Below are 56,787 nucleotides of genomic sequence, written 5' to 3'. Positions count from 1 at the left end.
TCAGGCGGTCGCCACCAGGTCATGACTGAACAGGGCCAGACAGAACCCGATGACTGAGCCCAGCGGAGGCCCCCCGTGCCGGTCAAGGCGTAATCGTTACCGGAAGATTGAGCGCGATCAGGAGCGGACCCGCTCCCGGCTTTTGAAACAGCCCACACTCGCGGCTGACAACCAGGTGAGACGCATGCTCCCGGCGCACCGCCTGCGCGATGGTCGCCGGGTCTGTGGCCGGTAACACCTGCAATCGGACACCAGCGCCCAGAACACTGAGAGCCTGCCTGATGTCATCCAGCTGTTCGGGGGCCACCGTGGCCCCCGGGCACAACAGGGCGGTAACCGGCTGGTGGTATCGCGCCGACGCCTCTGCGGCCGCATCCACCGCCCGCTGATTGGCCTGATCATGGTCGTTGAGAAACACCACGATCCGGCCCGGAGCCGTCGCCGGCTGTTCACACCATAACATCACCCGGCCGGGGGATCGTTGAATCAGGCTACGGGCTGTCGAGCCCAGCCGGGCGCCCGGTGTCGAGGACCAGCCGACGCGCCCCAAAACCAGCAGATCGTCAGGCCCCGCCAGCGCCAGGACTTCGTCCACCACGCTCCCTCGGGCGACGGTCAGTCCATGTCGGCCGTCGCGCCCGGTAACGGCCCGCGCCAGGGCCTGGCGTGCCTGGTCAGCCAGGCGTTGAAGTCGACGCTCGATCCCGACGGCGTCGAATGCACGACTGATTCCGGACACGGAACCCACTTCACGGGAAAAGCTGTAACCGGCGCTTCGCAGCAGGTTGATCTCCTCGACGAAGACCCCCAGCACATCCGCCCCCGTGCGCGCGGCCAAATCGGCGGCCGCGCCCAGCGCCGCATAACTCATGGGGGAACCATCCAGCAACACCAGAATCCGCCCGCCTCCGCGCAGCGAACCCTGCGGCCCGGCGGGGATGTCAGTTGCCCCGTTTGTCACCGTTTTTGTCCTCGTCGACGTCCGTCTCATCCCGCTTTCGGCCGACGGCAGCGAATGTCTGCAGCCGGTCCGCCACCGCACGGTTAAACGAACCTTCGGGGAACACACCCGAGTCGTCTGCGTCACCCGCGATCATTCCCGTGAGCAGTTCAATCGCCTGATTGATGCCCGAAATCGGATAAAGACTGAAATGGCCCGCGGCAATCGCCTTGCGGACGTCCTCTTTCAACATGAGGTGCTCGACATTGCTGGCCGGCAGCAACACGCCTTGATGACGCACGTCACCGGCCTCCCGGCAAACATCGAAGAACCCCTCGATCTTTTCATTGACCCCGCCGACGGCCTGGACCTCACCCAGCTGGTTCATGGAACCGGTCACCGCAAAGCCCTGCCGCAACGGCACACCGCTGATCGCCGAGAGGAGTACGCAGGTTTCCGCCACCGAGGCCGAATCCCCTTCTACACCGCCATAGGATTGCTCGAACGCCAGGCTCGCGGACAGTGACAGTTCGCCCTCTCCGGCATACCGGCTCGCGAGAAAGCGGGAAAGAATCATCACGGCCTTGCTGTGGATGGGGCCGCCCAGCTTGGCTTCCCGCTCGATATCCACCACCTGCCCTTTTCCGGGCCTGGCCGTAGCCGTAATACGCGTTGGCTGGCCGAACGTGGAGGCACCCAGGCTGAACACCGAGAGGCCGTTCACCTGGGCCACCACCTCACCCTGTGTGGCAATCATCACAACGCCGCGCCCGATCAATTCCCGATTCCGTTCCCGGATCCGGCTGGCCCGATAATCCCGCTCGTCGATGGCCTGCTGGATGTGCCCGGCGCTGATGATGTCGGAACCGCCCTGGTCGGCCCAATGATCCGCCTCACTCAAAAGATCCCTGAGCACCCGATCGTGAGCAGTCAGCTTGCGCTGGTCCGAGGCCAGCCGGCTGGCATGCTCAATCAACCTTGCCACGGCGGCACGGTCGAGCGGACGGCATGTCAACTGGCGGGTCATGGTGGCGATCATCCGGGCGTACAGGCCGTAACAGTCGCCGTCCCGATCAAGATCGTCCTCAAAATCCGCTTCCACCTTGAACAGGTCCAGGAAGTCGGGATCGTAATGAGACAGCAGGTAATACAACAGCCGGTCACCCAGCAGCACCACCTTGATCGAGACCGGTATGGGTTCGGGTTGCAGGCTGACCGTGCTCACCAACCCGTAGAGACGTTCGAGGGATTCGATCCGGATTTCACCGGAGAACAGGATTCGCTTGAGGCTTTCCCAGGCCATCGGCTGGGACAGCACCCGCCGGGCGTCAATGATCACGAAACCGCCATTGGCCCGATGCAGGGAGCCCCCGCGAATCAGGGTGAAGTCGGTATAGAGCGTGCCCTGTCGGGCCCGGTGCTCGATCTGACCGGTCAGGTGCTGATGATTGGGCAAATCTTCATAGATTACAGGGGCACCGACCGTCTCGGCGTTGTCGGTGATGAGATTGACCCGGTAACGCCCCATCAGGCCACCGGGAACCCCATTTTCAGGATCCTGAAACATGTCGGCATGCTCAACTATGTCTTCCCGCACAGCGTCGAGATACTCCACGACCCCCTGCAGCCGGGACCACTTGGCCCGCAGTTCGCCAATGGGTCCACCCAGGGTCAGTTGCACCATCTCCTCGTTCAGGGCTCGCACCCGCTCGCGAACTTCTTTCCGTAACCGGGGAATCTGCTGAATGGTCTGCTGGAGCTTTTTCTGGAGCTCCTCGACCTTCGATTCCACCAGTTCTTTCTCCTCGTCGGAAAACGCCTTGTACTCCTCCGGATCAATCACCTCGCCATTACGCATGGGCGCGAAGGTGAAGCCGGCGGGCGTGGTGATCATGGCAATGTTGTTGCGGCTGGCCTCTTCCTGGATATCGAACAGGCCCTGGTGCTGGCGCTTGGCCATTTCTTCCTGAAGTTCCTGCAGGCGGGTCTGATACTCCTCACTCTCGAACGTCGCCGGGATTGCCGTACGCAACTCGGCCGCCAGGTCGTTCATGTCGTCCTTGAACTGGCGTCCGTCCCCGGCCGGCAGTCGAATGGCCTTCGGGCGGTCTGAGAATTGAAAATTGAACACATGACACCAGTCGGACGGCACCGGCTGCGTCGCCGCATGCCGCTCCAGGAAGCGCGCCACGAGTTCGTGCTTGCCGGCTCCCGAGGGGCCGAGCACAAACAGATTAAAACCCTCCGCCCGCATGTTCGCGCCAAACTCCAGCGCGCGCAAAACCCGAGCCTGCCCACAGGGCAGCTCAAGATCTTCCAGGGAATCCGTGGTTTCAAAATCCAGTTGGCCGAGAGGGCATCGACGATAGACCTGGTCCTCGGTCAGCGCTGCGGGTCCGTTCATCAACTTCCTCCTGACCGACGTCTGGCTGAAATTGTGCTGCAGGCAATTACCTCAAGAATAGCTCAAAGATCTGGCTGCCGATGCAAACGAAAAACGGCAGCCCGAAGGCTGCCGTCCCGTTGCCGTATTCGGCCCCAATTCAGGAATGACCGAGGATCGCCGCCAGCTTTTCTTCCGTTCTGTTTTCAAAGTCACTGGCGTCGTGACGTTCGTGAAGCTGCTCCCCGGGATCGCCCCAGACCCGGTTAACCATCCTGCCTCGCTGAACCGCCGGGCGATGCGCGATTTCCTCGGTCCAGCGGATCACGTTCCGGTAGGTGTGGGCTTCAAGGAATTCGGCGGCATCGTAGACCTTGTTGGTTACCAGTGCGCCATACCAGGGCCAGATCGCCATATCGGCGATGGTGTACTCATCCCCGGCGATGTACTTGGTAGTGGCCAACTGACGATCCAGAACGTCGAGTTGCCTTTTCACCTCCATAGTGAAGCGGTTAATGGGGTATTCGTATTTCTCCGGCGCATACGCGTAGAAATGTCCGAAGCCGCCACCCAGCAGCGGCGCGCTGCCCATCTGCCAGAACAACCAATTCAGGGCCTCCGTGCGTTTCGCGATGTCGCTGGGCAGGAACTCACCGAATTTTTCCGCCAGATAGAGCAGAATGGAACCGGATTCGAAAACGCGAATGGCAGGTTCAACACTCCGGTCCAGCAGCGCCGGAATCTTGGAGTTGGGATTGACCTCAACAAACCCACTGCCGAACTGATCGCCCTCAGTGATCCGGATCGGGTAGGCGTCATAGTCCGCTTCCTTTATCCCCTTCTCAAGGAGCTCCTCGAGCATGATCGTGACCTTTACACCATTCGGCGTGGCCAGCGAATAAAGCTGCAAGGGATGTTCGCCAACCGGCAGCTCCTTGTCATGAGTTGGCCCGGCGATGGGACGGTTGATATTGGCAAATGCGCCGCCTCTCTCAGTGTCCCATGTCCAGACTTTGGGAGGGGTGTAGGTAGGATCGGTCATAGCAGCTCCTCTCCGGAAGACCATAAAGACAGTGCAGACCACTGTCCGAGTATTTGTCATACGCCACTCACGACGTACGAGACCATCGTTACTCCTCAATGATGGTGCAATGCCTCGTTTTCAACGACTTCCAAATACGCTGCTATAGTTGTACACAGTGGTTTTACACTATTTAACAGTCTTGTTCGTATCGTCGGATGACGGTAATACCGTAGACAAGGGAGTTCCTACATGAAGCCGCACAAACTGATACCACGTACATTCGTGATACTTGCCCTGACTTCAGGGTTGATGGCCTGTGCCGGGCCCGGCCCCAAGCCAACCAGCGAGCTGCAATTAGCGCAGACCTCCATCCAGCAGGCTGAAGCGAACGATGCTCGGCAATTCGATCCCGTGTTGTTGAATCAGGCCCAGAACAAACTGGCTGATGCCCGCGAGTTGATCGATAAACCGGACCCCGATGAGGAGGACTACACCGAAGCGAGACGGCTGCTGGAACAGGCTGCAGTCGATGCGCAGCTGGCCGGAGCCCGCGCCGAGACAGAAAAAGCCCAGCGCGCCGTGGCTGAGATCAGTCGTAGTATCGAAGACCTTCAGAATCAACTCGAGATGGATCAACAGTGAGCCCGGACAAGGAGATTGAGATGATGACGCGTACACTATACACAAGCATCGTGATCGGGCTGTTCACATTGATGGCCGGTTGTGCCAGCTCGCCCCCCTACAACGCCACGCTCGACGAGGCCCGGTCAGCCTATCTGAGTATCGAAAACGATCCGGATGTGGCGCGCAGCGGCGACAGCCAGCTGCGTGCCGCCAAGACTGAGCTGGATAGAGCCGAGCAGCTACTGGAAGAAGACGCCGATGATCCAAGGGTCGAGCAGGCAGCCTACCTGGCACTCCGACACGCGCAGATTGCCCAGCAGCAAGGCATGCGTGCGGCCCTGCAAGAGGAGGTCGCCTCTGCTGAAGAACGTCGCCGGCAGATGCAGTTGGAGATGAAAACCAGCGAAGCCGAAGCCCTCCGAGCCGAGATGGCAGCCCTCAAAGCCGAACAAACAGAACGCGGCATGGTACTCACCCTGGGTGATGTGCTGTTTGACCTGAACGAGGCCGAGCTGAAAGCCTCGGGCGAGCGCACGGTGGCCAGGCTGGCTGAATTCATGCGCGAATATGAGAACCGTCGGGTCAGGGTTGAAGGCTACACCGACAGCACGGGAGACGAGGCTTACAACCAGCGCCTTTCCGAGCGTCGCGCCATGGCCGTCTACGACGCTCTGCTGGGCATGGGCATCTCCAGCAGCCGGGTTGAAGTGGAAGGCTACGGTGAGGCCTACCCTGTCGCCAGCAACAGCACCAGCTCTGGGCGGCAGCAGAACCGCCGGGTCGAAATCGTCATTTCCGATGAAGCAGGGATGATCGAAGGCCGATAAGACTAAAACGCCCCGCCACCGATCCGGCAGGCGGGGCCAACTGCATGTTCAGTGCAATGGTTTCAAACGAACCAGCATTCCGTAGTAATGATCCAGTGAATAATCCGGGTGATAGGGAATGACACATTCCTTATCGGCGTTCTTCCACTCGTCGATCACCTCGCCATTGAGCTTCTGTATATCCTCAAACAGCTCCCCGACCCCATAGATCCGGTAAGGACAGAACGCTGTGCTGATATTCTGCAAGGTCACGTAACTCTCCCGTGGATGAACCGGCAGCATATTAATCAGTACGTACGTTGGCCGGTACGGCAGACGTTCTATGATCGAATTCAGCGGCTCGTCGACATACTGCAGTGAGCCGGAGAACAGCACCCAATCATTGGCCCCCGCCTGCGCCAGATCCTCGATAAAGCTCAGGTGGCCGGAATTGCTGTTTTCCGAGGCAAATTTCCTTGCCTCACGGATGACCGCCGGCACGTCATAGATCTGCCATTCAAACGGCTCTGGAAAGGTCAGGTATTTGTTCAGCGCGTAATACAGCACGCCCACGTGGCCCCCAAAATCCAGCAATTTCTGGTTTGGCTCCATCAGTCGGTTCAACCAGAATGCAACCGGGTAGTCACAGGGCGAGATCGCCTGCATTCGAAAACGGTACATCTCTGCGGAAGCCGGGGCGTCGTTGTCATACCCCAGCGGTTTGCTGGCGGGCGCATCGGCGATAGCCGATGCGAAGTCCGGGTATACACCCTTAAACCAGTTTACATTCGTTGCGCTTGCAAACTCCTTTGCGTAATGCCGGTCAAGCGCATGATTAATAAACGGAATCTGCTCCACTTGGTGGAGAAACACCTTTGCTCGACGGAACATGGCTTTTTACTCCCTAAAAAGCCCATGATTATTAACCGTAGCATGCCCCGACATTTTTTCACGTTCCTGAGTGCAAAAGATGTCATTTCGAATGAACGGCGCGTGATTAGTCCACAGGAACGTCCGGAGAGTACAATAGATTCCATACTCGGCACCGGTATCACTCCGAATCATGAGCAACTATCGACACCTTATCGCGCTGCTGGTTTTGAGCGCCCTCGCCTCAAGTGCGCAGGGCGCACTGCGCTGCGGTTCATCGCTGGTAAGCGACGATGCCTGGCCGATTGAGGTCGAGGAGAGCTGCGGGCCGCCGGACTATATCGCCGAATACCCTTCCGCAACCGTGCCCGGACTGGGCGTGGTTCAAACCGAAATGCACTGGTACTACAACCCGGGACCGCAGAGGTTTATCCGCCGCCTTACCTTTCGAAACGGCAAGCTGGCACAGGTCGAAAATCTGGGATATGGCTTCCATACCACGAACATGGATACCTGTGCTCCCAGTACGCTACGACACGTTCAAAACGAGTACGAACTGATCGCCCGCTGTGGCGAACCCGCCTCCAGAAGGATTGAATGGCAGCTCCCCACCCCGCGCAGGCGATCGGAAACCTGGCAAGTGCTTCAACCTGTGCTTGTCCAGGAGTGGCTATACGACTTTTCAAGCAACCAGTTTCGCCAGGTTGTCACCCTGAAAAACGGCAAGGTAGTCGGCATCGAATCCCGCAAAGGCCGCTGACCGCCGTTACCGGCAAAAGACCACCGCTATTCAGGGGAGTACCATATCGGCGAGGTGTAAGCCCGTTCCTGCCCCGACGTCTCGGCCCCTTCCGGAATGTCGACATCGAAACGCATGGCATCGTAGACCACCCAACGGGGGGTCGGAATTTCGAGCACCCGCGCGTAGTAAAACGCCGACTGGGACGCATCGAATTCCGGGTCGCTCCAGACCGTACCCAGCTCCGAAGCACCGATGGTGTTCATCCAGTTAGCATTCTCAATATCCACGGTATTGCCAACCGGAGGAAGAACCCCCTCAGCATCAGGCTCCCTGCCCGGCGACCAGGCAACGTCATAGACCTTTTCGTGGGTCTCGCCATCGCTGTCCAACCACCCTTTCACGATCTGAATCCGGTCGAGGTTGGCGCCAATCGGGTCGCGAAGCGCATAGACCATAAAGGTTGGCGCTGAGTCGCCGGTTCGGTCTGGCAGGTCGTCGCCCATAGGCACGCCCTTTTCATAACCACGGAGGGCTGGTTGACGGCTATTCATGTCTTCAGGTGTGTAGTCCCAACCACCAAAAAAGCGAACGAGCATGCGCGGCCCTGTCGTGCCGTACACCTCTTTACGCTCCATCGCATCAAAGATCGCTGCGCGGGTATTTTCGGTGGCCCAGACACCGGTGTAGCCCGAGGCTGTGAGTTCGTAGCCCTCGAACACACCTTGTTCCGTCTTCGTGAAGGGATGCTCCATACGCTTGGGATTGGGTTCGACGTTCGTCGCCTTGCCGAAAAAGTTATCCTCCTCAATAGCCGAGAGCGCAGTGTGGCTGTCGGTGGACCCTATCAGCCCAAACTTGTAAGGGTTGGTGCCATGCCGCATCTCCAGCTTCAAGCCATTCTTCAACGCTTCCCGGGCATACTCGTACTGAAGCATGTCGTCCGTTTTGGCTTTGGAGAGATCGAGGTTGCCTGCATCCCAGGTTTCATAATCGGCAAAGGCGTCATCCGGTGACAGCAGCGGGTGCGCCTCTCCATCCCCCTTGATCTGGGTGATCTCGTACATGGGCTCCCACTTGCCACGCAGGCGAACATAGTCTGAATCGATCTCCTTCCCCGTGTACTGGGCTTCTACGGGGAACATGATGCCGTTCGACAAATTGCCGTTGTGCGCCAGGGCGAGTACCGAGCCCCCCGTGGTTTTCTCATAGTTATCCAACCACGCGTACAAATCCAGGGGATCGGTCGACCCGATGGGCGGCTGAGTTGTGTAGGGCACAATCTGGCTCGCTTTTTCGGCACCATCGCGGAACAACACATTGCGGTGAAGATTGTCGCCCGCAACCAGGGAGGTCCACTCGAAACCGATAATGGTTGTGAAATGACCCGGCTCATTAAAGCGCTCGGCAGCATCTACAACCTTCTGCCAGATCGTCTGGTAGGTTTTTCCTCCCGGCGAGTACTCCTTCATCATCTCAGGATCAATCTTTCCCTGGGAAAACGTCGCGATCAAGTCAAGCGCCGCATTGGCTGAAGCCTCACCGCCCTTCTGCAACTCCTCGTACCAGCGTTTGCCCTGATCGAACTTGATAACCTCAGGCTTGCCATTGGCAAGATCAATGAAAAATCCCATTGCGTCCGAGTGATCGGCAATCACCAGCCAGTCCAACGGTCGCGAGAGTTTCGCAGGCTGTCCGCTGGAGGCCATTACCTCCTCCCCGCGCGCAAACCGGTAGGCTTCATCGAGTCCAAGCCGTGCGCCGAAGAGGCCTGCATCGACGGACAATCCGGTATGCAGGTGCGTGTCGCCCCAGTACACGCGATCCGGGAAGCTCCGTTGCGCGTAGGGCGAGTAGGCCTTGCCCGGGTATTGGTCAGACAGTGACTCCCGCGACGGCTTGAATTGGGCCCACGCGGAATCGGTCATCAAGAGGAAACTACCTGGCAATGCCAGGACAAGCACAAAAGCGTATAGAAAAATCCGTTTCATCACGGTTGTCCTCCGTTTCTGGATGCTGCTCAGAACAGATTGAATTGGCCGTGATCGCGGCCAACCCGTCTATCCACACATCGTTACGAAGCACGAAATCATCCCTGCGGGAATCGAGCTACTGCACTCGTAGTTGGCGACCTGCTGCAGTGTTCGTCTAGGAGAGGTTCATCAGAAAGAACTTAAGTAAGAATAGTGAGGCACCCGGTTTTATCAAGGAGGATACCTGTAAGACTGGATTGGGACGGCACGCTAGGAATTGCCCGCACAGCATTCCTTGTTCAAAAAACTGATCAGGCCCTCAAGTTGCTGGTAGTCAGGGATACACACAATCGTCCGGCTGTGTTTCTCTTGTCGAATCAGCCCCACCCTCGCCATGCGAGCCAGATGATGAGACAACGTGGAGCCGGGTATTCCCAACGCTTTCTGTATCTCGCCAACCGGTGCTCCGGAGTGACCCGCTTTAACCAGAAAACGAAACACGGCCAGCCGATGGGTGTTACCCAGTTCAGCGAGACAGGCGGCTACTTCTTCATGGGTCATCTGACGCTCCCGGCAATTATTTCTACATTTCTAGAATAATAGTTGACAAACTCAGTCAGCACAACCTACCCTCATCATTTCGATATCTCTAGAATAGTAGGATTAAGAAATGTCAGCTCACCTCCAGGACACCCTGTACATGTTCGTGCTGCTTGCCACAGAACTGTCCGTACTGTTTATCGGAATCAGTTTTCTGGTTGGCGCCTTGCAGCGCCATATCCCCCCTTCCCGACTCGAAGCCATGCTCAGCAACAGCGGTGGCCGCGGATACCTGATTGCCGCAGGACTCGGGGCAATTACCCCTTTTTGCAGCTGCTCAACCATACCGATGCTTAAAGGCCTTATTCGCGCCCGGGTCAGTTTCGGCCCGATGACGGTCTTTCTGTTTGCCTCACCGTTACTGAACCCGGTTGTCGTCGTACTCCTCTTTGCAACGTTCGGGGTTGGCCTCACGGCCATCTATGTACTTGCTGCGTTGACGGTTTCACTGGCAGCTGGCTGGTCGCTCCAGGCACTGGGCTACGAGCGCTATCTGCGCCGGGAGGAGAACCCGGTGGTATCGGCGGCAAGTTCGGACAAAAAATCGTGCACCGGGACCAGAGCGCCAGGGGGAAAATACAGCGGGCTATGGCGGGAAGCCCTGTCGGATTTTGTTCGCGTATCTCCTTACCTGCTGATCGGTGTCGCGATTGGTAGCGCAATTTACGGGTACCTGCCGACAGACCTGCTTGCCAGATACGCCGGGCAGGACAACCCCTTGGCAATCCCGGTTGCCGCCGTGATCGGCGTGCCGCTGTACATTCGTGCCGAAGCGGTTATCCCCATGGCGTCCGCCCTGATGACCAAAGGCGTCGGCGCTGGCGCGGTTCTCGCCCTGATTATCGGCAGTGCCGGCGCCAGTCTGACCGAGCTCATTCTGCTGCGTTCCCTGTTCACTCCCCGCCTTCTGCTGGCGTTTGTGACAGTGGTGTTGGCCATGGCGGTCGCCGCGGGATACGGCGCGTTTCTGTTCTTCTAATCGGCACCCAAGCAGGGTCGGGTCACAACCAACGGCGTACCCGGGATTGGTACGCCTTGAAGTCCGCCCCGAAGAGATTCGCCAATGCCCGTTCCTCGGGGCGGATCTGATAGCGATCAAGGTACAGGACAAATGCCAGCACGATCAGCAATGACCAGGGCGAGGCCAGAAAGACTGTCAGCGCGAGCAGCACCAGCGTGAAACCGACGTACATGGGATTCCGCGTAACCGAATAGATGCCAGAACAGACAAGGGACGACGACGATTCCGGCTTGCGCGGATCGACGGTGGTCTGGACACGCCGGAATTCGACGACACCGGCCACGCAGACTGCGATGCCCACCATCAGAAGAAACAGGGACGCAGACAGCCGAAGCCAACCGGGTAAATCCATACCGGGCACAGCCGCCGACAACGCCCAGATAGCCACACCCGCAACCAGTGCCAGCGCCAGGGGTGGAATTCGTTTTTCCAGCACAGCCATAGCCTTACCTCGATAAATACCTGAATTTCAAATGCAGGAAATCGTAACCGCATCCTTCCCGAACAGGAAGCACGAAATCTGCAGTAGCGGTACCAGCAAGGGGAAAGGCTGGCGGGAATGACCAATTTAATGTCAATTATGACCGCTGGAATTCCGGGGGTCGACTGGCATACTGACCAGACAAATAGTCCAATAACAGGCCACTTCCGATGAGCGACACCAAGACCCACTACAGGACCTGCAACATCTGCGAAGCCATGTGTGGCCTCGAGATCAAGCTGCAGGGCGAGGATATTCTGTCCATTAAGGGGGACAAGGACGACCCGTTCAGTCAGGGCCACATCTGCCCCAAGGCCGTCGCTCTCCAGGATTTCTACAAGGACAAAGACCGCCTGAAAACACCGCTCAGGAAAACCGCCGATGGCTGGCAGGAAATCTCCTGGGACGACGCCTTCGAGGAAATCACCACCCGCTTCCGGGATATTCAGCAGGCCCATGGCAAAAACGCGGTGGGCACTTACCTGGGCAACCCCAATGCCCACAATTTCGGCAACGCCGTTACGTTTCCGGGTTTCTTCAAGGCATTGGGCAGCAACAACCGCTACAGCTCGGCGTCGGCCGATCAGCTTCCCCACCACGTGGCGTCCAATTACATGTTCGGCGCCGGGATGCTGATCCCCATACCCGATATCGACCACACCGATTTCATGCTGATCATCGGCGCCAACCCGATCGTTTCCAACGGCAGCCTGATGACCGCGCCTGGCGTGGGCAAACGGCTCAAGGCCATTCAGCAGCGCGGCGGCAAAGTGGTGGTAATTGACCCGCGACGTACCGAAACCGCCCGGAAATCCGACGAACACCTGTTCATCCGTCCGGAAACCGACGCCCTGCTCCTGCTCGCCATGGTCTACACCTTGTTTGAGGAAGGACGAGTCCGGCTCGGCCACCTTGAGCACCTGATCGACGGCGTTGATCAACTCGAAGAGGCTGTCAGGCCTTACCCGCCGGAACGTGTGGCGGATGCCTGCGGGATCGACGCCGCAACCATTCGCCGGTTGGCGCGGGAGATGGCGGACGCTCCGACGGCCGTATGCTACAGCCGCATGGGGGCCTCCACCCAGTCGTTTGGTGGCCTGTGCCAGTGGCTGACCAACGTAGTGAATCTGCTGACCGGAAATTTCGACAAACGCGGCGGCGCCATGTTCACGCAGCCAGCGTTCGATCTGGTCCGCAACACCAAGGGTAAACCCAGTTCCTACGGGCGCTACGAATCACGGGTCCGGAAGCTGCCGTTCTACAACGGCGAGTTTCCCGTTGCCACCCTCGCCGACGAAATCCTTACCCCCGGTGAGGGCCAGATCAAAGCCATGATCACCATCGCCGGCAATCCCGTGCTTTCAAGCCCTGACGGCGCGCGCCTCGGCGAGGCCTTCGACGCCCTCGACTTCATGGTGTCCGTGGACATCTATCTGAATGAGACCACCCGGTACGCCGACATCATCCTGCCCGCAACAACCGGGCTGGAAGTGCCTCATTTCGATGTCTTCTTCAACGCCTTCGCGGTGCGCAATACCGCCAAGTTCTCGGAGCCCCTGTTCCCCAAGGCAGCAAATCAGAGGCACGACTGGGAAATTCTCAAGGAACTGGCGCTGCGCCTGACCGGACGCGAAGACGATGGCCTGACGCCGGAAATGATGCTGGACGCCGGTCTGAAACACGGCGCCTACGGTGAACAGGGCATGAGCCTGGAGAAGTTGAAGGACAATCCGCACGGTGTCGATCTGGGGCCGTTGCAGCCTTGCCTCGAGCAACGACTCCAGACCGAGGATGGCCGGGTTCATATCGCACCCCAGCCACATGTTGATGACTTGGCGCGTTTGGAAACCTCTGGAATCCTCTCCCAGGCAGGCGATTCTGACTACCCGTTCTCAATGATCAGCCGGCGTCTGGCCCGCAGCCACAACACCTGGACCCAGAACTCCCATCGCCTCGTGAAGGGCAAGAATCCGTGCACACTGCAGATTCATTCGGCGGACGCCCGGAAGCTTGGGCTGGAGGACGGCCAGACGGCGCTGGTGTCCTCCCCCGTCGGCCGCATTGAGCTTCCGGTGGAGATTGATGACGACATGTTTGAAGGGGTCGTCAGCATTCCCCAGGGCTGGGGTCACAACCGGGAAAATACCGGCATGACCGTGGCCGAATCCCAGCCGGGCGTCAGCATCAACGATGTCACTGACTCACGGCGCATCGACGCGTTGACCGGGAACGCCGCGTTCAACGGCACCCGGGTTGCGGTGCAGGCAGTGGGCGCCTAGTCACCCGCCTGTGCCGCTACGGCGGCACGGGCCGCGTGGAGCTTCTTGTAGCTTTCGATGAGACGCTGGTGCTTCTCCAGACCGTCCAGTTGCATGTTGGTCGGGGTAAGGCCGTGGAAACGCACCGTGCCGTTCACCGAACCCACCACCGCGTCCATGGTGTCATCCCCGAACATGCGCCGGAAGTTGGCAAGGTAATCGTCCAGCTCCAGTTCGTCGTCCAGGACCACTTCCAGAACCGCATTCACGGCCCGATAGAACAGGCCGCGCTCGACCGTGTTGTCGTTGAACTGCAGGAACATGTCGACAAACTCGAGCGCCTCCTCATGCCACTGAAGTGCCAGGCAGATCAGCAGTTTCAGCTCCAGGATGGTCAATTGTCCCCACACGGTATTCTCGTCGAACTCGATGCCGATCAGGGTAATAATCGTCATGTAGTTGTCGAGCTGGCTGCCCTCCAGGCGTTCGGCCAGATCCGCCAGCTGTTCATCGCTCAGGGCGTGCAGGTTCAGGATGTCCTCGCGGTAATCCAGGGCCATGTTGGTGTTGTCCCAGACCAGATCCTCAACCGGGTACACTTCGGAGTAGCCCGGCACCAGAATCCGACACACCGGCGCGCCGAGTTCTTCATAGACGGCCGTGTACACCTCTTTCCCCATGTCCTCGAGGATACCGAACAGCCGGCTGGTTTCTTCCTCATTGGTGCCCGAGAAATCCCACTCGTTGAACGTGTAATCGGATTTCGCACTGAAGAAACGCCAGGAAACCACCCCAGTTGAATCAATGAAATGCTCAACGAAATTATTCGGCTCAGACACCGCCAGGCTATTGAACGTGGGCGCCGGCACATCGTTCAGGCCCTCAAAACTGCGGCCCTGCATCAATTCGGTCAGGCTGCGTTCTAAAGCGACCTCGAAACTTGGGTGTGCACCGAAAGACGCAAACACGCCGCCCGTTCTCGGGTTCATCAGGGTGACGCACATCACCGGATAACGCCCACCCAACGACGCGTCCTTCACCAAAATCGGGAAGCCCTGGGCTTCCAGCGCCTGGATACCCTCGACGATGTCCGGGTACTTGTTCAGCACCTCCTGGGGCACATCCGGCAGCGCGATTTCCTCTTCGATGATCTGTTTCTTGACCGCCCGCTCGAAGATCTCCGACAGGCACTGGACTTCGGCCTCGAACAGGGTGTTGCCGGCACTCATGCCGTTGCTGAGAAACAGGTTCTCAATCAGGTTGGAGGGGAAGTACACCACCTCCCCGTCGGATTTACGCACGAACGGCAGGGCGCAAATGCCGCGGTCCACCCTACCGGAGTTGGTGTCAATCAGGTTGGAACCAACCAGTTCGTTATCCGGGTTGTAGATGGCCATAGAGTGGTCATCCAGAATGCCTTCCGGGAGCTCGTCGTTGGGCCCCGGCTTGAACCATCGCTCGTTCGGGTAATGCACAAACTCGCTGTTAGCGATCTCTTCCCCGAAAAACTGATCGTTGTAGAAGAAGTTACAGCTCAGGCGCTCAATGAATTCCCCCAAAGCGGAACACAGCGCGCTCTCCTTGGTGGCACCCTTGCCGTTGGTAAAGCACATGGGCGAGGCCGCATCTCGAATGTGCAGTGACCACACGTGGGGCACAATATTACGCCAGGATGCGATTTCAATTTTCATGCCGAGATCCGCCAGGATGCCGGTCATGTTGGCGATGGTCTGCTCCAGGGGCAGGTCCTTCCCCTCGATGAACGTCTGGTGCTCACTGTCAGGCTGCACCATCAACAGGGCCTGGGCATCTTCGTCGAGATTCTCGACGGTCTCGATCTCGAACGCGGGCCCCGTCTGCACCACCTTCTTCACGGTGCAGCGATCAATGGAGCGCAAGATACCCTGCCGGTCCTTGTCGGAGATGTCTTCCGGCAACTCGACCTGGATCTTGAAGATCTGGTTGTAGCGGTTCTCCGGATCAACGATGTTGTTCTGCGACAGGCGGATGTTGTCCGTCGGAATGTCGCGGGCCTTGCAGTACACGCGCACGAAATAGGCAGCACAGAGCGCCGAGGACGCCAGGAAGTAATCGAAGGGGCTGGGCGCAGAGCCATCGCCCTTGTAGCGAATGGGCTGGTCGGTAATGACGGTGAAATCGTCAAACTTGGCTTCAAGTCTGAGATTGTCGAGAAAGTTGACGTTGATTTCCATTACGAAGATACCCGGTTTGTAAAATTTGGCGCGCCATGGCCTGAATGGCCGCCATTATCCAGTTTTTAGGGGGCGTCGTCTCGGCGGCTCCGTATAAATCGCAGGATTGCCCTCAACCATCCGATTGGATATACCGGTCGTATTTCGACTGGTTCCTGACTCCATGGCTGGTTATTCCATGAAAACGCCCGCTTTGTCCCTGAAATTACTCTGGTTACTGTTGCCGTTCAGCGCGGCAGCCGTCAATGCCGCCGACCTTTCTGTCAACGTTCGGAACCTGCCCGCTGAAGGCACACTGGTGTTGCAGGTCTACGATGACCCGGACGCCTTTGGCGACTTTCGCAACCCGAAGCGGGAGGTTCGCTATGCCATCCAGCCCGGCGAGCGTTATGCGATTCCCGATGTCCCCGCCGGGAGAATCGCCGTTCTCGCGTACCTGGACGAGAACGGCAACGAAGCCCTCGATAAAAACTTCATTGGCATCCCCCGCGAACCGGTGGGCCTGTCAAACAACTACCAGCCCAAGGGCCCGCCCAGCTTCCGAAATGCCGCCTTCACCGTCCGACAGGATGAGACAGCCAGCCTCGACATCCAGCTTTACCGGGTTCTCGGGGAGTTCGGGCAATGGGGTGTGGGCCTGGGTGTGATTGGTCGCGGCAGCCCGTATGTCGGCTCCGATTCCAACGTACTTCAGCCCATTCCCGCCATCACCTACTTCGGCGAGCGCCTTCAGTGGGTGGGCCCGAGCCTGCGTTACGGCATTCTGGGCAGCGAGCAACTGCGCCTTGCGGTAACCGCCGCCTACCGGGTTGGCGCCTATGAAGAAGATGACAGCGACTTCCTGAGAGGATTAGGGGATCGAGACAGTACCCTGATGGCCGGCCTTGGCCTCGTCTACGAGGGGCCCGTCGGGCTGGAGTTTGATCTGGGCTACGAACACGATGCCCTGGATCAGATCGGTGGCGGCACGGCGATGGCCAGAGTGTCCCGGGGTTTCCAGTTCGGCAACCTGCGGCTCTCGCCTACGATTGGCGTTAACTGGATGAGCAGCGAACTGGCGAACCACGATTTCGGCGTACCTGCTGACGCGGCTCTTCCCGGCCGGCCCGCCTACGATGTCGGCAACACGGTAACGTTCGAGGTGGGCACCGGCGCCTTCTATGAGCTGACCGAAAGCTGGCGCGTGGTCGTCAACCTGGCCCTGGAAGAACTGGGCAGCGATATCACCGACAGCCCCATTGTAGAGGATGATCGGCTGATCAAAGGGTTTGGGGCAGTCACCTATTCGTTTTGATGGGGACTACACTTACCCGCAGTGAACGAATCAGCCTGACCAAGCGGGAGCATCATGACCGACAGATTACCCGAAGACAAACGTGCACGTATCGTCTCAGCCATTGCCGGGGGCTGGGTGGCAGACGCTGCCAGCCTCGGGCTCCACTGGCTCTACAACAGCGCCCGGATAACCGATGTCGGTGGCGAGGCACCGGAGTTTCTCCCGCCCCGAGCGGAGTACTTTGAGGGCGTGTTCGGTTATTTCGCCCATGAGGGCAAGACACCGGGCGACGTGAGCCACTACGGCGCTGCGACGAAGGTGCTAACCGACAGCCTTCTCGCGAACCAGGGAACACTCAATATTCGCGATTACCAGCGTCGCTTCGCGAACTGCTTCGGCCCCGGCGGAGCGTGGCAGGGGTTTATCGACAACCCCACCCGGGGCACCCTGAACAACCTCATTGCGACAGAGCAGCGGGCCATCGAACGGGCCTTTTCATCGATCCACACCGAGCTGACGGATGAACAGAAGCGCATACTGGTGCAGAAGGTCCTGCCCTACACCCGCCGGCTGACCGGCGATCAGTTGGCGGCGCCGGTTCGCAAGGCCATCAACCTCACCTACCAGGACGCCCGGATTCAGGATGCGGGGGTATTTCTGGCGGAAACCATTGATCAGAACCTGCAGCCAGAGAGTGGCGCCGATGACAAGCAGTTACCCGCCGTGTCCAAGCTCCCTCCCCTGGTTGCCTGTTACCTTGGCCAAAGCGACCTGATGACGCACGTCGACGCCGCCGTGCGGGTGACCAACAACAACGACGAAGCCGTGGGCTGGGCGCGGTGCGCGGCGCGACTCCTTGAAAGACTGTTCCTGGGCATTCCGCCTGCGCAAGCGATCGAGGCCGCTATGGAACTGGCCCCCGCGCCTCAAAACCTTTCGACAGCCATCTCCGACAGCAGGCTCAATCCCATTCAAGCCGGAGACACATTTGGCCGAACCTGCTATCTCCACGAAGCAATGCCCGTCTGCTTTCACATCATCAGTCAGGCACCTACGTTTGCGGACGCAATCCGGGCGAATATTCACTGTGGCGGTGATTCCTGCGGCCGGGCCTGGCTCATCGGGCCTGCCATGGCGGCGATACACGGCGTTGGGAGTGAGAAAGGCATCCCGTTGAGCTGGCTTGCACGGGTAACCGACGGCGCCGATCGTTTCGCAGAACTCGAAGCGCTGGTTTAACGGCACCCTTGCCGGGGACTGGCCGGAGCGCTCACGACGAGGGCCCGATTGGCTCCCCTTCCTCGTCCAGAAGTTGATAGTTGTACGCCGCCTGGAGGCCTGTTTCTTCCTCCGCCTCCGGCTCCGCTCCATCCTCTTCAAGGTACCGGGGATAAAGCGGCGACAGCATCGCCACCACAATGCCGATCGCGGCAAACATCGCAAACGCGTCGGCATACCCGAACTCTTTCACAAACAACCCCACCAGGGGGGAGCCGGTCGCCTGCCCGAGCGAAACCGCGATGAACGGCAGTACCGGGCCCATTGACAGGCGGCCCGGCAACAGCCGGATGCCCGTCATCAGATACAGGCCAGTCAAACTCATGTAAGCGAGGCCAAAGACCAGCGCCGAGAATGCCGCAATGGCCAGATTACCCGGACTGGCGGCGAGCAATGCCAGGCTCGTGGACAGCATCATCAACATCAATGCCTGGGTGATTGGCGGGTTGTTGCGATCGGCCAGGTCCGCCACCACCGCACCGCCGAGGCCGGCAATGCCAACGGCGAGCCAGAGCCAACCGGTTGCATCGGAAGCCAGGGAGCCGAGGTTGACCACCAGATCGGGCGCAAAGATCCAGTAGGCGGCAGAGACGAAGCCCATCATGAAGGCAAACAGTGAGAGCCGGAACAGGCGCGACCACTGGAGAGCGCTGATCGGTGGCGGCGGCGCTGCATTTGACGGCACGACACGGGAAACCGACGGAATGAAAAACCGGGTGGCAATGACGCCCATTACCGCCAGGACGGCAAACGATGCATAGGCAAAACGCCAGGCGCCAGCCAGAAAGAGAATTGTGGGGACCGAAACGATCACGCCGATGCTGGTGCCGGCGTTCATGACCGAGCTCACGCGCCCGTGCAGGGAACGTTTCACCAATGCCTGCATGGCCGCCGTCAAAGCCGGCATCATCAGGCCCGTGCAGATGCCGCACGCGAAAACACCGACGCCGAGGGACAATGCACCAACGGCCTGACTGATCAAGACCAGCCCAACCGTCCCAAAGACACCGGACAGCAACGCCGTGTTACGGGCACCGAGACGATCTGCGCACCAGGGGGCGACCAGAGAGGCGAGCACAAAACTGATCAGCGGCAGCGCACCGATGATACCGATCACGTCCGGTGCCAGTTCCAGCTCGGCTCGAATCGGGGGGACAAACAGACCGAAGGCGAAACGCGCGAGCCCGTAACTGATTGCGATCAATGCCGCACCCAGGAGCGCAAACGCTGTGCTTGAAGGAAACTTCATGCCGCCTGCCCTTTGCGTGCTTCGTCAGTACCAGCCTAGTCAGCAACCAATCCACCGACAAGGTTTGTTCTGATTAAGATCAGGTCATCTGCAGTCGCTACGGGTCGCGCTGATTTACCTAGTAGGAATACGAGAGTGCCAGAGCCAAATTCAAAACCATCATTATGAAATCAGTGACAAAAATGAAGAGCATCAATCCTTTAACCTGCCACACGCCCTTACCTCGCCGGTTCTGGATGGCAACGGGCACGTTAAAGGCAAACTGTGAGCCATGGGCGACCGCAAACACCCAAAGCAGTATCGACCGCTGGGCATCCGTTGGAAAGGCCTCCAGGTTAATCGACAGCAGAACATTCAAGAGCGCAAAGGCGAGGTTGAATCCACCGAGAAAACGGCCCGATTCGGCGAGCACATCAAAGACCGGCGTATCCCTGTGTTCCCTTGGCACAAGAACCTTTGCGAATATCCTGTTACGAATTGAGAACACATTGAACGCCATCGCAAACCAGATCGCGTTAAGAACCAATAACGTTTCCAGCATTTAGATTTCTCCAGTAAGAGTAGTGGGCAAACCCCGTGCGATCAGGGCGAAGAGAGAATACAAAGGGTTTTCAGGCAAGAGACGTGGACGGTACCGGCCCGGTCCACCAGGTCCACCCGATAGCTTCGTTCAACTTTGGGATTGGACTCCAGGCACGAACGGATACCTTCAATCTCAGCTCGACTCAGCTGAAACCTGGCGTAAACGGTTGTGGTCACCGGTTTCTTGAACTCAATGTCCGCACATTTATCCACGACACGATGCCGATACCCCAATAACTTGTAGATCATCACCCCATAGATCGGGTCCAGCGCGCTGTACAAGCCACCTCCCCAGGTGATTCCCAGGTGATTGCGCGTGCGCCAGGTGTTGGGTATTTTCACGTGCACTTCGCAAAAGTCGGGGGATACATACGTTACTCGCGCACCAACACGGCGGTAGGCGGGAAACAGGTTTCCACCCCACCGCCACATGCGGGATTCAAACGATTCCTTAACTCGAATCATCGCCGCTCTCCCTCAAGACCGGGCCGGGATATCCAGAATGATCTTGCCTTTCGCCCTCAGACTTCGACTGAGATCGTGTGCAGCCGCCGTTTCCTCCAGGGGAAACACCCGGTCAATCAGTGGCGTTACCTTGCCTTGCTCGATCAACTGACCAATCCGCTGCAGTTCCCGCCCACTGGCTTTGACCATCACAACTTCCGCCCTCAAGGCGGTCTTCGAAAGCAGCGACCGGGCCCGCGTTACGGCCATGGCTTTCAGGTTTTCAGGGCTCGGAATGGTCGAAACAAAAAAGCCACCAGGCTTGAGAACCGGGCCGTAGCGTTTGAGGTTATGCCGGCCAACGGTATCGAAAATGATGTCATAACGATCCTTTTTCCCGGTGAAGTCGGACCGCTGATAATCGATGACCCCGTCAGCCCCCAACGCCTTCACCATTTCAGCATTGGCGCCACTGCAAACGGCCGTCACTGTCGCTCCCAGCGCTTTGGCAATCTGAACGGAATAACTGCCAACACCGCCTGAGGCACCCACAACCAACACGTGCTTGCCCGCACTCAGGTTTGCATGGCCGACAAGGGCCTGCCAGGCGGTCAGACCACACAGTGGCACGCCCGCCGCTTCAATGTATGACAAGTGTCCGGGAATCAACGCAACATTTGCTGCCGGCACAGCGACCTGCTCCGCATAGGTTGAAAGTCCCTCCATGGGGTTCTTCATCCCAAAGACGCGATCTCCGGGCTTAAACCCTTTGACACGACGACCGGTCTCGAGGACTTCGCCCGCCAGGTCACTCCCCAGGATCAGGGGGAATTTCGGAACGAGAAACTGCAACTGATATCGACCACTCCTGATCAGACAATCTCTCGGGTTGACGCTGGACGCATAGTTCCTGACAAGCACCTGATTGGGTTTGATGTCTGGGTTTTCCTGGTCTCCATACCTCAGGACATCACTGTTGCCGTACACCGTCTGGAATACTGCTTTCATGCCCCTGTTCCTCCTGATTCCTTCAGTTCGTCAACGAACCAAACAGCTAAAACTACGAATAGTTGGCGAGCGCTTTGTTCATCAAGCGCATCAATTCCCGCTTATCCTCGGCCGTGAAACCTTGATACAGACGACCGTTCACACTGTCAGAAAGTGCTTTGAAGTCCTGCTTATGGGACAGGCTTTTCTCGGTCAACCTGACCAGCTTCACTCTCTGGTCCTCACTGGATGCAGTTTTCTCGACGTAACCCAGCCGAATGAGTTTATCCACCAACTCGGTGGTGGAAGACTTCTTCTTGTTGATTCGTACCGACAGGTCCTTCAGCGACAGGGCTCTCTCCCGATACAGCGTGATCAGGATCAGGCCGTGTGAGGGGGCCAGGTCATCGAGACCCAGGCGCCTCAATTCCTTCGACACATGGTCATAAGCGTTATCGCGGAGCTCTGCGACCTGGAAAACAATCCCGTTGGTTCTTAGTTTCATTGACGCCCTCTTGCCCCACTACCCTGAAGTAATCGCCCTCGAATATAGTTCGTCAACGAACCATTTTCAACAAATTTTAAGAGGTTCAGGACCGTGCCCCTCGCACCCACTTCCCGTCAGGGCGCTATGAAAAAGAGCGTATTAAACCGCCGCCTGCGGCGAGTGCCAGCAGGCCAATCAGGATTGCTCCCTGCAACACATAGGCCGTGTTGCCGTTCACCAACCCGGCAATAACCGGGTCGCCCAGGGTACGCGCACCGATCGTTGAGCCGATGGCGGCGGTGGCGATGTTAATCGTAACGGAGGTTCGAATGCCGGCAAGGATGACCCTGCCCGCCAACGGCAACTCGACCCGCATCAGCACCTGCAATGGCGACATGCCCATGCCCAGTCCGGCCTCCCGCACGGCCGGATTGATGCTTTCCAGAAAAGGACCGGCGGATTGTGCGGCACAATGACCGGGTGTGTACGGCCATGGTTTCGTGGCCTTGAGCTGCTGTCGAGCCCATCTTCCACTACTATCAAGGTAAGTTGGCGTTAGAGACGACGTTACTGTGGGACTGTCAATCGATAGGACGGAGTTTTCAGCGGATGAGTTTGAACGTTTTGCGGCCAAGGTCCGAACCGACCTCAAGGCACTCACTCGTCTTCTGGACCGGCCCGACTTTGGTGAGGGCGAGAGTTCCATTGGCGCCGAAGTCGAGTTCTACATCGTAAACTCTGAACTCCGCGTTCAGCCCATCAATACAGAAATCGCCGCCAGGGTCCAGGACCCCCAACTGACGGTTGAGCTCAATCGCTTCAATCTCGAATACAACCTCAAACCCCAGGCTTTCAGCGGCCATCCGTTTGCCAGAACAGAACAAGAGCTGCTCGCTGCGATCGGACGAATCAACCAGCACGCCGCACCACTGGATGGCGAACTGGTCCCGATCGGCATTCTGCCGACACTTCGCCAGTCCGACATGGGCGCGCACGTGATGACCGACGTGCCGCGGTACCATGCCTTATCCCAAGCACTGCTCAAGCAACGGGGCGAGCCATTCAGCATCCATATTGGTGGCAACGATGTCATCGACCTGGAAGCCGACGACGTCTACATGGAAGGGGCCAATACCTCGTTCCAACTGCACTGGCGGGTGCCCGCCCACCGTTTCGCCGATTATTTCAATGCCGTCCAGCTGGTCACGCCGGTTGTCCTGGCTCTGGCCAGCAACTCGCCCAGTCTGTTTGGCCACCAGCTCTGGGACGAAACCCGTATTGCCCTGTTCAAGCAATCCATCGACAGCCGTTCCCCCAACCACAAGACCTGGCGCCACCCGCCGCGGGTCTACTACGGCAACGGCTGGGCACGCAGCGCGTGGGAACTGTTTGCGGCCTCCGCGTCACTGTATCCGCCCATCATTCCACTGATGTCGGAGGAAGATCCGATGGCTGTGGTTAATTGTGGAGACGTGCCGAAACTTTCCGAGATGCGCCTGCACCAGGGCACCACATGGCCCTGGAACCGGGCCATTTACGATCATTCAGACGGTGGTCATCTGCGCATCGAGATTCGTTCCATGCCGGCGGGGCCGACTGCCGTTGATATGTGTGCGAACGGGCTGTTCGTCATCGGGGCGGCGTTGGCGGTGCTCGATGACATTCGCCATCTGACGTCGATACTCCCCTTCCACTACACCGAGCACAATTTCTACCGCGCCGCCAAATACGGGATCGGCGCGGAGATCATATGGCCGCAAAAGGATCAGGTTCAGCTACAGGATATGCCACTCTTAACCGTAGCCAGGGAACTGCTGCCGCGAGCCCGGGAAGCGTTGACACAAACAGCCGTGGAAGACTCGGAAATTCACCGACTGCTGGGCATCATCGAAGGCCGCATTGAGACCAATATATCGGGCGCCCGATGGCAACGACATATCACCGAGTCACTTCTCAGGTCCCTGAATCCCGATGAGGCATTCCGATGTATGCTGTCTCTCTACATGGCCGAACAGAAGAAAAACATTCCGCTCCACGAATGGACGCTGTCACCATGAGCAACTCGAACATTCTTGATTATCTGAACGACCCATCACCCCGGACTCTGGGGCGTTCACCACTGGAGTGGCTGGACCGGCTGCACAAGCCCACGGTGATTCACGTTACCGGCAGCGATCCCTCGCGAACCCGAGCCATGGCCACGTTGCTTCACGGCAATGAGCCTTCAGGCCTGTTTGCCCTTCACCGGTGGCTGCTTGAACAGCAAACGCCCGAGGTCAACATGCTGTTCCTCCTTGGTGGCGTCTATCCCGCCAAAATTCACCCCCCGCTTTCACATCGCCAACTGCCCGAGGGGCTCGACCTGAACCGATGTTTTAAAGAACCTTTCGAAGGGGAAGAGGGTGCCATTGCACACGCCATGCTGGCCGAGCTACACAAGGCGAAACCTGAGTGCCTGCTGGACCTGCACAACACCTCGGGCACGGGCCCGGCTTTCGCTGTGACCATCACCAATGACGCCGCACATCAGGCACTGACCTCTCTCTTCACCGACCGCCTCGTCATGACGGATCTTCGCCTGGGTGCGCTGATGGAATATTCAGAGCAGGAGGTACCCACGGTGACGATCGAGTGTGGAGGGTCCCAGGATGATCACGCTCATCAGCTGGCGTACGAGGGCCTGATTCGGTACGCCTCGAGACCCGACGTGCTGTCACTGGAACAGGCGGATTGGGACGTCGCCGTCATGCGCAACCCGATTCGGGTGGAACTGGCGCCCGAAGCGACCATCGAATACCGGCTTGAGCCCACCGGCCAGGCTGACCTTACGTTTCCGCCCGACATCGAACGCCGGAATTTCGGGATTGTATCGCCGGATGAACCGCTCGGATGGGTCGGGGAAAAAGGCCTCAGAATCCTGACAGCGATCAGCCACAATCGGACTGAAAATCTGGAGCAGGTTCTGCAAGTCAGGGATGGGCAGATCTACCCCGCCCAGGCCATCAAAGCGTTTATGATCACCACCAACCCCGTTATTGCGAAGAGTGACTGCTTGTTCTATGCCGTCAAAGCCACCGGCGACCCCATTTTTTAACGGTATATTGCCCGCTCCCTTGCATCTCGTTCTCTGTCCGGATCTTCTTGGCTTTGTGTGGCTGAAATGGCATCCAGATAGTCAGCGGGAACCCCTGTTTCTCGCGCGCCGTGTATGACGTGGTGTAAATACCAGGAGTACGGCAGCAAGGTTGGATCGATATTCGTTGCATAGTAGGTAAAAGCCTCAAGGGAATTCCCCTGATCATCAATGACGGTAACCAGCTTTTCCTGATAGCCGAAACCCAATCCCTCAGCTCGGTCCAGCGGGCCTTTCTCGCCTTCCGGTATTTCAAACAGTGCACCAATGACACAATCATCAGCCTTTCCTGTGAAAAGCGCGTCGCATTTTGCAGAACCGTCCTTTTCGCTCGACTTATGAAACCGGAGAGAGTGCCCGACCAGCGTGAACATACCTTTTCGCTCTGCACCAGGAACCCTCTCTCTCAATCTGAGAAGCGACATGTTTGATCCGTAAGCAAAATACCTCACTCTAGTGGCTCCATAGCCTGAGAACTTTCAACACTCTCTCATTGCTAATCGATGCTGAATGGTGGAGACCCGAAACATTCCTTTGTTAGGACAATGCCCAAGGGCCAATTCCATGAGATGAGCACTTTGTTGAGTGGCACCTACACCTACATTTTAGAGATCACACACCATACCTAAAAGCTCAGTGCAGTGAGAAAACAAGGTATCGACACCTGACTTACCCACGCAATCTTTCGCCCTCTTCGCAATTAAAATCAATTGGTTACTGTCCTCTACTGTGCGTGATCGACCAGCCCCGGAAGCATTGCTTTCCGGTCCGGCAGGAACTATACCTTTCTATGAGACTGCCTGGGGTTGTCTCAGGCTGGTCGTGCCCCACTAAGGAGGGCATCCCATGAAAACCGCAATCCCCTGGACTTTGGCGGCATTGGCAGCATTCGTCCCCACCGCCCCGGCAACCGCAGAAATACTGGCCGTCATGAATTACGAAAGTAAGCCTGCGGACCAGCTCAAGAGCCTCAAATTATCTGGCGAAACAGCTCGACGCGAGGGTCTGGCCATAATCGACGTCGACCCGGAGAGTCCGAATTTCGGAAAGGTTGTTTCGGATATTCCGATTGACCCCGCAACCGTCGCACACCACATCTTCTATGACCGAACGATGAGCAAGGCCTACATCACCGGCCTGCAACAGCCGGCGCTTCAGGTGCTGGATCTGACAAAGAATCCCTACCGCCTCTCCACGATTGAAACGCCGCCGTGTAACGTGGCCGAGGATGTGATTCTGGACGAAGCGAACGAACGCTGGTACCTGACCTGTATGGGCTCGGGCAAGGTGATCGTCGGCAACGTCGCGAGCGACGAAGTGGTCGGCGAGATTGATCTGCCGGGAACCTACCCCCACGGCCTCGCCGTCAACACGGCGATCGATCGCATACTGGTCACCTCGACCATCACGCCGGATCTGACCAGCCCGGACGAGTTTGTCTCGGTGGTACGTGCCTCTGACCTTGAGCCGCTTGGCAAGATCAAGATGACGGATGCCGAGTCGCCGTCCAAGGTGGCGCCCGTTGAGGTGTTCTTCGTGCCCGGTACCGAGCCTGCAACAGCGATCGTGACCAACATGTTCGGACATACGCTCGAAGCGCTGGTCTGGAATACGGACGCCCAGGATTTCAGTCGCGAGACGATTTTCAATTTCGCCAAGCATGGTGCCAGTGTGCCGCTTGAGATCTACTTCAACGACGACAAGAACCCCGATCGCATGTACGTGACAACGGCGATGAAGCCGGGTCATCTGCATATCTTCGACATCTCGGAAGGCCCAACGAAGCCGAAGCTATTGAAGCAGATCACGACGGCCGACGGTGCGCACCATGTCGGGTTCACGCCGGACTTCCGGTACGGGTTCGTCCAGAACTCGTTCATCAACCTGCCGGACATGAGTGACGGCTCGGTATCGGTGGTGGATCTCGAGAGCGGCGAAGTGGTCGCTTCGATGGACACCCTCAAGAACGCCGGGTTCAACCCGAACTCGCTCACGCTCTTGCCGGAGTGGAACCACCTGGCCGGACACTAGGCGGGTGACGCGGCGCCGGATCGACAGCCATCTCGCTTGCTATGGGGTTCGGCCTGAGTGACGCGCTGGCCGGGTGCGTTTGCGACGACGGTTCTGGCGACGTCGCAAGTTCAGGCGCATGCCTTCGGCGCACGCTACGACCTGCCGTTGCCGCTCAGTCTGTACCTTACCGCGGCGGGGATGGCGGTGGCGGCGTCGTTTGTCGGCGCATTGCTCGTCCTCCGCACCGGGCGAACCCGCCCCCTGCATCTGGACATACCGCTGCCCGCCAAAGTGGGTCAGGTATTTTCTGCGATGTTGGGCGTTGTCGGCCTGATTGTTCTGGCAGTCCTGCTCGGCTCCGCATTCCTCGGACCGCAGGAGGCCATGCGCAATTTCACGACCGTCTGGGTCTGGGTGATCTGTTGGGTAGGTCTCGTGCTCTTCTCGGCCCTGGTGGTCTGCCTCTGGCCGCAGATCGACCCATTTCGCAGACTGGCGGCATTGTCAGCGCGGGCGACCGGTCGGCCATGGCATGGCAGTGCGGCCAACCTGCCATCGGCCGCCGGTCTGATGGCACCGGCAGGGCTTCTGGCGATCGCCTGGATTGAGCTGACATCGGACTGGTCGGAAGATCCGCAAACAGTGGGCCTGCTGCTGATCGCCTACCTCCTGGTCGCCCTCGTCGGCGGGCTCGCTTTTGGAGAACAGTGGTTCCGTGTGGCAGACCCCCTGAGCCGTATTTTTGCGGCGCTCGGTCGGGTTGCCCCGCTCTCGGTGACCAGCGCCACCGTCCTGCGCGTGCGCCCGCCGGGCGAAGGCCTGTTGAGCAAGGCAGAGCCCATCCGCGGTGAGGTGGCTCTGGTCATAGGGCTCATTGGGATTGTGCTCTTCGACGGTTTGTCCGAGACCTTGGTCTGGACCGCAGTGCTGGATTTCGTGAGCAACTCACCGTCACTGCGCTCGCCGCTGCTGTGGTTGCGTGACCAGGGGGCGGATTTGATTCAGGTGATTCGCACTGTTGGCCTCTTGACCACCATAGCCGGCTTTTACGGCGCCTACTGGCTTTTGATGATTCTGATGCGGGCACTGGTCGGCGGGACGTTCCAGATTGGCCAGCTCGCGCGCGCCTTCGCCGGTACGCTCCTGCCTATCGCCGTCGCCTACCACCTCTCGCACTATGTCTCGTACCTGCTGATTGCCGGCCAGCTGATCTTCCCCGCGGCGTCCGATCCGTTTGGCCTGGGGTGGGATTTGTTCGGTACGCGGAACTGGTCCATCGACGTCAGCGTCATCGGAGCCAGGCACATCTGGTGGATAGCCTTCACGGCCTTGATTGCGGGGCACGCGCTTTCTGTCCTGGTCGCTCACCGGCGCGCACTCCAGCTGTTCGAAGATGCTCGGCGCGCGGCGCTGTCGCAAGTCCCGATGACAATCGCCATGGTCGGACTCACCGTGTTAAGCCTTTGGATCCTCTCACAGCCCATCACGGAGTGACCGGAACCGCACTGTTTCGCACTGTGAACCTATCAACATAGGGTTTATAGTTTTTCCGGACGGCATTACCAACAGAGAGATCTATCCCATTTTCCTGGGACTCAGGGAGAGAACAATGAAAGTGAAAGCAGGTTGGGCAATGGGCATCTGCGCCCTGTTACTCGCGGCATGCAGCAACCAGGGGGTCTCGATGACTGAATCCCGGCAACAACCCGACAATTCGTTAATGCAGGTCGTAACCGGTGAAGTCTGGTATCGCGAACGCATCGCGTTGCCGCCCGGCACCAAAGTTATCGTGACGCTTGAAGACCAATCACGGGCAGATGCTCCCGCCACGGTCATCACCGACTACACCTATGTCGTTGACGATAAGGCCCCGCCCTACCCCTTCAGACTCGTCTACGATCCGTCAGTGATCAGTGAACGCATGACCTACGGGTTACGGGCCAGGATACTCAAGGACGATCAGCTGTTGTTCACCAGCACCGAGCACGTCGATCCGTTTGCCGGCAATCCGGGCGAGCCAATACGAATCATGGTATCAAGGACGGGGACTCGATAGCCGGGCTCAACAGTCCGGCCCTAATTGGCCTCACACGCGCCGATTCCAATGGGCGCGTGTGAGGCTTGTTAGTCGCTGTGCTTCTGGACTAAAGCCTCAGGTTCATCAACCCTCTCGACTTGCCCATCCCCGATGTATTGGAAGAAGTGCCCCTCATCGTCCTCAAAAATGTCACCGGCATTAATGACGACAACATGCTTCGTAGGAATGACTTTCAATTCCCCGGTATTCTGGTTGATCAAATACACAACACCGGCAGACGTTTCAAAGAGCGAAAAGTTGGGAGCGGCTGTAAGCGTCGTGTTATCACACCCGGTGAAAACCACAACTGCCAGAAGAAGCCATAATCTCATCCGAGAGTCTCCAATAGGATTAACGCTTGCCATCACGCGCTCGTCGCGTGGAGGGCCCTGTTAGCATCCGCTATCTCATGTTGGCTAAACACTTGAATACCATGCCGACGCAGCAACGCGACCGTAACGCCAATACCGGGAGACCGGTTACCGGAAAAGCTACCATCATAGATGAACGAGCTGCCGCAAGAAGGACTGGACTCAGCCAGTACTGCTATATCAATGCTGAACTTCTTGCACAGCTCCAGGGCAATCGAGGCACCGGCAATGAACTCGTCGGTGACGACATTCCCGCCCTTTTCAACAACGTCGGTTTCACCGTCCAATACCATGTACCCGTTACCCTGGAAAATCTCCGCAGGGTTCCTGGGGATACTCATCCCGGCCTCAACTTCCGGACAGACTGAAACAACCCGCCCCTCAGATACCCACCTTTCGATCAGTTGATCATGTACCGAAAGGCTTCCTCCATCGTATCTGACCTTTTTCCCTAGAAGGCACGCACTCATTAATACTTTTCTCAAATTACTCGTCCCTAGGATTGTGGTACTAACGCATTTGTTAAGCGGCGCCCTACCAGGGGCGACCGGCAGCCATCGGCCGCAAACTGGCCTCCTTGTTACAGGCATTATGCACAATTGTTGCTCGCCATAACGAGACCTGTAACTAAGGTATCTGTCGAAACAGCATTATCCTCAGCGGGTTGCAAGAATATGCACAGCCTCTTGGGGCCAGTTTTAAGCGGCTGGGTCTTTGTGGTGTGCGGGCTAACCATCGTGATGAATATCGCTGAAGATCACCTGATAAGGCGAGGCTCGCCGTCGCATCGTATCCTGTCGGGGCGGTTCAGCTACGACTAATTCCATTGAACGTGTGAGCCCGCGGCGACGGCCCGTTGGCACACCTTTATAAAAAAAGCCGGCTTTGGGCCGGCTTTCTGTTGGAGCAGTTGTCATTTACCGCGTTAGCAGGTTGCCGCTGTTTCCTCTTCGGCTTTGGCAGTGTTGCTGGCCTTTTTTTGGTCGCGCATCAGGAATCCCGCCATCCAGTTGGCGATCGCTATGGAATCTGTCGTGGCCTCTGGTGTTGAAAGCCCTTCAAGCGCTTTGTCTGCGTCGGCTTCCGGAACGGATTGACCACGAAGGTGCTTCACCAGGCGGGTCTCAAAGGTTACATCGAATTCCGGATGCGCTTGGAACGTCAGGATCCGGTTGTCGTACTGGAGCACCGCGTGCGGGCAGAAAGCCGATTCCGCAATCACTTCGGCTGCGTCGGGCTTTTCCAATACCTGATCCTGGTGCATCACGCTGAGCGTGAATTTCGCTGACTCCAGGTCCAGGCCCTCTACCTTTCTGGTCAGGGAGTATTCGTGAAGCCCCACTCCCCAACCGCCGGAATACTTGTGTACGTGTGCATCGAAGGCATCGGCAATGATCTGGTGGCCAAAGCAGATGCCAAGCATCGGGCGGTCTGCCAGGTAAATGTCGCGGATCAGTACCTTGAGCTTTTGCATCCAGGGCAGGTTTTCATACACGTTGGACTTTGAGCCGGTCACAATCCAGCCGTCGCAATCGGTCGCGGATTCAGGAAACTCGCCGTCACGCACGTCAAAGTTGACGTAATCAAATTGATGGCCGGCCTGCTTGAACAAGCGTTGAAACATGTCGGCGAAGGAGCCGAACTCGCCAATCAATGGATCCGGCGTAATGCCGGTGGCCAGAATGCCTATCTTCAAAGTCATCCGGATTCTCCAGTTCAAAGCGCCCGCCCCATCAGTTCAGGCGGCTGAGTGCCACACGAACTGATGCGTCGGACAGGTTGGTCGGGTCTTCAGTGATTCGCTTAGAGCAGCCCGAGGTAGGCCTCGTATTCCACGTCGGTGATGCGCTCGTTGAGCAGACGTTGTTCCTGGCGTTTGGCAGCACTGTAGACGCGTTGAAACTCCTCGCCGAGGTATTCCTTCAGGATCGGGCTGTTCGCAAAGGCATTGGTGGCGTCTTCCCACTTGTTGGGCAGAACCAACGATTCGTCGCTTTCCGCGTAGGCATCGCCTTCGATGGGAGCCGCAGGCTCCAGGCCATGTTCAATGCCATACAGCGCGCCAGCCAGAACAGAGGCCAGTACCAGATACGGGTTGGCATCGGCGCCGGCGACACGGTGCTCAATACGGCGAGCGGCGCATGGGCTTTCCGGTATCCGCAGGGCCACGGTTCGGTTTTCATAGCCCCAGCAGGCGATGGTAGGCGCGTGGGCACCCGGCATGAAGCGGCGATAGGAATTCTGGTTGGGCGCCAGGGTCAGCATGGTGTCGGGCATGGTTTCCATCATCCCCGCGACCGCCTGTTTCATCAGGTCACTGCCCTCTTCCGTGCCGTTATCAAACACATTCTGTCCGGATTCGTCGAGCAGGCTGAAGTGAACGTGGAAGCCGTTGCCGCTTTGATCGGCGTACGGTTTGGCCATGAACGTGGCACCATAGCCATGGCGGCGGGATACTCCGCGCACCAGCCGTTTGAACAGGATGGCCTGGTCGCCGGCCAGCAATGGGTCGTCGACATGGTTGAGGTTGATCTCGAACTGGCCGGGTCCCATTTCGGCAATGATGGTATCTGCTTCGATACCCTGGGCGTCGCAGGCCTTGCGAATATCCGCGAAGAAGGCATCAAACCCGTCCATCTCCTCCACTGCGTAGCCTTCGGTGTTCGAAAGGCGGCGACCGTGGCCATTCGCAAGTACGGGCGGAATGGGGCGTTGGGTGGTTTCGGACTTGCCATCCATGAGGTAGAACTCGAGCTCTGTGGCCATCACCGGGCGCAAACCACGGGCCTTGAAGCGATCTACCACGCGCTTTAAAACCTGGCGTGGGTCGGCTTCAAAAGCGGATCCGTCAGCGTTGAACATCATGGCCAGAATCTGATGCCGGGGAATGTCTGACCAGGGCACCGGTAGTGGTGTTTCAGAGACCGGAAGGCACACACCATCGCTGTCACCGGTTTCAAAGACCAGCCCGTTATCGAGCACGTCGGCCCCCCAGAAGTCGAAGCCGACCACGGATCGTGGCAATTTGATGCCCTCGCTCAAAACTTTTTTCAGAACGCCGGCAGGCATTCTTTTACCGCGTAAATTACCGTTCAGGTCGGTGATAAAGAAATCGAATTCGGTGTTTTTGTTGACTGTCATACGTCTCTCTTTGGAACGCTGCCGTTTCTATGAGTCTCTGAACACTAAACGATCCCATAAGTAGTGTAACTATAACCCAGGGGGTATATGGGGTGGTTGAGAGAATGGCGGCGAGCCGATATCCCCCGATAGGTATATCCCCAGTCTGGCCCGTTTTGTTAGAAAAGCCTTAACCGAGCCGCAACTTAGTTCACCAGTCGGGCTCTTCATTGGAAGCTACGGAAAACAATATGCCAACAACAATGAAAACCCCAGCGCAGGGAAACGGGGACGCCATTCGTACCGTCGATGCGCAACACCACCTGCATCCGTTTACCGATTCAGGAAAACTTAACGCCAGGGGAGCCCGCGTGATCACTCGCGCCGAAGGGATCTATTTGTGGGACAGCGAGGGCCAGCGGCTGATGGACGGCATGTCCGGCTTGTGGTGCGTTAACCTCGGTTACGGCCGAAAAGAATTGATCGCTGCAGCTACGCAACAGATGGAAGTGCTGCCCTATTACAACACCTTCTTCCAGACCACCAATGCGCCTGCGGCCCGGTTAGCGCAGGCCATCGCGGATATCACTCCGGGCGATCTGAATCATGTCTTCTTTGCCAGTTCTGGCTCCGAGGCGGTGGATACTGTCATTCGGATGGTGCGCCATTACTGGACGCTCAATGGCCAGCCCCGTCGCAAGGCACTGATTGCCCGTGAGAATGCCTACCATGGCAGTACCGTGGCCGGGGCGAGTCTGGGCGGTATGGGACCAATGCACAGGCAGGCAACACCCCTGTTGCCGGATATTCACCGCATTCCTCAACCCTACTGGTATGGCGAGGGCCGCGGTCTGTCTGAGGATGAATTTGGGCTGCTGTGCGCAAAGGCACTGGAAGACAAAATACTGGAGATCGGCCCGGAAAATGTGGCGGCCTTTATCGGTGAACCGGTACAGGGTGCAGGAGGCGTGATCGTTCCACCCGCAACCTATTGGCCGGAAGTTCAGCGTATCTGTCGAAAATACGACATTCTGCTGGCCGCGGATGAGGTGATCTGCGGGTTTGGCCGTACCGGAAGCTGGTTTGGTTGTGAAACTTTTGGCTTCCAGCCAGACATAATGTCGATGGCGAAGGGGCTCTCATCCGGATACCTGCCGATATCGGCAGTGGCCGTCGGTGATCGCATTGCCAATGCGTTGATTAACGCCGGCGATGATTTCAACCACGGATTCACCTATTCCGGCCACCCGGTTGCCGCGGCGGTGGCGCTTGAAAATATCCGCCTGCTGCAGGAAGAACGTGTGGTCGATTATGTCGCCAACACCATAGCCCCTTACTTCCAGACTCGGATTCGAGAGCGTCTGGGCCATCACCCTCTAAGTGGTCATATCGAAGGAGTTGGGCTCCTGGCGGGCATCGCGCTGGTGCGGGATCGGGCGTCCGGCACTTTGTTTGATTCGGAAATTGATGTTGGCACGATTTGCCGCGATCATTGCTTCCGCAATGGTTTGGTCATGCGTGCCTGTGGCAATCGGATGGTGTTCTGCCCGCCTTTAGTCATTACTCCTGCCGAAGTTGACGAGATGGTGGAAAAAGCGCGCGAATGCTTCGATTTGACCTACGATGATGTCAGGGCATTGATCCTTGATCAGGCTCAGGCCGGATGAGTCCCATACTTTGGGAGCCTGGCGGTTGCCGGGTTTCCCGAGCCACACAGACACAGGTTTGAACAGGTCGGGCTGCGAACGCGTATGCGAGAACGAATCAGTCATATCAATGCCAACGATAGCTGGCAAAAAAATGTCGCAGTGCTGATCGAACACCAACGCCTGCGCAGCTTTCCGGCAGTCCTTGAAGAGTTTCTATCAACACTCTGTTTTTACGATACATTTATTATGGTGGCGTATAAAGCATCCTTGCGCCCTATCCTCCTTCACCCTACGGCACCCGAAGAACAGAGCGATACCCTTCGGCTTTACTTCAATCATGCCTATGTTATCGATCCCCTGTTTCATGCCATTGAGTCCGGCGCTGCACCAGGCGTGATTCGACTCGCCGACATCATGCCGGACTCGTTCAAGGAAACGGAATACTTTCAGACCTGCTACCAGGATTTTGGCTTGGTGGACGAAATCAACCTGATCATCCAGCTTGATGACGAGGTGACCTGCACGCTGACCCTTGGGCGTAAGGCGGCGCTCGATAGCATTCCACGAAGCGAACTGAACACGCTCAACGAGTTTTACCCGATTTTGAGTGCGCTGGTGCGCCAGTTCTGGCTTTCTCAATCACAGGAGTATCTGCAATACGGACGTTCCCACGGGCCAATGAAGCGGGCCCTGAGTACCTTTGCCAGCGGTGTGCTGACTCATCGGGAGCGGGAAATAACCGAGCTGATCTTGCGGGGCTATTCATCCCAGGCCATCGCCGACCAACTGAAAATCAGCGTGGGGACCGTGAAAGTGCACCGAAAGAACATTCATAATCGGCTAAACACATCGACCCAGGCGGAAATTTTCACCCAGTTCATCGCCCACCTGAACAGCCTGGACGACTACTAGCCTCTGTTTATTCGGATACGGGCGCGTTCCCGGCGCCCGCTCTAGGCCAGCCCTTAAAGGCTGATCCAGACCGTTTTGAGATCTGTGTACTTTTCAATCGAGTGAAGCGACTTGTCGCGGCCATTGCCGGAGGCTTTCACACCTCCGAAAGGCATGGTGGAGTCACCGCCACCCCAGCCGTTCACCCAGACCATGCCGCTCTGGATCTGTTTACTCACCCGGTGTGCGCGAGACAGGTTGTTGGTCCAGACCGAAGCGCCCAGACCATAGCGGTTGTCGTTGGCCAGCGCGATAGCCTTGGCCTCGTCGTCGAATTCACACACCGCCAGTACCGGCCCGAAGATCTCCTCCTGAACGAAACGCATGCCATTCTTGGCGCCGTCGATGATGGTGGGCTCAACGTAGAAGCCTTTGCCTTCGATGTATTCCGGCATGCCGCCGGTAAGAACGGTGGCGCCATCGTCCATGGCGGATTTGATGTACCGTGCCACGGTGTCGAGTTGGGCTTTGTCGACGAGTGCGCCCATGCTGGTGTCAGGGTCCAGCGGATCGCCACCCTTGTAGGCGGATGCCGCTTTCAGTAGCGCTTTCAGGAACTGGTCCTTGATGGAATGCTGCAGGTACAGCCGGGAGCAGGCAATGCAGATTTCACCCTGATTGGAGAATATCGCCGCAGCTGCGGTCTGTGCCGCCTTTTCGATGTCCCCGCAGTCGTCAAACACCACCATCGGAGATTTCCCGCCGGCCTCAAGCCAGACCTTCTTCAGGTTCGACTGGCCAGCGTATTCCATCAGCATGCCACCAACCCGGCTGGAGCCGGTAAAGGCCAGCACATCCACGCCGTGATGCAGGGCAAGCGCCTTGCCGGCGGTGTGGCCGTAGCCCGGCAGAACGTTCAGCACGCCATCAGGGATGCCTGCCTCAGTGGCCAGTTCGGCCAGGCGCAGCACACTTAGTGGAGATTTTTCGGACGGTTTCAGAATGACCGAGTTGCCTGCTGCCAGGGCCGGCGCCAGTTTCCAGGTGGCCATCATCAGGGGGTAATTCCACGGCGTTATGGCGGCAACAACACCCACGGGCTCATGGCTGATCAGACCCAGGGTGTCGCCACCGGTTGGTGCGATCTCGCCGTAGACCTTATCGATGGATTCGGCGGTCCAGCGGAAGCAATCAATGGAATCCGGAAGATCGATATTCACCATTTCGGAGATGGACTTCCCCATGTCCAGAGTGTCGGTGACTGCAAGTTCATCGCGGTGCTGGTCCATCAGGTCGGCCAGGCGCAGAAGCACTGCTTTTCGCTCTTTCGGTGATTTTTGTGACCACACGCCGGATTCGAAGGCCTTGCGTGCCGAGGCCACTGCCAGATCTACATCTGCCTGATCGCAACTGGCAACGTCAGCCAGGGTTTGTTCAGTGGCCGGATTCACGGAGGCAAAGGTTTCGCCGGAAACTGCCGGCTGGAAGCGGCCGCCGATGTACGCCTGATTCCGGAAAGTGATCTGCTGACTCAGTGTCTGCCACTCGGCTTTGGTCTTCATGGAACGCTCCCTGAAAGCAAATGGGTTATTCGCCAAGGCTAGCGTTCTGGTTCGGGAGGGGCCATATCCCCCAGGGGGTACGCCAAGCCAGGGAAACGGCTTCGATATCTCTTTTCAGTGTGGTTCTGCCTGTGTCAGTTGAGTCAGCATTTCAAGAAAAAGATCCCTGGCCCGGTTCCCACGGCCATGGGTTCGGGTGATCGCGGCGACTTCCAGAGAATAATGCTTGGCTTCCGGAATGAGTGTCTTTAACTCGCCATTGGCCACCTGGTTCTCTACGTATGCGTCCGGCATGAAACCGATGTAGGCGCCGGAGAGGATCATGGCCAGGCGCGCCTCGTAAAAATAGGAAATAGCTGCCTTATTCATGTCGGCCAGCTGGCTGCCCACCTCCGGGCTGGTGTGAATGCCGGCATGGACCACCTTGCTGGCGAGAACTTTGTCCCGCAAGCCCGATGAGGGCACCGCATCATACAGTGGGTGCGTTCGACTGCAATAGAGGTGGAAGTGATCTGCGTACAGCGTTGCGTAATTCAGGCCGGACAGTTGCCGGTGGAACGGGATCAGTCCGATATCCGCCTCGCCATTCAGTACCATGCGCTCAATATCGTTTAGCGCCTTAACGTCCAGAAGCACGTTCACTTCCGGGGCTGCTGCGGAGAAGCTGGCGATGGCGTCGGGCAGCCGAGATTGAGGCTCCATGCAGACCGCGTCGCTGGCGATTACTCGCAGATCTCCGGTCAGGCGAACGTGTAATGCATTCACGCCCGAGCGAAACCCTTCAAGCGCTGAAAAGAGTCCCTTCATCAGTTCGTAGACCTCAATGCCCTCTTCGGTCAGGGAGAATCCGCCTCGTCCCCGGCGGCACAGTTTAAGGTCCAGGCGTTCCTCCAGGTTGGCAATGTGGGTACTGATGGTAGAGCGCCCGATGCTCAATTCACTTTCCGCAGCCGAGAAACCGCCGCTTTCTACCACCGCCTCGAACACCTTGAGTAATCGGATCTCGTAATCACCTACTTGCCCCAGGCTGACCTTCAGGTCTTTCTTCATTGTTTGATCGCTCTCAACGTTAACGCCTAATCAGTCAGATTTATCACACAAAGTGTTCGGTTTACCATCTTTCCAACGGCATACACCCAGATGTTTAGCCTTTTGAGGAGCGATTGATGACACTAAAACTGAACGAGCCCGATCTGTTTCGGGATCGCGCCTACATTAACGGTGAATGGGTAGGCGCAGCGAAAGCCCATAGCTTTCCCATCTTCAATCCCAGTACCGGCACCACCCTGGCCCAGGTTCCCGACCTTGGCGGCGACGAAACCCGTGCCGCGATAGACGCAGCTGAAGCGGCAATGCCTGCCTGGCAGGCGCTGACGGCAAAAGAACGCGCTGGGCGGTTGCGTGCCTGGTTCAACCTGATCATGGAGCACCAGGACGACCTGGCGCACATCATGACCAGCGAACAAGGCAAGCCGTTTGCGGAGGCGAAGGGCGAAGTTGCCTATGGCGCCTCGTTCGTTGAGTGGTTCGCAGAAGAAGCCAAACGTATCTACGGCGATGTGATTCCGGCTCACGGCCCGGACAAACGTTTGGTGACCATCAAACAGCCGATTGGCATTGTGGCGGCAATCACCCCCTGGAACTTCCCGATCGCCATGATCACGCGCAAAGTGGCACCTGCCCTGGCCGCAGGTTGCACTGTGGTGATCAAACCCGGCGAGGATACTCCTTTGTGTGCCCTGGCTCTGGCCGAACTCAGCCAGCGGGCGGGTATTCCAGCCGGCGTAGTGAATGTGGTGACCACCCTGCAGGCGCCGGAAGTGGGCCGGACCCTGTGTGAAGATCCCCGCGTGCGCAAGCTGTCGTTCACTGGCTCAACGCCGGTCGGAAAGCTTCTGATGCGCCAGTGTGCCGATACCGTAAAGAAGGTATCGCTGGAACTGGGCGGCAATGCCCCGTTCATCGTGTTTGATGATGCTGATTTTGATGCGGCCATTACCGGCCTGATGGCGTCTAAATTCCGGAACGCTGGGCAAACCTGCGTCTGCACCAATCGCATCCTGGTTCAGGATGGCATTCACGATGCGTTCGTTGAAAAGCTGAACGCAGCGGTCGCGGCGCTGAATGTTGGTGACGGATTCGGGGACGGGGTCACCATCGGCCCGCTGATCAATGACAAGGCGGTGGCCAAGGTTCGAGACCTGGTCGACGACGCCGTGTCTTCCGGCGCCCGGGTCTCTCAGGAGCACACCGGTACGCCCGACAACCCCAACTTCTATCCGCCTACCGTGGTAACGGGCGTAAAGCCATCCATGCGTATCGCGCAGGAGGAGATTTTTGGTCCGGTCGCTACGGTATTCCGCTTTTCCGAGGAGTCTGAAGCGATCGCGCTGGCCAACGACACCCCGTTTGGTCTGGCGGCCTATTTCTATAGCCGTGATATCGGCCGCGTCTGGCGGGTTGCCGAGGCGCTCGAATACGGCATGGTCGGCATCAACGAGGGCCTGATCTCCAACGAAGTGGCGCCGTTTGGCGGCATCAAGGAGTCCGGTATCGGCCGTGAGGGCTCTCGCTACGGCATCGATGACTTCGTGGAAATCAAATATCTGTGCATGGGCGGCATTCGCTGACCCGCCATTTACAAACAAGGAGACACGCTCATGTCCAATCAATCACTTCATCAGCGCCGTTCTGCTGCCATGGCACAGGGCCAGGGTGCGCTTCATCCGGTTTACGTCGACAAAGCCCGTAACGCCGAAATCTGGGACGTGGAAGGCAAGCGCTTCATTGATCTGGGTGCCGGCATTGCGGTTAACAATACCGGGCATAGCCATCCTCGCATTCAGGCGGCTGTGCAGGCTCAGCTCGAGCGCTTTAGCCATACCTGCCTGATGGTGACGCCCTACGAGTCCGCGGTAGATCTGGCAGAAAGGCTCAACGAAATTGCCCCCGGCACTACCCCAAAAAAGAGCATCTTCGTTACCTCCGGTGCGGAAGCCGTGGAAAACTGCGTCAAGATTGCCCGCTCCTACACCGGCCGTTCCGGCGTGATAGCCTTTAAAGGCGGTTTTCATGGGCGCACCAACCTCACCATGGGGCTCACCGGTAAGGTGAAGCCGTACAAGGCGGGATTCGGTCCGTTCCCGGCTGACATCTTCCACGCGCCCTACCCGAACGCCTATCACGGCGTCTCGGTTGAGGAATCACTGGCCGCGCTGGACGACCTGTTCCTGTGCGACATCGAACCGAATCGCGTTGCTGCGATCATCATCGAGCCGGTACAGGGAGAAGGAGGGTTCTATCCGGCGCCTGCGGAGTTCATGCAGGCACTGCGCGAGCGTTGCGACCAGCACGGTATTCTCCTCATTGCAGATGAAATCCAGACCGGTTTCGCCCGTACCGGCCGCATGTTCGCGACCGAATACTCTGGCATCGAGCCGGACCTGATGACCATGGCAAAAGGTATTGCCGGAGGCTTCCCGATTGCGGCGGTGGTTGGTAAGGCTGACATCATGGATCACCCCGGCCCGGGGGGCCTGGGCGGCACCTACGGTGGCTCTCCCATCGGCTGCGCTGCAGCGCTAACGGTGCTGGACGTGATCAAAGAAGAAAACCTGTGCGAACGTGCCGTGGCGATTGGCGAGCGTATGACTGCTCGGTTGCGCAAGCTGCAGGAGCGCTTCCCGGCCCGCATTGGGGATGTTCGTAACCTGGGCGCGATGATTGCCATGGAATTAGTGGTCGATGGTAACGTCAATTGTCCCGACCCGGAGCTGACGAAGGCGCTCATCACCGAAGCTGGCCAAAACGGCCTGATTCTGCTTTCCTGCGGCATTCGTGGCAACGTTGTGCGCTTCCTGCCAGCGCTGACCATCAGCGATGAGTTGATCGATGAGAGTATGGATATTCTCGATCGCTGTATTGCGGCCCTGAGCTGAACAGCCTCGGGCTAACACAGAACGCCACCCTACGGGGTGGCGTTCTTGTTTCCGGAACCGATTTTTGACCTTCCGTCCCAAAATATACCCTGGGGGGTATATAGGCGTTTCCACGGATCTCGTACCGTTAGAGGCATTGTAAGACCTCTAACTCAAGCGACTTCGGGAGCGACCTCGTGCCTATAACGACACACACTTCTTCCTATTACGCGGCATCTGCCAATGATAAGCAGTTGCGTCCTGCCCTGAAGGAACACATCAAATCCGACGTCTGCATTATTGGTGCAGGCTATACCGGCATGTCGACTGCCCTGCACCTCGCTGAGGCTGGTTACAAAGTCACCGTGCTGGAAGCAAGCCGGATCGGCTTCGGTGCGTCTGGCCGCAACGGTGGTCAGATCGTAAACAGCTACAGCCGTGATATCGACTTCATCGAACAGCATTACGGTGAAGAGGTTGGCAAGCATATGGGGCAGATGGCGTTTGAAGGTGGCCGCATCCTGCGCCGCTTCGTTCGCGATTACAACATCCAGTGCGACCTCAAGGACGGCGGCATTTTCGCGGCCTGCAATCGCCGCCAGTTCAATGAACTGCAAGACAAGAAAGCGCTTTGGGAAGCCCATGGCCATGAGGGCCTGGAGTTGCTGGACAGCAACCAGACCATGGAACACATTGGTTCCGATCGCTACACCGGCGCCCTTATTGACCACACCGGCGGTCACTTCCACCCGCTGAATCTCGTGCTCGGCGAGGCTGCCGCCCTCGAATCCCTCGGAGGCACCATCTACGAAGGCACTCCTGCTGTCAGCGTGGAAGAAGGCGCCATGGCGGTCGTGAAGACCGAACACGGCAGCGTTACCGCAGATTACGTGCTGGTTGCTGGCAATGCCTACCTGAACGGTCTGTTGCCGAAGCTGGAATCCAAGGCCATTCCGTGTGGTACTCAGGTTATTGCCACGGAGCCGCTTTCTGAAGACGTCCAAAAGCGCCTGTTGCCGAAAGACAACTGTGTGGAAGACTGCAACTACCTGCTGGATTACTATCGCCTGTCTGGCGACGGTCGCCTGGTCTACGGTGGCGGCGTGACCTACGGCGCCCGTGAGCCCTCCAAGATCGAATCCCTGATTGTTCCCAACATGCTCAAGACTTTCCCGGAACTTAAGGGCACCAAGGTGGATTTCGCCTGGACTGGTAACTTCCTGCTTACCCTGATGCGCCTGCCGCAGTTCGGACGCATTGGTAGCAATGTCTACTACGCCCAGGGCTACAGCGGCCACGGCGTGACCTGCTCGCACCTGGCAGGAAAGGTGATCAGTGACGCGATGCGCGGCCAGGCCGAGCGCTTTGACGTGTTCTCCAGCCTGCCCCAGCACAGCTTCCCTGGCGGCCGACTGTTCCGGATTCCTTTCACGGCCATGGGCGCCTGGTACTACAACCTGCGCGACCAGCTTGGTGTTTAAGCAAGTTAAGTAAGAGACAGGCCGCAAAGAGCCTGCTGCACAACAATGACCTGTAGTTACCGCGGCGAGAAATCGCCGCAATTCCAAAAAAAAAGTAGACGATGGGTACGATAATGACACATGACACTTCGCAAACAATGGGTGACTACCCTTCTATGGAAGATCAGGCTCGGGAAACCAGAGAACGGGGCCCTCTTTTCTCCATTGCCGTGTACGGCGCCATCATGGCAGGGTTCGCTTACCTCTCCTCGCAGTATACCGATGGGCAATCCTATGGGTTTGTAAGCCTGTTGCCTTCTTTGTTGATCGTGTTGGTGGCGATCAAGACCAAAAAGCCGCTCGAATCGATTTTTGCCGGCATCATTGCCGGCCTGCTCCTGCTTGAGCCGACCACCCTGATCACCAGCCTTGGCGACCTGTCCATGGGCGTGGTTCAGAACGAGACCATTGCCTGGATTGTGTTGGTTTGCGGCATGATGGGCGGTTTGATCAACATCCTGGAGCGTGGCGGCAGCGTACTCAGTTTTGGTGAGTTCCTGGCCAAGCGGGTGAGAACCAAGCGCGGCACCATGCTGACGACGTCCTTCCTCGGCCTGGCAGTGTTCATTGATGACTATCTGAACTCCCTGGCGGTGTCTGCTTCCATGAAGAACCTGACCGACCGCTTTCGCATCTCCCGCGAGAAGCTGGCGTTCCTGGTTGATTCTACGGCGGCCCCGGTTTGCATCCTTGTTCCGCTGTCCACCTGGGCTGTTTACTTCGGTGCCCTGCTCGAGGAAAACGGAGCGGTTGCTGAAGGCCAGGGAATGTCCCTGTACATCGAGTCCATCCCGTACATGGCGTATGGCTGGGCCGCGCTGATTGTGGTGCTGCTGGTTGCCTCCGGCAAGCTCAAAGACCTGGGCGCTATGAAAGAAGCGGAACTGAGGGCTCAAAAAGGCCAGCCGGTTCCTGACGGCGTCGAGTCTATTGGTTTTGACACGTCGAATGTAAAGTGCCCGCCGATAATGGTTGGCATGATGAACTTCATCTTGCCGATGGCGGTACTGGTTTCAGCCAGCATCTACTATGAAATTGACCTGCTTCTGGGCGCACTGGTGGCTTCTGGTTTCACCATGGTGCTGTATTTCTGCCAGCGACTGATGAGCTTCGGTCAGCTGGCCGATGCGATGCTGGACGGTTTCAAGGTGATGCTGCATCCGATCGCCGTGGTTGCCGCCGGTTTCATGATCAAGGAAATCAATGACCAGCTGGGCATGACCACCTACATCATCGAAACCATTACCCCTTACCTGTCTCCGGAGCTGATGCCAGCGCTGGTGTTCGTCACCATGGCTGCTGTGGTATTTGCCACCGGTTCAAGCTGGGGTGTGTTCGTGGTATCCCTGCCCATCGTAATCCCGATGGCGATAGCAATGGACGTATCCATGCCGCTGACCGTAGGCGCCCTGCTTTCAGCCTCTGCGTTCGGTAGCCATGCTTGCTTCTTCAGTGACTCAACGGTTCTGTCGTCTACCGGTTCCGGCTGTACCCCGATGCAGCACGCCCTGACCCAGATCCCGTACGCGCTGATCGGCGCGGCACTGGCGTTTATCTCTCTGATTGTCCTTGGCTACGCGGTCTCCTGATCACTAGCCCCTTTGCCAGGTGGAGCACTGCTCTGCCTGGCGAGCTCCCCTTTTCCCTATTGCTCAGTTCACACTTTGCGATGCCGGTCCAATCGGGCTCTCCTCACGTTCGGCTACCCAAATAGCCATTCAGCTGGGCCAGAAGCCTTGTAAGCAACCGACCGAGCTCCATCGCCTGCACCACCGTTTACGCTTTGGACCAATAACCGAGCTAAGCGGGAAGCACCGCTTAGTTCCCAGAATTCGTTGTATGGCTCTGCAGCGTAAGCCCGACAGAAAATAAGAGCAGCTTGCTCAATATCCTCTGCCGCACAACTCCGTATTCGCATACTGCTCCCTCCTTGGCTACCCTGCACAAAAGTGGCAGCATTAGCGGCTGCTCCGGTGGCTTTGCGACACAATGAACAGTGACATTGATAGAGGTTGCGAATCTCCTCTTCAATTTCGAACTTCACGTTTCCGCAGAGACATTCACCTTTCATCGATCAGTCCTTTGACACTTACGCCAAAGCTCAACGGCGGCAATGGAGCGCAGCGGAATTGACGTCCCGTGAAGCGCCGTGTTAGGCGACGTACCTGTAATCCTCATTCTCCGAGTTCAAGGGGTAAGCTGCGATCCGCCGACCACTCGATCAGCCCCCCATCGTAAACGGCCACGTTCGGATGCCCCAGCAAGTGGAGGATAAACGCATCGCTCGAGGAGGCAATGCCACCACCACAGTAGGTAATAACCCGCTCGGCCTCCAACATTGGGCGAAACAGCTCACGCAGCTCTTCGGCCGGACGATAACGCATCGTTTTCCGGTCGAGGATTTCCCATGCCGTCACGTTTTTTGCGCCTGGAATATGCCCTCGTCCCCCATATTCTTTACGTTCACCTCGATGCTGGCGGCGGCCCAGCGCATTCACGATGCACGTTGTCGAGTCCTCAATTGCGGTCAGCACCGCCTCTTTGCCAACGATGAGCTCCGGCCGGACATGCGGGGTGAACGTGGCAGCCGGATACGCGCAAGGTTTCGAGGAGACCGGACGATCTTCAAGCCGCCAGGCCGTCCACCCGCCGTTAAGAACCGCCGCGTCGTCGAAGCCGAACGTGCGAAGCATCCACCACAATCGCGCGGCCCACATGTTCTCCCGTCCATCGTAAAGCACGACACGTGTGCCGTTCCCGATGCCCAGTTGGCCCATGCAGTCGGCAAACCGTTCCGCGGTTGGCATCGTGAACGTGTAAGAAGGCCTCTGGGGATCCGATATTTTCAGGAGGTCTGCAAATGTTGCGCCCGGGATGTGGCGCCGCTTAAACCCACGCCTACCGCTTCTGATATGCGGAAATGGCCAGAGCTTGACTTGCACCGTTGCATCCACGATGCGTAGGTCAGGGTCGTCTAGGTGTTTTTCCAGCCATTCCGGTTCGACGAGCGGTTGAAGTGAGCCCGTCTCGGGCACATGCGCATTGATTTCACTCATGGCAACCTCCCTGTGGTTCCACAACAGTGTCTAAATGCCGCCTAACGCTGGGGTAACCGGCGCCGGAGTGACAGCGGAGGGAACCAAAAGCGCCACGCTTTTGGCTCCCGGTTGACTGCTTGGTTATGTGGCACTCCGGTTCCTTGGGTTGTGACGAGATAGCACGGCACCACACCATTTATTGATGGTTTTGCGATCCTCCAGACCAGGGTCATACTCAAGATCGTGTGAAGGTGATCTGAGCATTTCTTCTCGAATATCTTCGTACTCTTGTTCAGTCAGTTCGAAAGGCTTCCAGTAGCAACCACCGCTCATTCCTTGATCCGTGCCGCCTGAAAGCAGCTCCTCGTTCAAAATATGAAGAGGTGGGAACTGTTTAATGAATGAGACAGACATTGCCAGACGCGGGGAATAGTGTACGAGGAAATCGTCGAAATTAACGATTTCCCACTTTCCGTCGGCGCTACCCATGCCGGGCAAAATTTTGACTTTAATTTGCCTCATAATTTTATCTACACATAACGCCAAGTGAAGGGGCGGAGTGCGTAGCACTTTGTCCCTCTTACACGCCTTGTTAATTGCTGAATTAGCTCAACAGCTCCGCCAATCTATCGATTTCTTCGGTGAGCAATTGTTCTAGTTCAGATTTTCTAGCTTTAAAGCTTTCAAATTTATTAGGCCAAATGTAGATCGCGTTTAACAGTGCCAAGATACCTTCTGCCCTTGCCAAAAGCTTCTCTGACTTCGTTACTCCATCGAAGACATCAACTCCGGCTCTAACTGAGTCAGCGAACTCATCAAAATCATCGTTCTTAAACCAGTGGTTTGGATTAAATAGGTCGTTGCAGGATTTTCCAACCAGCCTTTCAAACTCCCTATTATTGCCTACAAGCTTCATAATATGTGCTTGCAACAACATCGCATAACATGCAGCGTCCCAGCGCTCATATCTTGGATGTACGAAAGGAGATTTCTCGCTATAGCTCTTTAGAAGGACTTCTGCCTCGTCAAGCCTGCCTAGCGCAAAAAGATAAACTGCCAACTCATTCGCCTCTTCGATAGATTTTGAGCGAGTAGGCGCATATTTTTTAGAGACTGAAGCTTTCTTTCGCTTTATGAAAGCGGTGTCTTCATTCGACTGTTCTATCTCGATACTCATAGCAATTAACGCTTTGCATAAGCGGCGCCCGAATAGGGCGTCCGGTGGCGGCCCAATCGGGCCGGAACAGACTTAATACACTGGTTAGGTGGCTGCCTGGTAGAACTCATGATTTTTAACGCTTATCAAATATGCGGCGGCACCCGAGAGGAACAGCGCCCAAACGAGAACAAAGAGGCTTTCCGGGAACCTCAAATCTGAAGAGAGCAAGGCAACCCAGCAAGCCAAACCAAAAGATATTGCTAGTACTACTGCCAGCCACAACGCCCTGCAAGAGCCAAAATAGAGGCCAACGAAGGGCAACAAGCAGGCAAAGCGCAAGACGAAAGCCAAAAATGCCGTTGCCAGCGGCTCAGCTGCCAAGAGAACCATGGTTTCTGTGATCGTAATCAGTACGAACGCTGCGAAAAGCCTTTGCACTCCCTTTGGCCTGGACTGATCCATGTATTCACCTAACGCCAAGCTTTGGGGCGACTGGAGCGTAGCGTAAGCCGTCCCAGCCGCGATAGCGGCGACAACAGCGCCTTGTTATGAGTTCTTGATCCCATAGAACTCCTCCACTTCCTCTTTTGTGAGCCCCACCGGATATGCCCCATTTGGATTTTCCCAGTAGGCACCACACTTGTTGCATTGGAAGAGCCTCGCCTGTCTCTCCCAGTTCGGGTCTGCCAGTAGCTTCAGTATCTCGTCTCGATTTTCCAGAAATGGATGCGTCCAATACTTTCGACAAAAATCGCAACCAGTTTCAGGAAACATTATCGGCATGACCAAAACTCATAATGCCAAGCTAAACGACAGACACTGCGAAGCAGTGGCTGTCCGGTGGAGGCCACGCTTTGCGTGGCCGTAACGAATTTGAGCGACTGATTATGTCTATTCCACAAGTAAAACCCTTACCAAGTGTTCCGAAAAAGAGCCGTTATCATATTTAACGTCGTCATGGATGGAGTCGTAGAGATCTTTCCTAGTCCGAATATTGTTGTACCAGGGGATTAAATCAGATCGGACAAATTCACAGATTTTTAAGACGGACTCGCGTACCTGGACTTCATCCTCGGTGGGCCAATCATATCCCGCGAACCGGATTCCTTTTTTAGTAAGAAATAACCGCGAAACATTGCCAAAGGCAGAGTAAAACCCTCTGGGAAATCTGTCCCTATCGAAGTCTGTAAGTAAATCGAGAGTAGTGGTCGAGAGGTGTAGACGCATTCCATTGCCGCCTGCCAAAGGTTGGATAAGGAGCACATCAATGAGAATGCCCCGGCTCCTATAGAACCAGAGACCATTGGGCCCCTTCTCAAATCTCAAGCGTTCCATGAATTCTGGGAATTTGGTTTGCTTAAGAGCCTTCTTAAGCTCAGAAACATTCCGCATTAAACGACATCCTTACACCAATGACATAACGCCGCCATAAACGGCTGCCGAAGCAGCGCGAAGGCAGTCCGGTGGAGGCCACGTCTTTTGTGGCCGTAACGAATTTGATGGCCTTGTTATGTGCGACCAGACTCATACGCGTCGGTTAATTCCTGAGCTTGCCAGTCAGTAAGGCTGTAGATTAGAGAACCCCGATACTGGTCAAAAGAAGCTCTATCAAACCACTCACCCAAATAAGGCCAACACCTCTTGTTGCGGCCGATGTTCTCTAAGATTCCGCAGTAGACAGCTTGCTGAATTTGGGAGCTTTTGTCACCGAGTACGCCGCTCGTACAGTAATTCAGAAAGCCAATCACTCTCTGCTGAAACTCGGAGTCTCCTCGCTCCACGGCTTTGAAAAACCAAAACTCGATTTCAATCCAAAGCTCCGATGGGGACTCAACGGCTAACAAATCCGCCTCAATATCAGGGAAAAATTTGATTGCCGCTTGCTTCCAATTTTCCATGGTTAACAGCACACATAACGCTTTTGTTTAGCGGCGCCCCGATAGGGGCGTCCGGTGGAGGCCGCAGGCCGGAACAAACTACAACAACTTGTTAAATTTTCTTGGCGTACCACTGGAGCAGGAGCCATGCGAAAAGTGCTGAAACGGGATGCAAGATAAAGGAACCCCACTCGTCAATTCGTTCGACTGTCACAAGGTAAGCGCGGTTGCAGCCGCTCTCGTTTATTTCGCAGGTCGCTGCATACTGCGTTGCGTCAGAATTTAGCTGAGTCAATGCCAGGAAGTACAACACCCCGAAAATTAGCCAGACACCGTAGCTCAAGCTGTAGACCTTTAAACGCAGCTTGATCGCCGACGACTGGCCTAATCGATAGAGATGCAGTTCTGACAACAGCATGGGCCAGAGATAGAAAAGCCCTATAATTGCAAGGACGACGACAATTTCCATATCAATTTAACGCTTTTGTTTAGCGGCGCCCCGACAGGGGCGTCCGGTGGAGGCCGCAGGCCGGAACAAGCTACAACAATTTGTTAATGGATACACTGCTCTCAACATGACCCTATCTTATATTCTCGGGGCTGTAGTTCTTTGCTGATTAGCTCTCGAAAAAATTCTTTAAGCTTGCCAAGTTCGTTGAAGCGGTTTCAAACAACATGTCCTTGAAGCTTTGCGGCACGTCCAGATCAGCAACTTTGAGATACCGATTAAAATCCCCTTCAAGCATGATGAAACTGCTCGGTTGTTCCTTCCAGAGCTCTCCCGGGAGCCAGCCAGTCAGGAGGACAGTGCATTCGATCTCTCTGTCAGCGCCTTTTTCAAGGTAAGAACTCAGCTTCGCAATCAGGTCGAGTTCTTTATTAGAAAGATTCGACTGGAACACATCCAATCGGTCATACATTTTTCTAAATTCGGACTGGCATGATTTAACCTCGGTGGGAATCCCAAACTCCGTGGGAGTATTCTCACACGCGAGCACCTTTGAGCCCCAAATGCACAAAAATAAGATGGCAATATGCGCGGCTTTCACAAGACTCGGTCCTTGTATTCCATTAACGCCGCCAACACGCGCAGCTTTGTAGTGGAGGCGAAGCCGCAACGAAAAAGCTGTCGCTGTGCTTGGCCTGGTTAGGCATTGCCGTACTCATTCCCACTGCGCTACACACCCAATGTATTCGTTTATTACGATCCGCACTTCAATGTATCCGACTGCCGATGCTACATAGCGATACATGTTAGGCTGAACGACAATCCAACCGCTTTGATCCGTATCTTGGCCGGTTAACATTCGTTGCATCGCTCTGCTCCCTACTTCTGGCCAAACTTCAGCGGCAACTGGCTGCTCAAAATCCATACGCTGTTGTTCTGTCAGCGCAAGCATGGGAAATACGGAAATATCGTCAGGTTCGCGAGCAACTGATTCATGAAGCTCAAATAACGCATGCCCTTGAGCAAGCTTGGTTAATACTGCTTTTACACGATTGTGTTCTGGTTCGAAAATCGTGTTGCCTTCTACCACAGAAATAGAAGATTCAATCTTTGAACGGAGAGCCTGTTTTCTCTTAAGAATCTTCGCAATTTTCTCACGACCAATTTTATCTGGATCTGTAGAGCCAGCTAGCACGCACGAAATTAGGCACGCCAAGTACTCCTCGTCTATGGAAAAGCTGCTATTACATTCAGCGCAAGCAGGCACTACCGGCAAATTTTCCGGAAAAGGCTGATCAAGGAAAACTCGTGATGGGCAGTGATCCCTGGTACCAGTTTTGCCTCCACAGAAGGCACAGTAAGCTAGCGTCCGCTGATCTCCGAAGTTTGTTATTTGCTCCATACTGATCTTGCCTAACGCTGAGCGCACCGGCGGCCGCTTTATGGCCGTCCGTGTGCCGTGACTTGTTAATTGGGATTACCAAAGTTTCCACCATGGCTTGCCCTCTGAGATCGATTCAGTCAAAGGGGATGAGTCATCAAAGCCAGAAGGAATACCATCGAATTCGGACTTGTTTATAGGCCATTTAGAGCTGTCTTCACTCTCAAACATAACCTTAAAATTCAGGTCGGCATCAACTACAAGTAAAGCGACACAGAATACCTGGCCTTTAGCTAGCATGAGTTCGTGGAGCTCTAAAAACCCCGAGATCATTACGTCGAACAGTGGCCCACACGCAAAAGGATCGAAAAGCTTCACTTTATCTGGCTCAGAATAAGAACCACAGACACCGTAGTTTGAGCCATTGTGATGAAATCGCACATATGCTCTTCGCCATTCCGATGACATGGAATTTACGGAACTCACCAGCTCCTTTGCGAGTTCAAGCACTTCTTCCGACTGTTGTTGCACGTAACTACCTTGTATCAATTAACGCCGTGGTAATGGGCGGCAACGGAGCAACGCGCAGTTGGCGTCCCGTTGACCACCTTGTTATGAGGTTGCATCAGCAGGACCCGCTATCACCAGGTGGCACGATTCCGTTTCCACCGCCGCTACCGCTGCCCTTTGCCCAACCAATTCTCAGGTGTCTATGCGTGAAAAAGGGGCCTATTACGGGCACCAACCAAGTGAATACATTCCAACTCAATTTTTCTCGAAAGGAGAGTAAATCTCGTTCGGCTATTTCGATAGACACGATAAAGGCGAGGGCATAATTCAGAAAAGCGCCAATAGAGAGCCCGACTACTTGCCAACCACCTTCCATCAACTTTCACCTACCCTCATAACGCCTAGGTTAAGCCGCCGGACTGGCGCGCAAAGCGCGGCGGGACGGTCGGCTTGAAACGTTTGTTAGGTGACAGACTCACGATCGTTGAACCACCGTGAATGCTCCTTCTCACCCACTATCCGTAGGTGCTCAAGCAGTGAATGTCGATCCTCGTATGTCATGCCAGTGGTTGGTATCGGGGCCAAATACCTCATGATGATTTTTCCCGGGCGAATTTTCCAGGCTCCGGGCGGCATACATTGTCGGCTGCCCGCCATATAAACTGGGAATATCGGGACCTGGGCACTGATTGCCATGACAACTGGCCCTTTCTTGTAGGGGCTCAGGCTGCCGTCGACACTGCGTTTTCCTTCAGCAGACAAGTAGACTAGGCCGCCATTTGCAGCGTACTTCGCCGCCTTCTCAATCTGGCGTTTTGATTGAGAAGGATTCTGGCGAACAATGACCCAGCCGAGAATAAACGAGACCCAGCCGAAAAATGGAATTAACGCGTACTCGATGTTCCAGATTGCATTGACCGGCTTGTCCCAGACCGCGAACCCTACCGTGGGGTCAATAATGCTCTGTTGTGTCAGCCCGACGATTATCCCGCCCTGTTCCAGTTGCTCGGGCCCGATGTCGTACTGCACTTCGAACGATATGCCAAATGTGGACAGAAACGCCTGGTTCCAAGCCCGCACCATGCGCCTGCCTATACGGTCGGAAAAAGGGGCAATAACCAATGCGCCTCCCAAAAGAGGCGCCATCAGCGCAAGTACCAGTGCGTACCGAGCAATTTGTGAGGCCGTATCCATGATTGTCACCTAACGCCGCCAGCATGGGCGAGTGAAACGAGTCCAGCCCACGTTTCTTTGTGGGCGAGCATGCCTGGCCTTGTTAGGTGAACGATTAATTGGCTTGTTTACATTGAGCATGTTCAACCTCTGCTACCACTCGAAGCTTCTCTAGCAAAGAATTTCGATCGTCATAGGTGAGCCCCTGCGTTGGAATAGGCTCTAAGTAATGAAGAACAATTGTTCCAGGCCGAATCCTCCATTCACCTACCGGAAGGCAATGCCTGGCACCAGCAATGTAAAGAGGATGAATAAGAGCCTGCGACTCAATCGGCAGAACCGCCGCACCTTTTTTATAGGGCATCAGTTCTCCATCGATACTCCGCATTCCCTCTGCCGATATAAGAATTAAACCACCGTTTTTTGCGTAAAGAGCAGCCTTGCGTAATTGTCTCTTTGATTGTTTGGGCCATTGCCGAACAATGACCCACCCCATCAAGCTTGTCGCCCAACCTAAGAATGGAATAAGCGCGTATTCGATGTTCCAAATACTCATCAGCCGCTTATCACATCTTGAGGAAATAGCCGTTGGGACAATTAAGCTTTGTTGATTGAGGACAACTATAACTCCACCTTCCTCGAGCTGAGACTGACCGTTCTCAAATTTAACTTCGACTACGACCCCAAATATCTTCATCGTTGTTTGACTCCAGCTACGAATAATTCGCCAACTGCGATCTAAGGAAATTGGGGCGATAACTACCGCGGCTCCCAGCATAGGAACCATCAGACTTATCGATAATACATAACGAATTAGTTGATTAATAATATCCACAATTTACCTAACGCCGTGGTAATGGGCGCCAACGGAGCAACGCGCAGTTGGCGTCCCGTTGACCACCTTGTTATGCACTGTATCGAACTCTAGGCTTTAAGTCCGCGATTAAGTCATTGTTTTCCTTTTGCAAAGCTGCGATTCGCAGAGCGCCTGTAATAGACTCCTCTCTCACAATTGACACTTTAGAGGAATCCTCAAAAGTTATGACGATGCCAGCGTCGTAGCGGACGGACTCTTCTTCTCCAATAAAGGAATCTTCCATTACCTCGACAGAAACGACTCGTTTTCGCTTGCCTAGATGAAAGCTAAAATGATCCATTATGTACGTCCAGCGACGCCCATCTTTGCTTTCCCTTACTGTGACATCTTTAGGCCTATCGGATATTCGAGCTCCCAGAAAATAATAGTCATGCGCTTCTTTAGGTGTATCCGCCCAGTCATTCTCTATGATCAAGTATTGTTTGGAGCCTATCTGGATTGAAATATGCTGAACAGTGATTATTGAACTACCAAAATCAACATGGGCATAAGGGCTGTACAAGAACTGAACACAGCTTTCGGAGAGAAGTTTGAGGGCCGAAAGCGATTCCGTATCAAGTTTTTTCTGAAATAGTTTCATAGTGCATAACGCCTGCATAAACGGCGGTTTTTACGCAGCGAAGCGGAGAGAAAGCCGTCCGGTGGAGGGCCATCGGCCCGGAACGAATTTGATGCACTTGTTAAGGCTAGACTCGCACCGAAGTAATTTCCCTAGATGCCATCACCGCCGCCAAATCCATCTCCAGAATCGCCACTTGATGAAATTCCGCTCTCGCCTGAAACACCACCGACAGCGGTAACAATAGCGACATTGAAGCTCACTGCCCTGGCCGTTGCATAATCCATAACCATTGATTGAGGATGAGTTGTGCTTCGCTCGTATTCCTCTTTAGTACAGTAAAGCGCGATGGCATAACAAAGATACTTGTCAGGCAAGTTCAGTGAAGTTGCTGTATCCGTAACTTGCGTCGCCGTGTAATTCCTCTGATAGCCAAATCTTTCTCTCAGCGCAGGACCAAGCACTCTGACATGTTTTTTGATCGCTCGTTTTCTAAAGAACCAGCTGAAAATATTCACTTGGTACCTTTTGCCTTAACGCCCGGCACACGCGCCGGTTTGGAGCCGCAAAGCGGCGGAAAAGCGGTCGCCGTGATGCCGCTTGTTAAGGCTTGTCCATCAAGCCCAGTAGGTGGTCGAGATCTGGAACAGTCTCAAACCAAGGCAATGCATGTTGTTCAATTACCTCTGCATAGTATGACAGAGCCACTGACACATCCTGCTCGTAGCGAATCGAGGGACTCCCGCCACCAAAATCGACCCCGAACTGGCTGACGTACCCACCATTCCACATCGTGTTGACGGGTAGTTTCTTTGGGAAATTTGCCATGTCATATTCGGGGTTACATTCAGGGGCCCAGCACATAGCGACACACTTTAAGTTCCAGCCTCCGTTTTTAGCAGTGAACTGCAATAAATCGTATATGCCGTTTCTTTTCCGATAAAAATCAAAAACGCCAAAAAGCACAAATCCTTGACTCGACATCCAAGGAAGAAAGCTTCCTCTAGCATACTTTTTGACTTGGGCGATGGTCGTCATTCACTGGCCCTTAACGCGAAAACGAAGCGGCGCGTCTCACGCGTCCGCCTTCCGTGACTTGTTAAAGGGCCGCCTAGCTAGCAGGACCACCACAATTACCAGCAACGCGGGCTGTATCCATGCGGATAGAGGGGGTGGAGCGCCATGCCTAACCGTAAAATACCCGTAGACGATAAGCATGAGCGTACTGGCGGAAAGCGTCATTAACCGAGCCCAATTCCTAGCAGTCAAAAGCGACAGCGCCAAAAGCAATGCAATAATGCAGATCGTCCAACCAACGCCATTAGACGCAAGAGAAGCACCAATCTGATACAGGTAGTACCCCTGAGCCAACCCCCAAACCGCCACCAGGAAACTCGCGATTCTATATTCCATCTTTCCCTTTAACGCTTGCAGCATGCGCGCCCATGGAATGAAGCCAAAGGCGAAATGTAATGGGCGTCGCCGTGCCTGCACTGGTTAGGAGCTCTGCCCATGAGAACCAACCGGAGGCGGTACGCTAGTCATACTTACGCAATCTCTACCATCAATCGTTTCAATGATCGCCCACATATAGGGGGTGCCTGACTGAGGGTAAGTGAAGTAATCAGTTGGCACTCCGTCGATAATGAAATGGCCTATATGCTTGATGTCTTCAGCTTTGACCGAATCAGGATCGTCCGTGTCCTCCCCGTACTCTAAACGGAGGTAGTCCGCGATCCATTCTTCATTCGTCTCGTCCATGTTGACTCCTAACGCCAGTGGTAATGGGCGGCAACGGAGCGCAGCGTAGTTGGCGTCCCGTTCACCACCTTGTTAGAAATTCCTGAGCACCAAACTATTCCGGATCTCGGATATTAGGAACCTTTCCGAACTCATTTTTGATGCTGGGATCAGCGTTCGAGGCTAGCAATACATCGAATACCTCTCGTGAACGGGCATAGTGCAATGGCGTATACCCCATATCACCTCGAGCATTTACATCTAGTCCTGCTTTGAGCAATAGCCGAATTGCTTCTAGATCGCCGCGGTGTGCCGCAATGTGCAAGCATGTGTCTCCGTCAGGCGCAACGTAGCTAAGAGGATCTATTGGTGCCTCGGGATCTTCAGACTCATAGTTTGTCACGTCCCCAAACGCCGCCCTTAACTCCGATAGTTCAACTTCAGTGAGTTGTTTTGCCATTGCAACTACGGTCCATTGTGAATGCGACTCCTGGTATTTCTAACGCTGAGCTAAGCGGCGCCACGACAGTGGCGTCCGGTGGACGGCCGATAGGCCGAGAACAAACTTGAGCGACTTGTTATGCATTTTAGGACCGTTTAGACCTAAGTTTTTCTCGTAGCTGATTTTGATGGTCTCGAAGTGCCGGAAAGCTGCAAGAATCAAATTTCTCTTCTTCGAGGTCCATTCCATTGGCAAAGGTCGTTGAAAAACAGTCTGCAAACGATTCTCCTGAAAGCCTAGAATCCTCACCTGCTTCAGTCTCTTCATAAATTTGCAAAGCAAAATCGTCGCAGTGCTGAACCGAACGCTCAATTGCAGAAACGCACTCACCCTTTTTTGCCGCAGCACATTCCAGAAAACCCTCATGTTCACAGAACATCTCTGAGTACTTTGCGGCTAGCGAGTCTAAGAAACTCTGAGCCGATGCATTATGCGAAACCAACATTACCAACAAAGCAGCTAATCTAAGCATTGATCAAAACCATATGCATAACGCCAATATTCAGCGGCGGCCTTTACGTAGCGAAGCGAAGAAAAGGCCGTCCGGTGGAGGCCCATCAGGGCCGGAACGAACTGGAATGACTGGTTAAGTGTATTTTGCCACGGTGTTTTGAACATTTTCGATGGCCTTTAAAAAACTACTTGAAGCCATTCTCTCAAGCGGCTGACTCCAGGGTTCTTCGAATGATGTGTTTATAACGTACACCACCCACTCACCATTAAATGTCGTTTCATTACCATAAAACCCGAAATCGACACTTATTGGCTTGGTCTTATGCTCGAAGAACAGTAAATCTTCTCTGGGCTCTACCCCCGAAGAAAGATGAGATTTTCCCAAGGCTACCTCCAAGATCCTATCTGGATCGCGGACAGACCAAGTTTTGGTATCAACTTCAATCATGGCTTTACACTTAACGCCGAACGCACCGGCGGCCGTTTTATGGCCGTCCGAGTGCCGTGACTTGTTAGTTGCCTTCATGAACTGTGATGGCAACCGTATTTGAATTAACCCCAGGGGCGCACCAAAGAGAGGAA

General features: G+C 56.1%; 57 protein-coding genes and 1 pseudogene. 18 read left to right on the top strand and 40 right to left on the bottom strand.

The annotated features are described in order from the left end of the window. Positions 1-82: 82 nt before the first annotated feature. From KXD86_RS00285 to yghU, 3 genes are all read right to left on the bottom strand, one after another. Positions 83-961 carry a universal stress protein gene (locus KXD86_RS00285; RefSeq protein ID WP_312846236.1) on the bottom strand — a complete coding sequence of 293 codons (879 nt, stop codon included), beginning with the start codon at positions 959-961 and terminating at the stop codon, positions 83-85. After that, positions 942-3,344, bottom strand: a complete 2,403-nt coding sequence (locus KXD86_RS00280; protein ID WP_218634104.1) for a Lon protease family protein — start codon at positions 3,342-3,344, stop codon at positions 942-944. Before KXD86_RS00280 ends, KXD86_RS00285 begins: the two co-directional genes overlap by 20 nt. 139 nt (positions 3,345-3,483) lie before the next feature. Further along, positions 3,484-4,365: a glutathione-dependent disulfide-bond oxidoreductase gene (yghU, locus tag KXD86_RS00275; RefSeq protein ID WP_218634103.1), complete on the bottom strand. Its 882-nt coding sequence runs from the start codon at positions 4,363-4,365 to the stop codon at positions 3,484-3,486. A gap of 231 nt (positions 4,366-4,596) precedes the next feature. On the opposite strand from yghU, the gene KXD86_RS00270 reads away from it, so the two are divergent. Then, the gene (locus KXD86_RS00270; RefSeq protein ID WP_218634102.1) at positions 4,597-4,989 is read left to right on the top strand and encodes a DUF4398 domain-containing protein; all 393 of its coding nucleotides are present in this window, start codon (positions 4,597-4,599) and stop codon (positions 4,987-4,989) included. Between the two features lie 20 nt (positions 4,990-5,009). Beyond that, the gene (locus KXD86_RS00265; RefSeq protein ID WP_218634101.1) at positions 5,010-5,798 is read left to right on the top strand and encodes an OmpA family protein; all 789 of its coding nucleotides are present in this window, start codon (positions 5,010-5,012) and stop codon (positions 5,796-5,798) included. A gap of 48 nt (positions 5,799-5,846) precedes the next feature. On the opposite strand, the gene KXD86_RS00260 is transcribed toward KXD86_RS00265, so the two are convergent. Further along, positions 5,847-6,668, bottom strand: coding sequence for a methyltransferase, TIGR04325 family (locus KXD86_RS00260; RefSeq protein ID WP_218634100.1), 822 nt, complete (start codon positions 6,666-6,668; stop codon positions 5,847-5,849). A gap of 172 nt (positions 6,669-6,840) precedes the next feature. Between KXD86_RS00260 and KXD86_RS00255 the strand changes: the two genes are divergently transcribed. After that, positions 6,841-7,407: a DUF2845 domain-containing protein gene (locus tag KXD86_RS00255; protein WP_218634099.1), complete on the top strand. Its 567-nt coding sequence runs from the start codon at positions 6,841-6,843 to the stop codon at positions 7,405-7,407. A gap of 26 nt (positions 7,408-7,433) precedes the next feature. Here KXD86_RS00255 and KXD86_RS00250 read toward each other — a convergent pair whose 3' ends face one another. Together KXD86_RS00250 and KXD86_RS00245 are read right to left on the bottom strand one after the other, a co-directional pair. Further along, positions 7,434-9,314 carry a DUF3604 domain-containing protein gene (locus KXD86_RS00250; RefSeq protein ID WP_218634098.1) on the bottom strand — a complete coding sequence of 627 codons (1,881 nt, stop codon included), beginning with the start codon at positions 9,312-9,314 and terminating at the stop codon, positions 7,434-7,436. A gap of 315 nt (positions 9,315-9,629) precedes the next feature. Beyond that, the gene (locus KXD86_RS00245; protein WP_218634097.1) at positions 9,630-9,920 is read right to left on the bottom strand and encodes an ArsR/SmtB family transcription factor; all 291 of its coding nucleotides are present in this window, start codon (positions 9,918-9,920) and stop codon (positions 9,630-9,632) included. Positions 9,921-10,029: 109 nt separating this feature from the next. On the opposite strand from KXD86_RS00245, the gene KXD86_RS00240 reads away from it, so the two are divergent. Further along, complete coding sequence (locus KXD86_RS00240) at positions 10,030-10,938, top strand: permease (protein WP_218634096.1); 909 nt, start codon at positions 10,030-10,032, stop codon at positions 10,936-10,938. A 22-nt stretch (positions 10,939-10,960) separates the two neighbouring features. Here the strand turns inward: KXD86_RS00240 and KXD86_RS00235 are convergent, their stop codons facing one another. Then, positions 10,961-11,422: a methyltransferase family protein gene (locus KXD86_RS00235; protein WP_218634095.1), complete on the bottom strand. Its 462-nt coding sequence runs from the start codon at positions 11,420-11,422 to the stop codon at positions 10,961-10,963. 209 nt (positions 11,423-11,631) lie between these two features. Here KXD86_RS00235 and KXD86_RS00230 point away from each other — a divergent pair, with 209 nt between their 5' ends. After that, entirely contained in the window at positions 11,632-13,740 is a 2,109-nt protein-coding gene (locus tag KXD86_RS00230) for a molybdopterin-dependent oxidoreductase (RefSeq protein ID WP_218634094.1), read from the top strand. Here the strand turns inward: KXD86_RS00230 and KXD86_RS00225 are convergent. Next, the gene (locus tag KXD86_RS00225; RefSeq protein ID WP_218634093.1) at positions 13,737-15,932 is read right to left on the bottom strand and encodes an OsmC domain/YcaO domain-containing protein; all 2,196 of its coding nucleotides are present in this window, start codon (positions 15,930-15,932) and stop codon (positions 13,737-13,739) included. The genes KXD86_RS00230 and KXD86_RS00225 overlap by 4 nt on opposite strands. Before the next feature lie 178 nt (positions 15,933-16,110). Between KXD86_RS00225 and KXD86_RS00220 the strand changes: the two genes are divergently transcribed. Both KXD86_RS00220 and KXD86_RS00215 read left to right on the top strand, forming a co-directional pair. Next, a complete protein-coding gene (locus KXD86_RS00220) occupies positions 16,111-17,226 on the top strand; it encodes a MipA/OmpV family protein (protein WP_218634092.1) in 1,116 nt (371 codons plus the stop codon). 54 nt (positions 17,227-17,280) lie between these two features. Continuing rightward, positions 17,281-18,447 carry an ADP-ribosylglycohydrolase family protein gene (locus KXD86_RS00215; RefSeq protein ID WP_218634091.1) on the top strand — a complete coding sequence of 389 codons (1,167 nt, stop codon included), beginning with the start codon at positions 17,281-17,283 and terminating at the stop codon, positions 18,445-18,447. Between the two features lie 31 nt (positions 18,448-18,478). Here KXD86_RS00215 and KXD86_RS00210 read toward each other — a convergent pair whose 3' ends face one another. The 6 genes and pseudogenes from KXD86_RS00210 to KXD86_RS00185 form a co-directional block, all read right to left on the bottom strand. Continuing rightward, entirely contained in the window at positions 18,479-19,735 is a 1,257-nt protein-coding gene (locus KXD86_RS00210) for an MFS transporter (protein ID WP_218634090.1), read from the bottom strand. 118 nt (positions 19,736-19,853) lie between these two features. Next, positions 19,854-20,276 carry a hypothetical protein gene (locus KXD86_RS00205; RefSeq protein WP_218634089.1) on the bottom strand — a complete coding sequence of 141 codons (423 nt, stop codon included), beginning with the start codon at positions 20,274-20,276 and terminating at the stop codon, positions 19,854-19,856. Between the two features lie 41 nt (positions 20,277-20,317). Then, the gene (locus tag KXD86_RS00200; protein ID WP_218634088.1) at positions 20,318-20,782 is read right to left on the bottom strand and encodes a DUF4442 domain-containing protein; all 465 of its coding nucleotides are present in this window, start codon (positions 20,780-20,782) and stop codon (positions 20,318-20,320) included. A gap of 12 nt (positions 20,783-20,794) precedes the next feature. Next, entirely contained in the window at positions 20,795-21,769 is a 975-nt protein-coding gene (locus KXD86_RS00195) for an NADP-dependent oxidoreductase (protein ID WP_218634087.1), read from the bottom strand. A gap of 52 nt (positions 21,770-21,821) precedes the next feature. Then, a complete protein-coding gene (locus KXD86_RS00190) occupies positions 21,822-22,253 on the bottom strand; it encodes a MarR family winged helix-turn-helix transcriptional regulator (protein WP_218634086.1) in 432 nt (143 codons plus the stop codon). A 124-nt stretch (positions 22,254-22,377) separates the two neighbouring features. Further along, positions 22,378-22,680, bottom strand: a pseudogene (locus KXD86_RS00185) (ABC transporter permease subunit); the annotation flags it as partial. A 127-nt stretch (positions 22,681-22,807) separates the two neighbouring features. Between KXD86_RS00185 and KXD86_RS00180 the strand changes: the two are divergent. Further along, positions 22,808-24,292 (top strand): glutamate-cysteine ligase family protein, encoded by a 1,485-nt coding sequence (locus tag KXD86_RS00180; protein ID WP_218634085.1) that lies wholly within the window; start codon positions 22,808-22,810, stop codon positions 24,290-24,292. After that, complete coding sequence (locus KXD86_RS00175; protein ID WP_228739283.1) at positions 24,289-25,329, top strand: M14 family metallopeptidase; 1,041 nt, start codon at positions 24,289-24,291, stop codon at positions 25,327-25,329. Before KXD86_RS00180 ends, KXD86_RS00175 begins: the two co-directional genes overlap by 4 nt. On the opposite strand, the gene KXD86_RS00170 is transcribed toward KXD86_RS00175, so the two are convergent. Then, positions 25,326-25,820 (bottom strand): gamma-glutamylcyclotransferase family protein, encoded by a 495-nt coding sequence (locus KXD86_RS00170; protein WP_218634083.1) that lies wholly within the window; start codon positions 25,818-25,820, stop codon positions 25,326-25,328. The two genes, KXD86_RS00175 and KXD86_RS00170, sit on opposite strands and share 4 nt — an antisense overlap. Before the next feature lie 394 nt (positions 25,821-26,214). On the opposite strand from KXD86_RS00170, the gene KXD86_RS00165 reads away from it, so the two are divergent. The 3 genes from KXD86_RS00165 to KXD86_RS00155 all read left to right on the top strand — a co-directional run bounded on the left by KXD86_RS00165 (position 26,215) and on the right by KXD86_RS00155 (position 29,437). After that, positions 26,215-27,399, top strand: a complete 1,185-nt coding sequence (locus KXD86_RS00165; protein WP_218634082.1) for a YncE family protein — start codon at positions 26,215-26,217, stop codon at positions 27,397-27,399. A 57-nt stretch (positions 27,400-27,456) separates the two neighbouring features. Further along, positions 27,457-28,875 (top strand): hypothetical protein, encoded by a 1,419-nt coding sequence (locus KXD86_RS00160; protein WP_218634081.1) that lies wholly within the window; start codon positions 27,457-27,459, stop codon positions 28,873-28,875. 115 nt (positions 28,876-28,990) lie between these two features. Continuing rightward, a complete protein-coding gene (locus tag KXD86_RS00155; protein ID WP_218634080.1) occupies positions 28,991-29,437 on the top strand; it encodes a YbaY family lipoprotein in 447 nt (148 codons plus the stop codon). Between the two features lie 68 nt (positions 29,438-29,505). On the opposite strand, the gene KXD86_RS00150 is transcribed toward KXD86_RS00155, so the two are convergent. The 4 genes from KXD86_RS00150 to KXD86_RS00135 all read right to left on the bottom strand — a co-directional run bounded on the left by KXD86_RS00150 (position 29,506) and on the right by KXD86_RS00135 (position 32,970). Further along, positions 29,506-29,790: a hypothetical protein gene (locus KXD86_RS00150; protein WP_218634079.1), complete on the bottom strand. Its 285-nt coding sequence runs from the start codon at positions 29,788-29,790 to the stop codon at positions 29,506-29,508. 32 nt (positions 29,791-29,822) lie between these two features. Then, positions 29,823-30,314: a 2-thiouracil desulfurase family protein gene (locus KXD86_RS00145; RefSeq protein ID WP_218634078.1), complete on the bottom strand. Its 492-nt coding sequence runs from the start codon at positions 30,312-30,314 to the stop codon at positions 29,823-29,825. Positions 30,315-30,754: 440 nt separating this feature from the next. Next, positions 30,755-31,531 (bottom strand): glutamine amidotransferase-related protein, encoded by a 777-nt coding sequence (locus KXD86_RS00140; protein WP_218634077.1) that lies wholly within the window; start codon positions 31,529-31,531, stop codon positions 30,755-30,757. Between the two features lie 101 nt (positions 31,532-31,632). Continuing rightward, positions 31,633-32,970: a glutamine synthetase family protein gene (locus KXD86_RS00135; protein ID WP_218634076.1), complete on the bottom strand. Its 1,338-nt coding sequence runs from the start codon at positions 32,968-32,970 to the stop codon at positions 31,633-31,635. A gap of 242 nt (positions 32,971-33,212) precedes the next feature. On the opposite strand from KXD86_RS00135, the gene KXD86_RS00130 reads away from it, so the two are divergent. Together KXD86_RS00130 and KXD86_RS00125 are read left to right on the top strand one after the other, a co-directional pair. After that, positions 33,213-34,616: an aspartate aminotransferase family protein gene (locus tag KXD86_RS00130; protein WP_218636680.1), complete on the top strand. Its 1,404-nt coding sequence runs from the start codon at positions 33,213-33,215 to the stop codon at positions 34,614-34,616. Positions 34,617-34,865: 249 nt separating this feature from the next. Continuing rightward, complete coding sequence (locus tag KXD86_RS00125) at positions 34,866-35,510, top strand: LuxR C-terminal-related transcriptional regulator (RefSeq protein WP_228739280.1); 645 nt, start codon at positions 34,866-34,868, stop codon at positions 35,508-35,510. Positions 35,511-35,563: 53 nt separating this feature from the next. On the opposite strand, the gene KXD86_RS00120 is transcribed toward KXD86_RS00125, so the two are convergent. Continuing rightward, a complete protein-coding gene (locus tag KXD86_RS00120; RefSeq protein WP_218634074.1) occupies positions 35,564-37,051 on the bottom strand; it encodes an aldehyde dehydrogenase in 1,488 nt (495 codons plus the stop codon). A 114-nt stretch (positions 37,052-37,165) separates the two neighbouring features. Continuing rightward, positions 37,166-38,101, bottom strand: a complete 936-nt coding sequence (locus tag KXD86_RS00115; RefSeq protein WP_218634073.1) for a LysR family transcriptional regulator — start codon at positions 38,099-38,101, stop codon at positions 37,166-37,168. A gap of 116 nt (positions 38,102-38,217) precedes the next feature. Between KXD86_RS00115 and KXD86_RS00110 the strand changes: the two genes are divergently transcribed. The 4 genes from KXD86_RS00110 to KXD86_RS00095 all read left to right on the top strand — a co-directional run bounded on the left by KXD86_RS00110 (position 38,218) and on the right by KXD86_RS00095 (position 44,077). Next, positions 38,218-39,681, top strand: coding sequence for an NAD-dependent succinate-semialdehyde dehydrogenase (locus tag KXD86_RS00110; RefSeq protein ID WP_218634072.1), 1,464 nt, complete (start codon positions 38,218-38,220; stop codon positions 39,679-39,681). Between the two features lie 30 nt (positions 39,682-39,711). Continuing rightward, entirely contained in the window at positions 39,712-40,989 is a 1,278-nt protein-coding gene (gabT, locus tag KXD86_RS00105; protein ID WP_218634071.1) for a 4-aminobutyrate--2-oxoglutarate transaminase, read from the top strand. A 176-nt stretch (positions 40,990-41,165) separates the two neighbouring features. Beyond that, entirely contained in the window at positions 41,166-42,449 is a 1,284-nt protein-coding gene (locus KXD86_RS00100; RefSeq protein WP_312846235.1) for an NAD(P)/FAD-dependent oxidoreductase, read from the top strand. A gap of 155 nt (positions 42,450-42,604) precedes the next feature. Next, a complete protein-coding gene (locus tag KXD86_RS00095; RefSeq protein WP_228739279.1) occupies positions 42,605-44,077 on the top strand; it encodes a Na+/H+ antiporter NhaC family protein in 1,473 nt (490 codons plus the stop codon). 113 nt (positions 44,078-44,190) lie between these two features. On the opposite strand, the gene KXD86_RS19105 is transcribed toward KXD86_RS00095, so the two are convergent. The 19 genes from KXD86_RS19105 to KXD86_RS00005 all read right to left on the bottom strand — a co-directional run. Then, the gene (locus KXD86_RS19105; RefSeq protein ID WP_446685632.1) at positions 44,191-44,559 is read right to left on the bottom strand and encodes a GFA family protein; all 369 of its coding nucleotides are present in this window, start codon (positions 44,557-44,559) and stop codon (positions 44,191-44,193) included. Positions 44,560-44,662: 103 nt separating this feature from the next. Next, complete coding sequence (locus KXD86_RS00090; protein ID WP_218634069.1) at positions 44,663-45,544, bottom strand: sulfurtransferase; 882 nt, start codon at positions 45,542-45,544, stop codon at positions 44,663-44,665. A gap of 123 nt (positions 45,545-45,667) precedes the next feature. Beyond that, on the bottom strand, positions 45,668-46,048 hold the full coding sequence (locus KXD86_RS00085; protein WP_218634068.1) for a hypothetical protein: 381 nt from the start codon (positions 46,046-46,048) through the stop codon (positions 45,668-45,670). Between the two features lie 82 nt (positions 46,049-46,130). Beyond that, entirely contained in the window at positions 46,131-46,703 is a 573-nt protein-coding gene (locus KXD86_RS00080) for a hypothetical protein (protein WP_218634067.1), read from the bottom strand. 84 nt (positions 46,704-46,787) lie between these two features. Continuing rightward, complete coding sequence (locus KXD86_RS00075; RefSeq protein WP_218634066.1) at positions 46,788-47,147, bottom strand: hypothetical protein; 360 nt, start codon at positions 47,145-47,147, stop codon at positions 46,788-46,790. 1,046 nt (positions 47,148-48,193) lie between these two features. Beyond that, positions 48,194-48,583, bottom strand: a complete 390-nt coding sequence (locus tag KXD86_RS00070; RefSeq protein WP_218634065.1) for a hypothetical protein — start codon at positions 48,581-48,583, stop codon at positions 48,194-48,196. Positions 48,584-48,674: 91 nt separating this feature from the next. Next, positions 48,675-49,031, bottom strand: a complete 357-nt coding sequence (locus KXD86_RS00065; protein WP_218634064.1) for a hypothetical protein — start codon at positions 49,029-49,031, stop codon at positions 48,675-48,677. Positions 49,032-49,179: 148 nt separating this feature from the next. Next, on the bottom strand, positions 49,180-49,611 hold the full coding sequence (locus tag KXD86_RS00060; RefSeq protein WP_218634063.1) for a hypothetical protein: 432 nt from the start codon (positions 49,609-49,611) through the stop codon (positions 49,180-49,182). Between the two features lie 114 nt (positions 49,612-49,725). Next, complete coding sequence (locus tag KXD86_RS00055; protein WP_218634062.1) at positions 49,726-50,412, bottom strand: hypothetical protein; 687 nt, start codon at positions 50,410-50,412, stop codon at positions 49,726-49,728. 75 nt (positions 50,413-50,487) lie between these two features. Then, positions 50,488-50,922, bottom strand: a complete 435-nt coding sequence (locus tag KXD86_RS00050) for a hypothetical protein (RefSeq protein ID WP_218634061.1) — start codon at positions 50,920-50,922, stop codon at positions 50,488-50,490. 441 nt (positions 50,923-51,363) lie between these two features. Next, the gene (locus KXD86_RS00045) at positions 51,364-52,095 is read right to left on the bottom strand and encodes a lysophospholipid acyltransferase family protein (protein ID WP_218634060.1); all 732 of its coding nucleotides are present in this window, start codon (positions 52,093-52,095) and stop codon (positions 51,364-51,366) included. A 94-nt stretch (positions 52,096-52,189) separates the two neighbouring features. Beyond that, entirely contained in the window at positions 52,190-52,909 is a 720-nt protein-coding gene (locus tag KXD86_RS00040) for a lysophospholipid acyltransferase family protein (protein ID WP_218634059.1), read from the bottom strand. Positions 52,910-52,979: 70 nt separating this feature from the next. Continuing rightward, a complete protein-coding gene (locus KXD86_RS00035) occupies positions 52,980-53,531 on the bottom strand; it encodes a hypothetical protein (RefSeq protein WP_218634058.1) in 552 nt (183 codons plus the stop codon). A 131-nt stretch (positions 53,532-53,662) separates the two neighbouring features. Next, positions 53,663-54,028, bottom strand: coding sequence for a DUF6559 family protein (locus KXD86_RS00030; RefSeq protein ID WP_218634057.1), 366 nt, complete (start codon positions 54,026-54,028; stop codon positions 53,663-53,665). Between the two features lie 85 nt (positions 54,029-54,113). Next, the gene (locus KXD86_RS00025) at positions 54,114-54,548 is read right to left on the bottom strand and encodes a hypothetical protein (RefSeq protein WP_218634056.1); all 435 of its coding nucleotides are present in this window, start codon (positions 54,546-54,548) and stop codon (positions 54,114-54,116) included. A gap of 459 nt (positions 54,549-55,007) precedes the next feature. Next, on the bottom strand, positions 55,008-55,271 hold the full coding sequence (locus KXD86_RS00020) for a hypothetical protein (protein ID WP_218634055.1): 264 nt from the start codon (positions 55,269-55,271) through the stop codon (positions 55,008-55,010). A 94-nt stretch (positions 55,272-55,365) separates the two neighbouring features. After that, positions 55,366-55,710 (bottom strand): ankyrin repeat domain-containing protein, encoded by a 345-nt coding sequence (locus KXD86_RS19040; RefSeq protein WP_218634054.1) that lies wholly within the window; start codon positions 55,708-55,710, stop codon positions 55,366-55,368. A 127-nt stretch (positions 55,711-55,837) separates the two neighbouring features. Next, positions 55,838-56,224, bottom strand: a complete 387-nt coding sequence (locus KXD86_RS00010) for a hypothetical protein (protein WP_218634053.1) — start codon at positions 56,222-56,224, stop codon at positions 55,838-55,840. 114 nt (positions 56,225-56,338) lie between these two features. Continuing rightward, positions 56,339-56,787: hypothetical protein (locus KXD86_RS00005; RefSeq protein ID WP_218634052.1), on the bottom strand; the 449-nt coding region annotated here is incomplete at its 5' end.

The organism is Marinobacter arenosus (genome assembly GCF_019264345.1).
Taxonomy (GTDB): domain Bacteria; phylum Pseudomonadota; class Gammaproteobacteria; order Pseudomonadales; family Oleiphilaceae; genus Marinobacter; species Marinobacter arenosus.
Note: the sequence above shows the minus strand (reverse complement) of the source record. Positions and strands in the feature narration are given on the sequence as shown.

What these genes read in the sequence shown, in the direction of transcription:
- KXD86_RS00280 (WP_218634104.1), bottom strand. Translation starts at nt 3,344, where the DNA reads ATGAACGGACCCGCAGCGCTGACCGAGGACCAGGTCTATCGTCGATGC.
- yghU (WP_218634103.1), bottom strand. Translation starts at nt 4,365, where the DNA reads ATGACCGATCCTACCTACACCCCTCCCAAAGTCTGGACATGGGACACT.
- KXD86_RS00270 (WP_218634102.1), top strand. Translation starts at nt 4,597, where the DNA reads ATGAAGCCGCACAAACTGATACCACGTACATTCGTGATACTTGCCCTG.
- KXD86_RS00265 (WP_218634101.1), top strand. Translation starts at nt 5,010, where the DNA reads ATGATGACGCGTACACTATACACAAGCATCGTGATCGGGCTGTTCACA.
- KXD86_RS00260 (WP_218634100.1), bottom strand. Translation starts at nt 6,668, where the DNA reads ATGTTCCGTCGAGCAAAGGTGTTTCTCCACCAAGTGGAGCAGATTCCG.
- KXD86_RS00255 (WP_218634099.1), top strand. Translation starts at nt 6,841, where the DNA reads ATGAGCAACTATCGACACCTTATCGCGCTGCTGGTTTTGAGCGCCCTC.
- KXD86_RS00250 (WP_218634098.1), bottom strand. Translation starts at nt 9,314, where the DNA reads ATGACCGATTCCGCGTGGGCCCAATTCAAGCCGTCGCGGGAGTCACTG.
- KXD86_RS00245 (WP_218634097.1), bottom strand. Translation starts at nt 9,920, where the DNA reads ATGACCCATGAAGAAGTAGCCGCCTGTCTCGCTGAACTGGGTAACACC.
- KXD86_RS00240 (WP_218634096.1), top strand. Translation starts at nt 10,030, where the DNA reads ATGTCAGCTCACCTCCAGGACACCCTGTACATGTTCGTGCTGCTTGCC.
- KXD86_RS00235 (WP_218634095.1), bottom strand. Translation starts at nt 11,422, where the DNA reads ATGGCTGTGCTGGAAAAACGAATTCCACCCCTGGCGCTGGCACTGGTT.
- KXD86_RS00230 (WP_218634094.1), top strand. Translation starts at nt 11,632, where the DNA reads ATGAGCGACACCAAGACCCACTACAGGACCTGCAACATCTGCGAAGCC.
- KXD86_RS00225 (WP_218634093.1), bottom strand. Translation starts at nt 15,932, where the DNA reads ATGGAAATCAACGTCAACTTTCTCGACAATCTCAGACTTGAAGCCAAG.
- KXD86_RS00220 (WP_218634092.1), top strand. Translation starts at nt 16,111, where the DNA reads ATGAAAACGCCCGCTTTGTCCCTGAAATTACTCTGGTTACTGTTGCCG.
- KXD86_RS00215 (WP_218634091.1), top strand. Translation starts at nt 17,281, where the DNA reads ATGACCGACAGATTACCCGAAGACAAACGTGCACGTATCGTCTCAGCC.
- KXD86_RS00210 (WP_218634090.1), bottom strand. Translation starts at nt 19,735, where the DNA reads ATGAAGTTTCCTTCAAGCACAGCGTTTGCGCTCCTGGGTGCGGCATTG.
- KXD86_RS00205 (WP_218634089.1), bottom strand. Translation starts at nt 20,276, where the DNA reads ATGCTGGAAACGTTATTGGTTCTTAACGCGATCTGGTTTGCGATGGCG.
- KXD86_RS00200 (WP_218634088.1), bottom strand. Translation starts at nt 20,782, where the DNA reads ATGATTCGAGTTAAGGAATCGTTTGAATCCCGCATGTGGCGGTGGGGT.
- KXD86_RS00195 (WP_218634087.1), bottom strand. Translation starts at nt 21,769, where the DNA reads ATGAAAGCAGTATTCCAGACGGTGTACGGCAACAGTGATGTCCTGAGG.
- KXD86_RS00190 (WP_218634086.1), bottom strand. Translation starts at nt 22,253, where the DNA reads ATGAAACTAAGAACCAACGGGATTGTTTTCCAGGTCGCAGAGCTCCGC.
- KXD86_RS00175 (WP_228739283.1), top strand. Translation starts at nt 24,289, where the DNA reads ATGAGCAACTCGAACATTCTTGATTATCTGAACGACCCATCACCCCGG.
- KXD86_RS00165 (WP_218634082.1), top strand. Translation starts at nt 26,215, where the DNA reads ATGAAAACCGCAATCCCCTGGACTTTGGCGGCATTGGCAGCATTCGTC.
- KXD86_RS00155 (WP_218634080.1), top strand. Translation starts at nt 28,991, where the DNA reads ATGAAAGTGAAAGCAGGTTGGGCAATGGGCATCTGCGCCCTGTTACTC.
- KXD86_RS00150 (WP_218634079.1), bottom strand. Translation starts at nt 29,790, where the DNA reads ATGAGATTATGGCTTCTTCTGGCAGTTGTGGTTTTCACCGGGTGTGAT.
- KXD86_RS00140 (WP_218634077.1), bottom strand. Translation starts at nt 31,531, where the DNA reads ATGACTTTGAAGATAGGCATTCTGGCCACCGGCATTACGCCGGATCCA.
- KXD86_RS00135 (WP_218634076.1), bottom strand. Translation starts at nt 32,970, where the DNA reads ATGACAGTCAACAAAAACACCGAATTCGATTTCTTTATCACCGACCTG.
- KXD86_RS00130 (WP_218636680.1), top strand. Translation starts at nt 33,213, where the DNA reads ATGAAAACCCCAGCGCAGGGAAACGGGGACGCCATTCGTACCGTCGAT.
- KXD86_RS00120 (WP_218634074.1), bottom strand. Translation starts at nt 37,051, where the DNA reads ATGAAGACCAAAGCCGAGTGGCAGACACTGAGTCAGCAGATCACTTTC.
- KXD86_RS00115 (WP_218634073.1), bottom strand. Translation starts at nt 38,101, where the DNA reads ATGAAGAAAGACCTGAAGGTCAGCCTGGGGCAAGTAGGTGATTACGAG.
- KXD86_RS00110 (WP_218634072.1), top strand. Translation starts at nt 38,218, where the DNA reads ATGACACTAAAACTGAACGAGCCCGATCTGTTTCGGGATCGCGCCTAC.
- gabT (WP_218634071.1), top strand. Translation starts at nt 39,712, where the DNA reads ATGTCCAATCAATCACTTCATCAGCGCCGTTCTGCTGCCATGGCACAG.
- KXD86_RS00095 (WP_228739279.1), top strand. Translation starts at nt 42,605, where the DNA reads ATGGAAGATCAGGCTCGGGAAACCAGAGAACGGGGCCCTCTTTTCTCC.
- KXD86_RS19105 (WP_446685632.1), bottom strand. Translation starts at nt 44,559, where the DNA reads ATGAAAGGTGAATGTCTCTGCGGAAACGTGAAGTTCGAAATTGAAGAG.
- KXD86_RS00090 (WP_218634069.1), bottom strand. Translation starts at nt 45,544, where the DNA reads ATGAGTGAAATCAATGCGCATGTGCCCGAGACGGGCTCACTTCAACCG.
- KXD86_RS00085 (WP_218634068.1), bottom strand. Translation starts at nt 46,048, where the DNA reads ATGAGGCAAATTAAAGTCAAAATTTTGCCCGGCATGGGTAGCGCCGAC.
- KXD86_RS00080 (WP_218634067.1), bottom strand. Translation starts at nt 46,703, where the DNA reads ATGAGTATCGAGATAGAACAGTCGAATGAAGACACCGCTTTCATAAAG.
- KXD86_RS00075 (WP_218634066.1), bottom strand. Translation starts at nt 47,147, where the DNA reads ATGGATCAGTCCAGGCCAAAGGGAGTGCAAAGGCTTTTCGCAGCGTTC.
- KXD86_RS00070 (WP_218634065.1), bottom strand. Translation starts at nt 48,583, where the DNA reads ATGGAAAATTGGAAGCAAGCGGCAATCAAATTTTTCCCTGATATTGAG.
- KXD86_RS00065 (WP_218634064.1), bottom strand. Translation starts at nt 49,031, where the DNA reads ATGGAAATTGTCGTCGTCCTTGCAATTATAGGGCTTTTCTATCTCTGG.
- KXD86_RS00055 (WP_218634062.1), bottom strand. Translation starts at nt 50,412, where the DNA reads ATGGAGCAAATAACAAACTTCGGAGATCAGCGGACGCTAGCTTACTGT.
- KXD86_RS00045 (WP_218634060.1), bottom strand. Translation starts at nt 52,095, where the DNA reads ATGGATACGGCCTCACAAATTGCTCGGTACGCACTGGTACTTGCGCTG.
- KXD86_RS00035 (WP_218634058.1), bottom strand. Translation starts at nt 53,531, where the DNA reads ATGAAACTATTTCAGAAAAAACTTGATACGGAATCGCTTTCGGCCCTC.
- KXD86_RS00025 (WP_218634056.1), bottom strand. Translation starts at nt 54,548, where the DNA reads ATGACGACCATCGCCCAAGTCAAAAAGTATGCTAGAGGAAGCTTTCTT.
- KXD86_RS00020 (WP_218634055.1), bottom strand. Translation starts at nt 55,271, where the DNA reads ATGGACGAGACGAATGAAGAATGGATCGCGGACTACCTCCGTTTAGAG.
- KXD86_RS19040 (WP_218634054.1), bottom strand. Translation starts at nt 55,710, where the DNA reads ATGGCAAAACAACTCACTGAAGTTGAACTATCGGAGTTAAGGGCGGCG.
- KXD86_RS00010 (WP_218634053.1), bottom strand. Translation starts at nt 56,224, where the DNA reads ATGCTTAGATTAGCTGCTTTGTTGGTAATGTTGGTTTCGCATAATGCA.